The organism is Pandoraea bronchicola (assembly GCF_902459805.1).
GTDB lineage: Bacteria > Pseudomonadota > Gammaproteobacteria > Burkholderiales > Burkholderiaceae > Pandoraea > Pandoraea bronchicola.
The window spans coordinates 1-56998 of sequence record NZ_CABPST010000005.1 but is presented as its reverse complement, the minus strand read 5'-3'; the positions used below and the strand labels follow the sequence as shown (position 1 = coordinate 56998).

Here is a 56998-nt window from a genome sequence, read left to right as displayed (position 1 = left end):
GCGGCGAAGACGCCAGCGGCGTGGTGAGCCAGTACGACAAGGACGACGTGGAAGCCGTCGGCCTCGTGAAGTTCGACTTTCTGGGGCTGACGACGCTCACGATCCTGAACTGGGCCGAGCGTTACATCAAGCGCCTGCATCCGGAGATGGCGGACTGGTCGCTCGATCAGGTGTCGCTCACGGACCCGGCAGCGTTCAGCATCCTCAAGAAAGCCAACACGGTGGCCGTGTTCCAGTTGGAAAGCCGCGGCATGCAGGGCATGCTGAAAGACGCCCAGCCTGACCGGTTCGAGGACATCATCGCGCTGGTGGCGTTGTATCGACCGGGCCCGATGGACCTGATCCCGAGCTTCTGCGCCCGTAAGCACGGCCGCGAGAAGGTGGAATACCCGGATCCGCGCGTCGAGCCGGTGCTCCAGGAGACCTACGGCATCATGGTCTATCAGGAGCAGGTGATGCAGATGGCGCAGATCATCGGCGGCTACTCGCTCGGTGGCGCTGACCTGTTGCGCCGCGCCATGGGCAAGAAGAAGGCCGAGGAAATGGCCGAGCACCGCGAGATCTTCGCGAAGGGCGCGGCGGAAAATGGTCTCACGCGCGAAAAGTCGGACGAAATCTTCGACTTGATGGAGAAGTTCGCGGGCTACGGCTTCAACAAGTCGCACGCGGCCGCGTACGCCCTGCTCGCGTACTACACCGCATGGCTCAAGGCGCATCATCCCGCCGAATTCATGGCCGCCAACATGAGCTTGGCCATGGACGACACGGACAAGGTCAAGATTCTCTACGAAGACTGTCTGTCCAGCGTCAATGGGCTCGGCGTATTGCCGCCGGACGTCAACGTATCCGCCTACCGCTTCGAGCCGGCCGATTCGAAGACCGTTCGCTATGGTCTCGGCGCCATCAAGGGCAGCGGTCAGTCGGCTATCGAAGAAATTCTGCGCGCCCGCGAAGGCAAGCCGTTCACCGATCTGTTCGACTTCTGCGCGCGTATCGACCGTCGCGTGGTGAACCGCCGTACGATCGAAGCGCTGATTCGTGCCGGTGCTTTCGATTCGATTCACGACAATCGTGCGCAGTTGATGGCGTCGGTACCGATGGCGATGGAAGCCGCCGAGCAAGCGAGTGCGGCCGCCAATCAGGTGAGCCTCTTCGATCTCGGCGACGAAAGCCTGCAAGCCCCGCTGGAGTTGGCGGACGTGCCGGCCTGGACCGACAAGCGCAAGCTGCAGGAAGAGAAGCAGGCCCTCGGCTTCTATCTGTCGGGCCACATGTTCGATTCGTACTCGGACGAAGTGCGGCGCTTCGTGCGTACGCGCATCCGCGATCTTTCGGAAGGACGCGACAGGCTCGTCGCCGGGGTGATTTCCAGCCTGCGAACGATGATGACCCAGCGCGGCAAGATGCTGATCGTGCAGCTCGACGATGGCACGGGCACACTCGAGGTCACCATCTTCAACGAGCAGTTCGAGGCAAACAAGCACCTCTTCAAGGAAGACGAACTGCTGATCGTGCAGGGCAATGCGCGTCCCGACAGTTTCACGGGAGGCTTGCGTTTCACGACGGAAAGCCTGATGGACCTCGGCCGCGCGCGTGCACGCTTCGCTCGTGCGCTCAGACTGTCGTTCAACGGCAATGCAGACTGGACGCGCTTGCGCGCCACGTTGCAACCGCACTGCACGATGTACCGCGTTGCGGCAACGGCAGGTGCGGGCGGCGGCTTCAATGGCGGCGGCGGTGGCGGTTTCAATGGCGGTGGTGGCGGTGGCTTTGGCCGCCGGAATGGCAACGGCGATGGTGATGCCGACAAGCAGAGCGGCTTGCCGGTGCACATTGTGTACCGCCGTCCCGACGCCGAATGCGAGTCACGACTGGGCGACGACTGGAAAGTGCAGCCGGGCGATGAGTTGCTGGGCGAACTTCGCCAGTGGCTGGCGCCGGACTCGGTACAGATCATCTATTGAGATAGGCGGCGCGGGCTGGCGTTGCGCGATGCCGCCCGACGCCGTTCGCTATTCGGTACAACAAGGACATCCGGATGTTTTCCATCATCGTTCCGACGTGGAACAACCTCGCGTTGCTGCAGCTATGCGTGCACAGTATTCGCCAGAATTCGAGCCATCAGCACCAGATCATCGTCCACGTGAACGACGGGTCGGATGGCTCGCTTGAGTGGGTGCGGGCCGAGGGGATCGAGCATACGGCGTCGCCGGACAACATCGGTATTTGCTACGCCGTGAACCAGGCGGCGGCGCTCGCACGCGAGAAGTACATCGTCTACCTGAACGACGACATGTACTGCTGCCCCGGCTGGGACAGCGCGCTGATCGAGCGCGCCGAAGCCATGCCTGACAAGGCCTTCATGCTCTCGGGCACCATGATCGAGCCGGTCGATACCCGCAATCCGTGTGTGCTTGTGCACGACTTCGGACGTGACGTCGATACCTTCGACGAGGCGGGGTTGCTTGCCGCTGTGCCGACCTACGCGAAACCCGACTGGTTCGGCGCCACGTGGCCGCCGACGCTCGTGCATCGCGATTGGTGGTTCCTCGTCGGTGGCTACAGTACCGAGTTAAGCCCGGGCATGAGCAGCGACAACGATTTTTCGATGAAGATGTGGGCCGCAGGCGCCCGCCGTTTCGTTGGCGTCGGGGCGAGCCTTGTGTACCACTTCCAGTGCAAAAGCACGGGCAAGGTCGTGAAGAACGACGGTCGCACGCAATTTCTGCGCAAGTGGGGCATGACGCAATCCATTTTCGATCGCTATTACCTGCGTCGTGGCAAGCCCGTGCCGGCAGGCAACGATGGACGTTTGCCTGAGCCCGTCGACGACGGCAAGCTGCGCTGGGAGTTGTTCCGCTCGCGCGTGAAGCGGGCGCTTGCCAAGTAAGGTCGAACGTCGAAATCGGAAAGAGGAACGGACGCCATTTGCGTCCGTTTTGCTTGAGGCGGAGGATGGTGCGCCGGGGCCGCAGGTGTCAGGCGTCCTCGCGCCGCAGCAAGGCATACTTCAGGAACGCACTGCGCGCATTCATTCGTGCGATCGCCGCCCCGGTGGCGCCGTCGAGAAACCCCCGGCGCAACAAATAGGTGCGCACGAACGCCCATCCGCCATTGATCCACGGCTTGAGCGGCGAGACTCGCTTGCCGCGCAGGGCCATCTCTTTCGCGCCTGCGCGCGCATAGCGCTGCACCTTGTCCTCGACCTGACGAGTCTCGGTATAGCTGTAGTGAAGCAGGTGATGCGCGAGTGTGCCGATCTCGCCATCGACGATCACGCGCTCGTGCACGAGATTGTCGGAGAAGCGCCCGGCCTCGCGTCGAAACAGCCGCAGCACGTAATCGGGATACCAGCCGCAGTGCCGAACCCAGTGTCCGAGGAATTGCGACAGACGCGGCATGCGATATCCCGTGCAGGTTCCTTGCCCGATTGCCATCGCAATGTCGGCGGCCAGCTCGGGCGTAACGCGCTCATCGGCATCGAGCGAGAGCACCCACGGTTGCGTGGCGTGCGACAGGGCACGATTTTTCTGCGGGCCGAAGCCGGGCCAATCGGGCGTGACGTGGACTTCAGCACCTGCGGCGCGAGCGATGTCTGCCGTGCCGTCCGTGCTCGCGTTATCCAGTACCACGATCTGGGACGCAAACGGTTGCACCGACGCTATGCACTCGGCGATGTTGTGACGCTCGTTGCGTGTGAGGATCGTCACCGTGAGAGGCAGACGCGGCGACGAGAAGACGGGCGGTGTAGCTTCGATCATGAGAATTCACGAAATGGCGGCTTCGGACCCGCGGGCCCGGGGAGTCATCTCGCGTCGTCGGTTCAGGCGTTGAGTAACTCGACGAGCGCTTCGCCATAGCGTTCGATCTTGGCTTCACCGAGTCCGGTGATGTCTGCCAGACCTTCACGATGGCGCGGGCGGCGTTGGGCAAGCTCACGCAGCGTCCGGTCGTGCAGGATAACGTATGCAGGCACTTGTTGCGTCTTGGCGATGTCCTGCCGCCAGGCGCGCAGCTTGTCGAATAGTTGCTGATCGGCAGGATCCAGCTCGATGGCCGGAGACGATGCATAGCCGGCGAAACGGCTCTTTTTGCCGACGGTGGGGCGCTGGCGTCGCAGCGACAGCGTGGTTTCCCCCTTGAGCACCGGTCGTGCCGCTGCGTTGAGCGTCAGTGCGCCGTACTGACTGCTGTCGGGCTCGATAATGCCATGCGCGATCAACTGGCGGAACACTGCGCGCCAGCCCTGATCGTCGAGTTCTCCGCCGACACCGAACGTCGGCAAGGCGTCGTGCCCGAACTGACGAATCTTGTCGGTGCTCCGCCCGCGCAGCAAGTCGACCAGATGCCCGGCGCCGAAGCGCTGGCCCGTGCGCAGAATGGCGGAGAGCGCCTTCTGGGCGGCGATCGTGCCGTCGAAGACTTCCGGTGGATTCAGGCACACGTCGCAGTTGCCGCACGGCTCGCTCGTCTCGCCGAAATACGAGAGGAGCACGGTACGGCGGCAGCGCGGCGCTTCGCAATAGCCGAGCAAGGCATCGAGCTTCTGGCGTTCGATGCGCTTTTGCAGGTCCGGCGCATTCGACTCGTCGATGCGGCTGCGATGCACCACGACGTCGTTCAGCCCGTAGGCCATCCAGGCTTCGGCGGGCTCACCGTCACGACCGGCGCGTCCCGTCTCCTGGTAGTACGCTTCGAGGCTCTTGGGCAAATCCAGGTGAGCGACGAAACGCACATCCGGCTTGTCGATGCCCATGCCGAAGGCGACGGTCGCCGACATGACCAGCCCTTCCTCGCGCAGGAACCGCTGCTGGTGCGTGCGGCGCACTTCGGCATCAAGACCCGCGTGATAGGGCAGGGCCGGAATGCCTTGCGTCTCGAGCCAGGCGGCGGTTTCTTCCACCTTCTTGCGCGACAGGCAGTAGACGATTCCGGCTTCGCCACGATGCCGCCCAAGAAAGGCCAGCAATTGCTTGCGAGGATTGTCGCGGTCGACGATCTCGTAACGAATGTTCGGCCGGTCGAAGCTGGAGACGAATAGCCGCGCGTCGGTCAGGCCCAGGCGCGTCTGAATCTCTTCGCGCGTCGCGTTGTCTGCCGTGGCGGTCAGCGCGATGCGCGGCACACGCGGGTAGCGCTCGTGGAGTGCAGAGAGCTGAATGTACTCGGGACGGAAATCATGCCCCCATTGCGAAACGCAATGCGCCTCGTCAATGGCGAACAGCGCCAGTTGTCCGCGCTCGTCGAGCCGGTCGAGCAGATCGAGAAATCGCTCGGTCAGCAGACGCTCGGGCGCGACGTAGAGCAGATCGAGTTCGCCTCGGGCGGCACGCCGCTCGGTATCGAGCGCCTCATCGAAGCTGAGACTGGAATTCAGATAGGCGGCGCGCACGCCCGCCTGCAGCAAGGCATCGACCTGATCCTGCATGAGGGCGATGAGCGGGGAGACGACGATACCGATGCCCGGGCGCAGTAGCGCAGGGATCTGGTAACAAAGGGACTTGCCGCCACCGGTCGGCATCAGGACGAGAGCATCGCCTCCGTCGGCCACGTGGTCGACGATGGCGGCTTGATCGCCACGGAATGCGTTATAGCCGAATACGGTACGGAGGACTTCGAGTGCGCTTGCCATGGGCGGGAGTATACCGGTTCCACCCGGGCTTCGGCGTGCCAGAGGCCCCTGATTGCGGGCTTTGTGGCGAATTTTGAGGCGACGTCCGAGTCCTGCCAGGACGCGTCCCGGCGGGACCGGCCGGTACGATAGAATAGCGGTTTTTCCGCCGTCCCCGACCTTCATGAGCGTACCCCACAAGCCCACCGGACCGATTCTGCGGCGTCTGCTGGGCTATCTCCAGCCGTATTGGCACATGGGCCTGCTGGCCGTTCTCGCCATGGCGATGGTGGCGGCCACCGAAGCGGCCATCCCGGCCGTCCTCAAGCCGGTGCTCGACAAGGGCTTCTCTGGCGGCGATCCGTGGAAGCTATGGTACGTACCCGCCGCGGTGATCGGTCTGGCCGTCATTCGGGGACTGGCGCAGTATTCGGCCAACTACATGCTCTCGTGGGTGTCGAACCGTGTGCTGCTCGATCTGCGCGTGCGCATGTTCGAGCGTCTGCTGCACGCGCCGGCTGCCTTCTACCAGCGAGAGACGACCAGCACGCTCATCAATGCGCTTGTCTACGAAGTCAATCAGGTGCTTGGCGTGCTGACTACGGTGCTTATCACACTGGTGCGCGACTCGCTGACCGTGGTCGGCCTGCTGGGCTACCTGTTCTATCTGAACTGGCGCCTCACGCTCGTGGTGGCCGTGATCTTGCCGCTCATCGGCTGGCTCGTCGGCAAGATCAACCGGCGCCTGCGCCGCCTGAACCGCGAGCAGCAGACGTTGACCAACGCGCTGTCGTACGTAGTCGAGGAAGCCGTGGGCGGCTACAAGGTGGTGAAGATCCACAACGGCGAAGCGTATGAAAAGTCGCGCTTCGACAAGATGACCAGCACGCTGCGCGGCTATGCCATGCGCGTGACCGTCTCCGGTGGGTTGGCGCAGCCGGTCACGCAGGCGCTTGCCTCGCTGGCGCTGGCCATTGTCATTACCGTGGCGATGATCGAGTCGTCGTCGGGCGAGATGACCGTGGGTGGCTTTACGGCGTTCGTCACGGCGCTCTTGCTCGTTGTCTCCCCCCTCAAGCATCTGATGGACGTCAACCAGCCGCTGCAGCGCGGTGTGACGGCGGCGGAGCTGATTTTCGAAGTGATGGACGTGGAAGTCGAGCCGGTCGGCGGCGACCGCACGCTCGAGCGCGCCAAGGGCCGCGTGACGTTCGATCAGGTGAGCTTCCACTACGGCGCGAGCGAGCGTCCGACGCTCGACCGGATTTCACTCGACGTGGCGCCCGGCGAGATGGTGGCGCTGGTGGGCCCGTCGGGGAGCGGCAAGACGACGCTGGTCAATCTGGTGCCGCGTTTCTTCGACCCGACCGGCGGGCAGATTCTGCTCGACGACATTCCGCTGAACGATCTGCGCCTGGCCGATCTGCGTCGCCAGATTGCTTTCGTGAGCCAGGACGTCGTGCTCTTCAACGACACCATCGCCGCGAATGTGGCCTATGGTCAGGAGATCGACCCGGAACGGGTGCAGGCGGCATTGCGCGCGGCCAATCTGGTCGATGCGGTGGCGGCCATGCCGGACGGCGTGAACACGCTCGTGGGTGATAACGGCATGCGCCTGTCAGGCGGGCAGCGTCAGCGTCTGGCGATTGCGCGGGCGATCTACAAGGACGCCCCGATCCTGATTCTTGACGAAGCCACTTCGGCGCTCGATTCGGAGTCGGAGCGCCACGTGCAGGCGGCGCTCGAAGTGTTGATGGAAGGGCGTACCACGCTGGTGATTGCGCACCGCCTCTCCACCATCGAGCGAGCAGATCGTATCGTCGTGCTCGAACACGGCCGGATCGTGGAGCAGGGCTCGCACCAGGCGCTGGTGGCGCATAATGGCCTTTACGCGCATCTGCACCGTATTCAATACACACAGCAGCAGGAAGGCTGACGTCACCGCATTGCGAACGTCAGACTTTATCCACCGGTTTTGAGGAGATCACGATGAGCCAGCCGCCGATCAGTCGTTTCCCCGTACCCGATCTTGCCGCGTTGCCGGAGGATATCCGTGCGCGCATCGATGAGGTGCAGGAAAAGGCCGGCTTCATCCCGAACGTGTTCCTCGCGCTGGCGCATCGTCCCGATGAGTTTCGCGCGTTTTTCGCGTATCACGACGCGCTGATGCTCAAGGACGGCAATCTGAGCAAGGGCGAACGCGAAATGATCGTGGTCGCCACGAGTGCCTTGAATCAGTGTCTGTATTGCGTCGTTGCCCATGGCGCGCTGGTGCGCATCTATGAAAAGCAGCCGCTGCTGGCCGATCAGGTGGCCGTCAACTACCTCAAGGCAGACCTCACCCCGCGTCAGAAAGCGATTCTCGCCTACGCGACGAAGGTCTGCGAGCGCTCCCACGAGGTGGGTGACGACGATTACGTGACGCTGCGCGAACATGGTCTCGACGACGAGGACATTTGGGATATCGCGGCGATCACCGCATTTTTCGGCATGTCCAATCGCATCGCCAATGCCGTTTCGATGCGACCTAACGACGAATTTTTCTTGATGGGACGCGTGCCGCGTCCCCGTTAAACCTACTACTTACCAATCTTCAACACCTATGATCTTCGTGACTGGCGGCGCCGGTTTTATCGGTGCAAACTTCGTTCTCGATTGGCTGGCGCAACATGACGAGCCGGTGGTCACCATCGACAAGCTGACCTACGCTGGCAATCTGGCGAATCTGGCGAGTCTGGAGCACGATCCCCGTCATCATTTCGCACAGGTCGACATTTGCGATCGTGACGCCCTTGATCGTCTGTATGCAGAACATCGTCCGCGCGCCGTGTTGCACTTCGCCGCAGAAAGCCACGTAGACCGTTCCATCCACGGCCCCGGCGACTTTGTCCAGACGAACATCGTCGGCACGTTCACGATGCTCGAAGCGGCTCGTGCCTATTGGGCAGCGCTCGACGACGAGGCACGCCATGCCTTCCGCTTCCTGCATGTCTCGACGGATGAGGTCTATGGCTCGCTGAGCCCGGCAGATCCGGCATTCACGGAGACGACGCCGTACGCGCCCAACAGCCCGTATTCGGCGTCGAAGGCAGGCTCCGATCACCTCGTGCGGGCCTACCATCACACTTACGGCCTGCCGACGCTGACGACGAACTGCTCGAACAATTACGGCCCGTACCAATTCCCCGAAAAGCTCATTCCGCTGGTGATCGCGAATGCGCTTGCCGGCAAGCCGCTGCCGATCTATGGCGACGGCAGTAACGTTCGCGATTGGTTGTACGTTGGCGACCACTGCTCGGCAATTCGCGAAGTGCTCGCCAAGGGTACCCTCGGCGAGGTGTACAACGTTGGCGGCTGGAACGAGCAGAACAACCTGTCGGTGGTGAAGCACCTATGCACGCTGCTCGACGAGCTGTCGCCGCGAGCCGACGGCAAGTCGTACGTCGATCAGATCACGTTCGTGACCGACCGTCCGGGGCACGACCGCCGCTACGCGATTGATGCTCGCAAGCTCGAGCGCGAACTGGGCTGGCGCCCGGCCGAGACCTTCGAGACCGGGATGCGCAAAACGGTGCAGTGGTATCTCGCCAATGCAGAGTGGGTGCGCCAGGTGCAGTCGGGTGAGTACCAGCGCTGGATCGAAACGCACTATCAAAAAAACGGCTGAGGCGGGCATGAGTATCAAGCGTAAAGGCATTATCCTCGCCGGTGGCTCCGGCACGCGACTGTATCCGGCCACGCTGGCCGTCTCGAAGCAGTTGCTCCCGGTGTATGACAAGCCGATGATCTATTACCCGCTCAGTACGCTAATGCTGGCGGGCATTCGCGATGTGCTGATCATCTCGACGCCGCAGGACACTCCACGCTTCGAACAACTCCTGGGTGATGGGAGCCAGTGGGGCCTGAACCTGCAATATGCCGTGCAAGCTTCGCCGGACGGTCTGGCTCAGGCTTTCCTGATTGGGGCCGACTTCATTGGCAACGATCCGTGCGCGTTGGTGCTGGGCGACAATCTGTTCTACGGGCACGATTTCGCAGGACTGCTCTCGGCGGCGAATGCACAGACGGACGGCGCCTGCGTGTTCGCCTATCCGGTGCACGATCCCGAGCGCTACGGCGTGGTGACATTCGATGCGAACGGCAAGGCTGTCGAACTCGTCGAGAAGCCGAAAGCGCCCAAGTCGCGTTATGCCGTGACCGGTCTCTATTTCTGCGATAACGACGTGATCGAGATTGCCCGTTCGATCAAACCTTCACCGCGTGGCGAACTGGAAATCACGGACGTCAACAACGAATACCTGCGCCGCGGCAAGCTCAATGTGCAAATCATGGGGCGAGGGTATGCCTGGCTCGATACCGGCACGCATGAGTCGATGCTCGAAGCGAGCACCTTCATTCAGACCATCGAGTCACGTCAGGGGCTCAAGGTTGCCTGCCCAGAGGAAATTGCATTCCGTCGCGGGTGGATTGACGCGGCAGCCATCGAAACACTGGCGCAGCCGCTGGCCAAGACTGGCTACGGCCAGTACCTGCTCTCGATGCTGCGTGAACGGGTGTTCTGAGTCTCAGGCATCACATTTCTTCGCTTTTTACCGGTGACTTATTATGCAAGTGACTCCCACAGCCATTCCGGCCGTTCGCGTGATCGAACCGAAGGTATTCGGCGACTCTCGCGGTCATTTCTTCGAGAGCTTTAACCAGCGCAACTTCGAGGCCGCACTGGGCGAGACGCTTACGTTCGTGCAGGACAATCAGTCGCGTTCTTCGCGTGGCGTACTGCGGGGGCTGCACTATCAGGTCAAGCAACCACAGGGCAAACTCGTGCGCGTACTGGAGGGCGAAGTCTACGATGTTGCAGTCGATCTGCGTGCAGACTCGCCAACGTTCGGCAAGTGGAGTGCTGACATACTGAGTGCGCAGAACAAGAAGCAATTGTGGATTCCGGCAGGCTTCGCCCACGGCTTCGTGGTGACGTCGGAGACGGCTGAAGTGCTGTACAAGACCACCGACTATTGGGCGCCGCAGTTCGAACGTTGCATCCGCTGGGATGATCCGACGCTGGCGATTCCCTGGCCGCTCGACGGCATCACGCCGATCGTCTCGGACAAGGACCGGCAAGGCATATTGTTCTCGGACTACAAGCAAGAAGACTGATCGCGCGCACGGGGCACCGCTCCGTACCGGTTGTCTCCGGCCGCCGTGGCCCTGCCGTCAGTCGGCGGGACCGGCGGCCGTCGTTTGCGCGGGCGCAGCGGCGACACTGTCGTCGTCGCTGTGCGCGCCTGACATCGCCGACGTCTCCCCCGTCACTCGCAGCACCCGGACGTATCGCAGCCCAAAGCGCGCGGCAAGGGCGTCGGCCACGGTCTGCGATGCCGGCTCCATACCGCCATGCCCGCCAACGGCTTGCGCATCCGGGGATGCAGTTTCATGCAGACCTTCGACGATGACCTCGGCCTCCAATCGATTGTTCAGGTAATGCAGTTTGACGTCGTGCAGCGCCAGCGCGTTCGTCCGGCACAGGCCTTCGGCGGCGCCGACGACGGCCGCGCGCGCCGGCCACTGCTGTAACGCGGTTCCCTTGGTGTCGCTCTCCGGGTCGACGTGTACGAGCACGTCGAGAATCTGCGGCTCACGCATGACCGCCGTGCGGGCCTGCTCGGCGATGTAGTGCCCTTCGGAGACCGACAGCCGTGCGTCGACGAGGATGTGCACGTCGACGACGATCTCGTCGCCCATGCGCCGTGTGCGCAGCATGTCGATGGTGCGCACGCCGGGGGTCGCCAGCAAGCGCTCGCGAATGGTGACGGTCGTGGCGTCGTCCACGCCGCGATCGATGAGGTCCTGCAACGCATTCCAGCCGAACTTCCACCCGGTGCGGCCAATCATCAGGCCCACGAGAGCCGCGGCAAGCGGGTCGAGAATGCGATAGCCCGCCAGATTGCCAAGAATGCCGCACGCGACGACGAGCGACGACAGCGCGTCGGAGCGGGCATGCCAGGCGTTGGCAACGAGCATGGCGGAGCGCACGCGCTGGGCCGCGCGCAGCATGTAGCGAAAGAGCCCTTCCTTGCTCAACAGTACGATGACGGCGACCACGAGCGCAACGACGTGGACTTCCGGGATATCTTCCGGATGCAGCAGCCGGTCGATGCCGCGCCATAACATGCCAGCGCCCACTGCCGCGAGAATGACACCCAGAAACAGCGACGCCGCGTTTTCGTAGCGGCTGTGACCGTAGGGGTGATCGGCGTCCGGCGCGCGGGCGCTGCCGCGTGCGGCGGCCAGCACGACGAAATCGGAGACGATGTCCGAGAGCGAGTGAATCCCGTCGGCAATCAATGCCTGCGAGCGGGCAAAGATGCCGATGGCGATCTGCGCCGTCGTGAGCGCGACATTGACCCAGATACTGACCCAGGTCGAGTGGCGTGCGACGGCGTGCTTGTCGAGCGCCTCGCTCGATGCCGCCAGATTGTCGTAATTCGAGTAAGGCATGACGTCGGGGCGCGAGTGTTTGGGATGCGTTACATCAGAATAATGTCGTATTGTGTTGGTCTACGTCTCGAACGATATCATCCTTTGCCACACCTCTCACAAAACACCTTTGTGGATAAGAGGATCTACCTTTTCGATGCTTCATCTCGTATCATCCTGACGCGTGCAAGCGCACCTGAAATGGGTAGCTACTAAGGTAGTCAGCTACCCGGATAGACGAGGCTCATCGGCATGGCAAAACGGGAATCTAATCTGCTCGAAGATGTGCAGTTGCGCAAGTGGGTACGAGAGGGAAAGCCCATAGCGAAGTCGGACGGGGGAGGACTGACATTCACTCTGTCTGCCGCGGGGGCTGCATCTTGGATTCTGCGGTTTCGCCACGGTGGCCGCCGCCAAGAAGTAACGTTGGGGCGTTACCCAGACCTGAAGCTGACTGCGGCGCGCGCAGCGGCAGCGAAACGTCGCGTCGCTCTCGCCGATGGCGTAAATCCCGCTGATGAGGTTCGGAAGGCTAAGGCGCGCAAAGACTGGACTGTCCGTCAACTCATCACAGACTATCGCGAGAAGGTGCTTGTGACGTTCGCAGCAAGCACTCAAAGCGGCTATGGACGCAATCTGAAGCGGGTCGAGAATGGCATCGGTGCCATGTCTGTTCAGTCTGTCGGGCCAGCCGATATCGTCGCGGAGATTGAACGGCACAAACTTGGTTGGGTGGAAACTTTTACCCTGTGGTGCGTTCTACGGGGGATTTTCAAACATGCTGCTGGCAAGAAGCTGATTCATTCCAATCCATGTGCGGGCATTCAACTCGACGCGATCATCGGTAAACGGCCGGAAGTACGAAAACGGCTGATGCTGACTGACTCAGAACTCCAGGTCCTGATGAATGCGAAGATGCGCGATGTGAACCTTTACGCCGTGCGTATTGCGCTCGCGACGGGAGTACGGATCGGCGAGCTTTACACGGCGCTCCGGTCGGACCTTCATTTCGAGGAAGCGAGATGGCATATTCCAGAGAGTAAGACAGGACCGTCGATGGACATACCGCTTGCGCCCATAGTCATCGAATGGTTCGAGCGGCTGCTCGTACTCGCGGGTGCCTCCGATTACGTGCTGCCAGCGCGGCTGAGTAACCGGCTCGACCGGCATGAAGGGGACACGCATGTATCGAAGGATGCGATACGCGAGGCGATCGACTACTGGATCAAAAGCCACGAACCCAAGATCCGGCGATTTACGCCTCACGATCTCCGCAGCACTATGAAAAGCCACATGCGAAAGTTAGGTGTGCCGCGTGACATCTCCGAAATGTGCCTGAATCATAGGTTGGCGGGCGTTGAGGGCATCTATGATCAATACACGTACTGGAGTGAGCGTAGAGCGGCGCTCCAGTTGTGGGCGGAGTTTCTTGAGGCGCAGATGCTCAATGTGCAATGCAAAGTGATTCCGCTTCGCGAGTCCGCTTAAGCGTTAGGAGAAGATTTTGTTGGCAACCCAAGGCACGGTCATACCGATTGAGCGAGAGCACTACCGTCTATCGGACGCGGCGGCGACGTTGAATCTAACTGAGGACGATCTATTGCACTTAGGTGCGACCGGACGCGCAGACCTGTCCGCGCCGGTTTTGAACGAGGGTTTGTATTCGTGGGGGAAGTTCTCGCCACAATTGGTGCAACGCCCAGACCTTGAAGCCGTTGCCCTATGGTTTTCACCCTCAGATAGGGTGGTTCTTCACAAGGAGGATGTGGCCCGCCTCGAATCTACCGGCGGGGTTCGCATAACTTCGTTCGTCATGCCACTTGGGCCGCTGCCTGACTACGCGGGCGAGTGGTTCTCGTATGACCAGGTGACGCCGGAAATCTACGCACAAATGGCGTTCACAGAGAAGAAACACCTATTCGTGTCAAGTGCCGAAATGAAGCGCTTGCGGAACGAAGCATTGGCACGGTCACTTGATACTTTGGGGGAAGGGGAGCGTGCCACGCTTCAAAGGCAAATCGCGGCGCTGGCTCTCGTTCTTGCCGAGAAGTTCAGCAACTACAAGAGAGGTGATAAGCCGAATGGCAGCAAGATCGCGGAGGAAGTCGAAGACTTGCTGTCGTGTTTGGAGGACGCAAACACCCACGGGGTGAGTAAGTCCAACTTGCGAGCAAATATCCGCGCAGGAATCAATCTCCTGAGGCGATAGTTGTTTGCCAGCTAGCAACTTGTTTTGCCAGCAGGCAGCCTTCCAGTGTTCCGTTTCCTAGTATTCGCTTCGCCCGTCTCATCCTGACTCAGGTCGGCGCGATTCACGTCGGGCGCTATCGCGCCATACTAGGAACGAATCTCCAATGTCTCTACTTGCAAGCGCTCCACTCCCGAAGGCGCTCGCCTCATTTGACACCTTACCCGGCTCCGCATACGTTAATGTGCGCGCCGTCGCTGGGCTTTATGGGTGTTCTGTCTCGACCGTGTGGCGACGTGCTGCGTCGGGGCTCATCCCCCAACCGAAGAAGCTTGGTCATTCGACTCGCTGGAACGTCGGTGAACTGCGCACGGCACTGAGGGGTGCCGCGTGAATATCGTTACATTTGCAGTTTTTCGCGCGTTTGCCATCGCGGAGTGCGATGCTGAAAGGGGTTGCGTCCGTTCAGCTATGACGTATACTTTGGCCGTGCCGGAGACAATAGGCACCCGGGGTGAGAGCCGGAAATGTTCCGTGGCGGACAACCGCCGCCGTGCGGTTTTTTTACGTCCGTACACCTTGAGCCTTCAATGGTCGGGCCTTGGTGGGGGTGCGTTCGCGCACGCCGGTTCCCACGGACGCCGGTCTCTCAACCCTGCCATGCGCCCGGCCACCCCGTTTGAGAGCGGAAGCCGGGCGATCCAACCCGTCCGTGGAGGCCGCATCATGCGCCAAGCCCTCGCTCGTCCTGAGCAAACGCTTTCTATCCCTGCCCTTATCGCTGACGCCCTGCGCGCCGCCGCACTTGCGCCGTCCGACCGCGAGGCGCTCGACGTGACCGGCGACGCTCTGCGCCGACTGGCCGAAATCGCCCGCGCGGAGGTGCGTCATGCGTGAGTCGCTGATCCTACAATTTGGTGCGAGCGAACTGCCCCCGCCCGTGGCTGATGTGCTGGAACATGCGCATAGCGTTGCACGCGGCGCTGCTGCGGTGATTTGCGTCGCGCGCGCGGCGTCGGTTCGGCGTGAATTGGGCGAACCCGCAGGCATCGAGAATATCGATGCGGACTATTTGCTGGCCCTTGCGGGGGCAGCAGCAGCGCTGCTCGGAGACCGACTCGAATCGCTGAGCCAGCACGTGCGCGGTGAATCTCGGCATCTTTCTGATGATGAACAATCCGTACGAGGCAACGCATGAGTGTGCAGACTAGGGAGGGGCGCATCCGTGCCGCGCTAGCCTGTATCCCCGCGGATTTGCCACACGACGAGTGGGTAAAGGTGGCCGCAGGACTGTACGATGGTCTCGGCGCAGCAGGTTTCGATGTCTTCGCCGAGTGGAGTCGTGGCGATCCGCGCTACAAGGAAGCCGAGGCCCGCAGCACGTGGAAATCCGCGCAGAGGATGCTGGCCGTCCATGTCGGGACCCTATTCCATATCGCACAGCAGTACGGCTTCGACGCGCGCGATACGAGCGCGGTAACTGTGGATCCCGTCGAGCAAGATCGCCGCCGTGCCGAACGTGAGCGGAGTGCGGCAAAGGAAGCCAATGAGCGAGAGGCGAAGGCCCGCAATGCGGCAGCGCTGGCGGCCGCTGTGTGGGGCAAGGCGACGCCCGTCGGCGGTGGCCATCCGTATCTGACGCGCAAGGGGGTCCAGCCAGTGGACACGCTGCGCGAAATCGATGTGAGCAGGCTGGTGAAGCTGATCGGGTATCGGCCCAAGCGCGGCGTCGAGCCGCTGGAGGGCTCCACCTTGGTTGCGCCGATCACGGTGGACGGCAAGCTGTCCTCGCTGGAGGTGATCGACGGTGACGGGCGCAAGAGCGCGCTGGCTGGCGGCGTGAAGACTGGCGGCTACTGGGCCGCACAGGCGATGCCTGACACGCTTGATGTGTTGCTGATAGCCGAGGGCGTGGCAACGGCGCTGTCCGTCAGCCAGTGCAGCGGCTATCCCGCCATCGCCGCGCTGTCGGTGGGGCAGATGGCGGCGACAGCGAAGGCGATGCGCGAGCGCTACCCGGATGCTTCGCTGGTGCTGCTGGCGGACCTTGATAAGGCGACCGGCGAGGCGCACGAAACGGCCGTAAAGGCCACGCAAGCGGTTGGCGCGAGGCTGGCGGTGCCTGACTTCGGGAAGACCCGCCAGCCGGATCAAACCGACTTCAACGATCTGCACACGGCGCGCGGCGCGGACGCAGTAAAGGCCTCGATTGAAGCCGCTTTGGCGACTGTCGCTGTTGGCAAGCGCGAGGGCGGGTACGGGCCAAACGGGGAGCCGGTGGAGCATGTATCGGTGAGCCAATCCGGGACGTACTTCGTCGGTGTCAAGGTCGATCCCGAAACGGGCGAGTTGGCACATTCCGCGCCGCTCTGGTTGTGCGACCCGCTCGAAATACTCGGTATCGGCGTGGACGACTCCGGGCGTCAGGTGCGCGTGCTGCGCTGGAACCGTCCTGGCAGCAATCAGGCCATCACGGCATCTATGCCGTGCGCCGAAGTCGGTGAGCGCGAGGGTTGGGCGCGTCTGCGTAATGGCGGGCTGGCCGTTGCGGTGGGTCGCGCTGCCCGAGAGCGCCTAGCCCACTGGCTGCAAACGTGGAACCGCGATACGCACTACAAGATCATCAACATGCCCGGTTGGCAGTGTGGCGCGTATGTGATGCCAGACGGAACTATCGTCGGCAAACCAGATGGCCGTATGCACTTTGACGGCAGACTGAGCAATCCAACGGCATATGCGGCGCGAGGCACGCTCGATGAGTGGCGCACGTCGGTAGGCAGGCTCGCGCGCGGCAATGCTCTGCCGATGGCGGCCATTGCGTGTGCGCTGGCGGGGCCGCTGCTGCCGATTGCAGGCGAGAAGGACGGCATCGGTCTGCACCTGTTCGCGAACACGTCGAGCGGCAAGACAACGACCGCCGACGCGGCCGCGAGCGTGTGGGGTGATCCTGTCCGTACAAAGACAAGTTGGAGCGGAACGCAACTGGGGCACGCGCTGAACGCCGAAGCTGCTAACCATCGACTGCTATATCTGGATGAGATTGGTGCGGGCGATGCGAGCCGTATCGGTCCCGCGCTTTACATGATGCTGAACGGCCAGTCCAAGTCGCAGGGCGCACGCGACGGCGGCACTGTCGCGGCCCGCTCGTGGCTCTCGACGTTCCTATCGACCGGCGAAGTTGGGATGAGTCGGTATTTGAGCGAGGGCGGTGTGCAGCCGAGGGGCGGGCAGGAAATCCGTATGCTCGACGTGCCCGCCGACGGTGGTGCTCACCGCGCGTTCGATTGCCTGCACGAATTCGCGGCGGCGGGCGACTTCGCCGTCGCGGTCGAAGCGGCATCACACGAGCGATACGGCACGCTCGGACGGGCGTTTGTTGAGTGGTTGGTGCCACGCTGCGAAGAGGCCCGCGAGACGATCAACAGAGAGCGCGAACGTATGGCAGCGATGGTGCCTGACGGTTCGGCTCCGCCCGTGCGCCGCGCCACGCGCAAGTTCGCGATACTGTCCGCTGCCGCTGTCCTCGCTTCGCACGCGGGGCTGACCGGGTGGACGGTAGACGAGGCTCGCGCGGCTATCGACTGCGTGTGGAAACGCTGGCTTGACGTGTTCGGGACCGGCGACCGCGACGACGCACGTCTGATCGAACAGGCGAACGCCGTGCTGCTGTCGAACGAGTACGGTCGCTTCATTCTGCTATCCACGGAGACGGCCCCACAAGACCCGAATGTGCGCGATGCAATGGGCTACCGCAGGTACAAGGACGATCAAGTCACGTTCTATGTGCGTGAGCACGCGTTCCGTAACGAAGTCGTCGCCGGATTTGACATGCTCCGCGCGTGCAGGGTGTTGCACGAAGCGGGCATGTTGCATCGGAACGAGAAGCGGCGTTCTTACAAGGTCAACATCGGGAAGTTCAAGGGCGTCAACCTCGGCGACGGATATCGAATGCGCCCACGTGCGGGTGAGGCCCCGCCGGATGAGGATGGCGATTGACGTGACGCCGTCGTAATGCTGATCTTCGGGGTGACTCATTCGGCCACTCCGCGCGCACGTATCCGAGAAACCATGCGCCAACAGCGCCAATAGCGCCAACTATTGATGAAAGCCTCAATGGGCAACGGTTTCAGCGTTGGCGCATCGTTGGCGCATTGTTGGCGCTTCTTCAATGTGAAAAGAGGATCGCAGGCTTGTCCGCGCTGATGCGCCAACATTGGCGCTGATTTTGAAACGTGCGCCAACGCCGAAACCCTTGCAGCGTAAGGCATTGATGTCTGTGTTGGCGCATTGGCGCAATTGGCGCACGGTTTCCCTAGAAATAAGGGAGGCCGCAACCTGATTTTCGATATAGGGATTTGATACGAATGGAAAGAAAGCTTGAACGGCAGGCAGAACGGTTTGCTGAAATCCTTCGGCGGGCCGGGGAGCCGGAGGCGGAAGTGCAGCGCCGAGTGCAGCGCGCATTTGAAAGCGCACGCAATCGAGAGGCGAATCGGATGGCGCTGCTCAGGGCGAAACGCGAGGCGGCTAACCCGTATGCTGGTTGCCGTCCAGTGACCGACGTTGCACGCGAGTTTCACATGAGGCGTTTCGACCTGTTCGAGTGGCTAGAGCGCGCTGGATGGCTCTACCGCGCCCCTGATGGTTGGCGACCGACGGATGAGGCGCTGTCCGGTGGCTGGGTGGTGCTGCGGGGCCGTGGTTCAGTCCGATGGGTGCAACTCGCGCCGGAAGGCGTGAACGAAATCGCTCGCCGCATCGGTATCACTGGGAGGGCCGCGCCGTGAAGAAGAACGCTGACCTCGTTGAGCGCTTGCGTCTAGCGGCCGAACTCGCGCGCGCCTTGGTCGAGCGCGACGCCGTTCGCAAGAACGCATCGGGCGGCCGACCGGAAGACATTGCACAGCGCTTATGGGCCAATCACCGCGTCAGGCTCGCTGCGCGGAGGCTAGGCGGTGACCCTCCCGCGCCGTAACCAGGAATTTTCTTACACCTACGCGCGCGCCCGCGCCCGCGCGTAGGCAACGAACCGAAACGCAGACGACTCCCTGACCCCGGGGAGTTTTCCGACACCTATACGGATGCGCGCGGGCGCGAATACCTGAACAGTGTCGGCTGCGCCATTTACCAATTCTGTGATTTCTAGGAAAACTGCGAGATTTGCTGCGTAGAGACGCTGAGATAGTGGAGTCCTCTATCCACCGAGGTATTTATGAAACTCCTGTCCAAGACCCGCAAAACTCCCGTCGCACTCGCCTCGGGAAACGACGCAGCACCCGCTATCAGGCCCATCGCTCACGCTTCACCCGGACAGGCCGAGCCCGTTGGCTCCGGCAAATACGTGGGCCTGTTGACCCTGCTCGTCAAGGAACGCGTGGCCATGATTGAAATGACCGGCGCGGACGAAGAATTCGCACTGGCACGAGCCGTCGCAGTCGAACACGGGATCACCATCGACGCTGCGTTGCGCGAGCGCCTTGCCACCCTGCGCGGTCAGCGCGAGTCCATCTGGTCCGCGCAGCGCGCGTTGCGAGCCAAGCAGGCAGACCAGATGCGCAAGGCCGGACCGGCTGTGACTTCTGCGATTGACGAGCGTCTTCGCCTTGTCGAGGTCGTTCGCAGCCTGAAAGCGCAGATTGCAGGCTACGACGCTGCCCGCCGTGCGTTTGTTCGCAAACTGGTTGACGCGGGCATGAGCGTTGAAGAGGCGTCAAGCGTTGAGCCGAAACCGTCGGCCGACGATCTGGCTGGCTGGCGCAACGAACTATCCGATGCAGAGGCGCGTGATGCCGAACTGGCAGCAAAGCTCGCGGCTGGCGCGGTGGCGTTCCTGACGGAGGCCGCGTAATGGCAGGCCTTCGCATGAGTGCCGCCCAATGGGATGCCTTGCGCCGGGAGTATGCTAACGGCACGTCCGCCAAGGCCCTCGCGAAACGCTACCAGGTTTCACCCTTGACCATTTACTCCCGCGCGAGCGGCGAACGCTGGCGCGATGCGATCAGTCAGCCCGCCGCAAAGGAGGTCAAGTGAACGTGCAGCCATCCCAAACAGCATCAGTCAAGATCCTGTCCTCGAATTGGGACGGAATCAATCCGCACCTGTTGGCAAAGTTCTACCCCGTCAAGCGCGCCGCCAACGGCACCGATTGGTTGCGGAGCTTCGATAAGCGCACCGTCTCTGCGGCCGACAACTTTGTTGTCGATGACGGCTACGAGGTGTGGGCGCCGATCACCGACGGAACCCAGGAAATGTCCCTCAACTGGACAAGTCCATTCGAGGGAGCTGGCGCGGAGTCGAAGGTGCCGAGCATTTCGGCCATGCTGCAATCGGGCACGCTTTCGCCCGACCTGATCGCTATGTTTAGCCGAACGCCTGCTGCGAGTGATGCGACCAAGGTGCTAAGCGACGTAACTGGCCGCACAGGCATCACTAAATTGAACTCAACGCAGATTTTTAGTGGCATGCCCCCCGTCAAGTTCTCTTTCACAGCACATTTTCGCGCGCTGATCGACCCGAACACGGAAGTCCGCCAGCCGGTCACTCAGCTTGAACAGTGGGCCGTTCCGCAGTATCTGGCCAATGATGGCGTGATTGCGGGTGCACTTAAAAATGGTTTGAGGGGCGTTGGGCTCGAAACGATCTATCCATCGGTCACGCCGCAGTTGCTCGCAATGAAATATGGCGATCAGACCATTCTGCCTATCGTCATCGAAAGCGTTTCAAAGCCATTCACAGTGCCACGTTCGACCGACGGCGAAGCGCTCAACGTGGCTGTTCAAATCACCGTCGCGACGCTCACTGCAATCGACCGCCGCGACGTAGCGGGCTCCTACAACCATGGGTAAGAGCTTCGCTGTAATCGACATGGCCGAGCAGTTAGAGCATATCGCCGCCCCGCTTTTTCCGGTCTAGCAGGACACTCATGCATGAGTAAAGAACAGCTCAAAGCCGAATCTCAGCACGACACACTGGTTGAACAAACTCTTAAGCGCTTCGTGCGCGACAAGAGCAAGCCTGAGGAAGTGGAGACTCTGCGCTTCAACTTGATCGTTGCACGTGTCATGTCGGGCATGACGGCCGTGGAAGCTGCCGAGAAGTTCGGCTATTCCAACTCGACGCAACTGAGCTTGATCGAGTCCGGCCAACGCAAGATTCCCTATGATCGCCAGTTTCTCATGACGGCGGCCTGCGTGTACGCCGTGAGCTTGGATTTCCTAGTCGGGCTTTCGCCGCACATGGAGTATGACGCGCGCGTAGCGCGTCAGCATGCCCTCATGCGGGGCACAGAGTCGATATTGGGTGGCATTGCCGCTGAGTTCGCCACCGTGATGATCCAGTTCACGAATCAGACGCAACCCGCTCGCGAGGACTTTGACCGCGTGAGCAACGCCGCTCAGACCGTCGAGCAGGCGCTCGGCATGGCCCGCAAGCACGGGCTCGATAAAATTCGCGGCAGTTCCGCACTCGTTGCCGCTGCGGAGCAACTCGCAAAAGCCGTCGAACCGCTTCGCCAAAAGGTCATGCGTTACCGGTCGATTGATGGCTATTTCGATGAACTGCGGGCAGGACGGATGCAGCCGATTGCATATCTGACAGAGCGTTATACCTCCGATGGGCTGTTCGAAGAAGCGGGGTGACATGACGATTAAGAATAAATGGGCTCTCGGATCACCGATGGATCGGGGAAATACTGCATTGTCACTGTACTGGTCGACACGCGCGTCATTCCCTCGCTGCTCTTAGACAGCGCACACTCAGATTCCGTCATGAAACGCTAGCGCCTGTCGATCCCTTTGCGGTGAACCCTTCATGCCATCGCTTGCTGCCGCCTTACCTCGGACACATAGCCATGGGCGGCCCATTTGGATAGGGATGGGAAAACTGATCCGGGCATGGCAAACTCGCATCAAACCACTACGATGAAAACATGCGCATCGCCAAAGCACTGCTCGCCACCTTAATCGTTTCGCTCGCGACGCCTGCCTTTGCGGATCAGGCCAACATGGACAAGGCAATCAATGCCGCGTTCAAGAGCTATCACGATGGAGGCATAGAGGGTATGTATCAAGATGCGCGCCTATGCACGACAGGCGTTGATTTCGCGAGCCGCACTGAAAGTCCCGCGAAGCGAGCTGAATATTGCGGGGCCTTCGAATATACGGGCTTCCTAATTCTCGACGCCTATGACAAGTTGAAAGATGCGGGTTATTTTCAGGCGGTTGGTGTGCTCCATCGTGTCGGTGTGAACCTTGAGCGCGCGGGCACGATCAACAGCCCGCAGCAGCTTAACGAATACCTCGTATCGCACTTTGGCTACGTGCGAGCGAAGGTGCTCGCGCGACTGCCGGTTCCAAGTACGTCAGCAACGGTATGTGGGCACGACTGTGCTTCGCGTTCGGCAAAACAATAGAGAAAGAAATGGGGCACATAGTGGAAAGCTTCAACTACATCTCCTTCGGTAATTGGGAATATCTGCAGAGAAACGTCGATAGCTTCACCATGTCCCGCGGGCGTATGTTCGAGTACACGCCGTCCGACACAGAGAAGCGGCTGGAAAGCCTTGATTCCACTGCAATCGCCTTTCTCGAAAAATTGCCGACCTTTCTTTGCAGCGAGATCAAGCAAACCGGAAACGTTGTTTCGATGCTAATCAAGTATGGTCGCATTTCCCGCACAACGCCTGAGCCGAGGGAAGTCTCCACCAACTTCGAGACAGTAATCGACTTCGGTGAGGTTGAGTTCGACAACATTGAGGCAGCCAGGGCGGTGTTCGGCGCGGACCGATTTCAGCTCTCCCGCACTCACTGGGCAGTCCGTGAGGGCGAAGCGCGGACGGTGCTGCTCCGGTTGGCCAAAATTAAGCCGGACCTTGCTCCTCGAATTGAGGAGCAAGAGACGTTCACTGCTGACGATGCAGAAATCCAACCTCCGCCACGCGACAAGAAGATCCTTGGCGTCGCCGAAAGTGTCGAGTCCTTCCTCCAACTGCTTTATGGCGCTCCGGGAAAGGTTGCGACTGACACTTTCTTCAGAGGCCACAGTGACGCCCGTTATGAGTTGACGCCATCACTCCTACGCAAATGGGAAAATGGTGACTGGCAGTTCATGCCGAGCGAGGACCGACTCTGCAAAGAATTACTGATTGCGCATCACGACGAGTTCCAAGGCGATCAGTATTGCTTCGACCGCCTCGTGCGCATGCAGCACTATGGCTTGCCCACGAGGCTGCTTGATATCTCTGGCAATCCGCTAGTGGCACTCTTCTTCGCCTGCTCCGGCAGGTCTGATCAATCGAAAATTGATGGTGAGGTCATCGTCTTTCAGGTCTTGTCGGAAGGGGTGAAATACTTTGACTCGGATACCGTCAGTTGCCTTTCGAACCTATCCAACCTGACGTATGCGCAGAAGAATGACATCGATCTTCGCCTCGACCAAGAAGCATTTAATGAAACGGATGTCGCCGGGAAACTGCTCCACCACATTAAGTCGGAAAAGGGCTTTTTCGAGGGGCGAATCATCCCGGACGATCTCGGATCAATCATCTGCGTGAAGGCAAAGCGCACTAATACACGCATCAGATCGCAGTCCGGAGCCTTCCTGCTGTTCGGGCATGGATCGACGCTTCCCGACGCCGGTCAGGATGGGATCGAAATAAGCCGGGTGACGATCCGGAACAAAGAACACATCCTCGAACAGCTCGACCGAATCAACATCAACGCGACAACTGTATATCCCAGCATCGATCAGACCGCTGTTCATCTGAGAGATCAGCGTCGTTCACCACAGCCTGCCAGAACAGGCCCTATTGTTGCGCCCAACGATTCTCCGGAAGCCTGATGGATGACTGTCTATATGTATGCGGTAGGACTGCTGGCCGTTTCTTTCGCGAATATGGTTGGTCTAGGCCGGGATCACGATTCAAGCCTCAGCATTTGCTGCGAGCCTGTTGTGCGTACTTGCGGCGATAGTGTGTCCGTAGTTTTATCAGTGGCAGCGTTTCTACAATTTCTTGATCGTGTCGCAGGCTGTTTTCGCGAGGAGGGCTTGCCTACAACCCGCCGTGCGCGCCGTTAAATATTCGGAGGTACTCGTGAAACTCAGAATTTTGAAATGGGGTAATAGTGCCGCAGTGAGGCTGCCGAGCCGTTTGCTCGCACAGATTCACTCATCCGTGGGTGGATCGCTTACCGTCGAAGTGCGTCCCGATGGAGTCCTACTATCCGCCGCGCGGCGCAAATATTTGTTGGAAGAACTTGTGGCACAGTGTGATCCAAATGTACCGCAGTCGACAGACAGAGCGGTGTGGGGGGAAGTCAGACCCATGGGCCGTGAAGCATGGTAAGACATGCTCGATTCGAGCGCGATGACGTAATGCGTGCACAGCGGGCTTTGCCGGATACGCCAAGAGTTTGTCGATATTGCCGATATCAATATGTGCGCGTCCCAAAGCACTAGATGGCCCCAAGAGCCCTTCACTGGGACCGTCATTTTCGATATTTGTCTAAGAAGATAGTAATTTCGGCTTCGGAGGGATTTTCTTCGTCAAGTGCTTCTTGCATCCCTTTAATTGGCGTTTGGGGGCGAAGATCGAGCTTTGGGAAGGGCCGACCATCGAGGTGTTCGCTGAGAGCTACTGACAGTTCCAGAATATTCGCCCAGCGGTCAAACAGTCCCAGAAGGTCAATTAGCTCCATCGTATCTACTTCGATAGTCGGGGCGTTTGTGGCGCGCTTGCCCTTTGTGTTGTCAGAGATGACCTTTCGCTTGCTTGGCGTGTTCGCGGCGTTGAAGTTTGCTATTTCCTCTTGCAGCAGTAGCAACGCATCGTAGGCAGGCGTTCGGCAAAACGTATTTGACTCGAGATTGAACTCAAGAAACGTAGAGCGTGTCAGTGCCTGAGGGAGCACAACTGGGCGAAACTGACGGCCAAACATTGCCAGTGCAAGCATACTAATTCGGTCCCATTGAGCTACGGTCACTTGGGTAAGCGGCTCAAGACAGGAGTCAAGAGTGATGGGGTGCGAACGATGGAATGCGTCAATAGTTGGTCTGGCGGAATAAGACACACCGGGGCTAAACTTGACCATACATTGGCTCACAAACTGGCGTAGCTCTTGGCGTAGCAGAGTGCGCATTGTCATGTCCTCCAACGGAATGGACGAGAACAGTTGCCCATTTAGCGCATCCACGACATCCCTAAACGTGCTGAATTGATGAATCCAGTTCCCAGATGGCGCAACACCATGCCCGCTGACGGCACGCTTGGTTTCCGCATTCCTGCCAACTTCTGAGATAAATTCACAGATGAACTTAGGGTCATCCATAAATTTACTCTCATGATTTTCAATGGCCTTTTTTGTTTCCTCGTCCAATTTTGACTTTCTACGGCCAATGAACGAGAGAATGCCCCGTTTTCCTATCCGCTCTTTCGCGCCTGTCGCTTTCAGGTGATTGTGTAGCTCACGCCGTGCTTCTTTCGCTTGCCAGACTTCCGAGCGCACGAAGGCAAGGATTTTGAGTTTTCCCGCTTTGTGCAATTCGTAAGCCACCCGATATTCCTTCTGCGTGATGGAAATTCGGTTCGGTTCGTCATACCATCCGCCAACGCGAGAGCCGACGAGCAAAATGAAGTAGTCAGCCAAGCCTACCGCTTCCAGGCAGGCTTCGTAGGAGTGAGTATCCAACGGCTTTTTGAAGTCGTTGAATTCTGATGCGAGCACCGTGAAACCTTGTTCCTCAAGGTAAAACTTCAACGATGAGCGTAGGTCGTGAAAGTCGTAGATGGTAGATGAAATGAAAACGGTAGGGCGTTGCATCTGGTCTTGGGTCTGATTGTTGTTTTCTGAGAGCGCCGTTCGGCCTTGGTGGCGCTCCAAATGATACTAGGCCGCAAAGATGTTGACCGCTAGCGGATAACTTTTTGCGTCTGACGGATGGAGCGAAGTTGATTTTCTGACTGGCCTTTCCTGAGTTGGCGAAACCAGGCGCGGTCCTGTGGTTGCACCACTGGTAGCGAGCTGAATTTCATCGGCGAGAAATGGTTCGAGATGAAGCATTACGGGAGCCCAATGAATGATCGAACGTCAGGAAACGAACTTAAAACAAGCGGCAGCTCTCTTGCACACGCTTAAGACCGATCCGGCCAATGTTGCGGTATTGCTCGACTTGCACCGTCTGTTGATTCGCCGGATTACGGCGGCAGAGCGTGCGACCCTACGCTTGAAGGAAATCGTTGCACGCAGGAAGAAGTCGTTGTCACGCGACCGCCTTCCGAAGGAGCGGGCGAAGGCTGTTAAGGCGTTGATAAATGCTGCGATCGAACGCATCGACGAGCACAAGAACCTTATGTTTCTTTGGAGGTGCTTTGGCGACGGTATCGCGCACATCTATTTTGACAAATACGCGCTGAAACACACTTTTTACAGCGTCGAAGATTATTCTGTTAAGGAGGACGCTGGCTATTTAACCGGCAAGGACGGCTTCCGGTTGGAATGGCGAATGGTCCGGATGGCCATTGCTGGCGGAAAGCCGATCCTATTGTGCGACATCACGCACGTGCTACGTCACGGTGACGTTTGCCTGATGGTGGGCAACGACCCCTTCATGATCGAGGTCAAGTCGAGCAGGAACCGAAACGAAAGGGTGGACCGGCAACGACGCAACTTGCACGCGTTGGGGAAGTTCTTCGCCGAAGACGGTGCCGACGAATTCCGTGGTTCACAAAATGTGCGGCGTGTCGCGCACGGTGGGGCCGAAGTTACCCACACGGCTGCACTGAACGCTGCCATAAGGCGGTCGTACACGGAGGGCACGGTGGTGATCTCACCAGAGCGAGGCCTCTACTATGTCGCATGTTCGGGGGATTTCGATGCAGAGCAGTTGGAATCCGTTCCGGTCAATACGTGCATGGCCTTTTTTCTTAATCAGACCAAGACGGAACGTGCGTGGATGCCGTATTGTCCATTTACCTTATCGATCAATCCCGAGCATGTCCTGAGTTTCATCAAGGGCGAGATTTCCCTCGTTGTTCTCGTTGATCTCAAGGAACTACAAGATCAGTTCTTGGCCCACGGCCTTCACGCCACTGTCATCAACGACGGTACGTGGTTTTTGGGTTTGTCGCGACAGCGAGATGCGCCAGATAGCGAGATGTCTCGTCTCTCTGAGCACCTATTCCTACGAATCCCACTTGAGTTTCAATCTTTATCCTGGTTTGTGAACGAGCAAGCACGTATCGATCGCGAGATCGTGCAAAAGTACCTTCAGCTTGAACCAACGCCTCTCGACACGAATGCTGTGTCTACAGGAGCAATGAGTGGCACGACTCCCTTACGTCCCCAAGATTGAACGCGGCGAAACTGTCGTCGTGCCTTCTCTATTTGGAGACGCGAAGCGGGGCCACGCATCGGGCAGCCCGCAATCAATGCTGCGAGCGGTGTCGATGGAGCAGCTTAAAGGCTGCATTTGAGAATACTAACAGGCAGCTCCCGGCAGCCGCGGGATGCTCCGCGTCGCTTGCTTTTTTTGATGCAACAGACGTTACGAACGTCAACTGTTGAACTCGAATACTCAAAAATTTCAATCGGTTTTTCCGCTTTTTGCTCTCGCGCGGGCGACGGTATCGAGTGCCCTTTGATAGAACGCAGGATCAGGGTCACGCGCTGCTTCTGCTAGGTATGCGGCAATGGTTTCCTCATCTGTCAGGAATTCGGCCGGGTCCCACACTGGCAAATCTCTGATCTTCATGACTTTTCCTTCTCTAATCTTGAATGTGTACGAAGCTCCGACGGTAGCGCCACAGATTTCGCCATGTCCCTCGTTTTCATGGCGTGTAGTGCTTCTTCAAAAGGTTTTCGACGTGTGCTTCTACTGCGGCGTGCACTAGTTTCTGAATCGACTGGCGGCCTGTCATATTCTCGGCAAGCCACGTCAATTTCAGATGCTGTGCTTCGGACCACTTCGTTGAGAAATTGACCATTACCTTGGGGTGCGCGTCCGCCCACGGCGTTTTGCCTTTGTCGGAAGTATTTGACGCCTTATCCCCTTTCAGCTTTTTTGACATTTTGCCCTTTGGAAAAGGTTCGCAGCTTACCCCGAAAGATGAGTGACGCAAAGCATCTATATATGCGTAACTATTTGTTTTTAAAAATATAGTCGCGTCTATGTGTGCATCAATAGATGCTTCTATATTTAACGATGGTTTGATATGCCCGAGTTCCTGCGGCGGCCCTATGCACACCTTTCACACAGAAACGTCAGGATAGGGAAAGGTCGGTCTAGCCGCGATATGATGTGACCTATCTGACACTTTGACGGGAGAGTTTCGTGACAACGCGGCACAACAGGCGGCAACGCAAAAAATTACACCTCGGCGAATTTACGGAACTGGGCTTCAAGGTGTCCGCAGGGCTCGTGTCGACGCTTAACGACGGGGCTCGAGACCAGTTGCTAGATGCTTTCATCGAAGATTGCATCGAGCCATTGGAGCTGAGCTTCGGCGGCGGGCTGGGCGATCATTTCGGCGGATATGTGACATCGGCGATACGAGGTCGCTCAGCACTTGAAGAGCAGCGTGACAAAGTATGCGCTTGGCTCCGCTCTCGGCCCGAGTTCTCTGGCGTCGAAGTTGGGCCGCTTACAGATGCATGGCGAGCGTGAGAGCAGTGATGTTAAACAGATACGCAAAAGGAGAGACCCGGTTTATTGGGTCAGGTGCGGGGAAGCCCCGCGACAGCACCCCATCCTGTTTTCGCCGCGTCGAAAGCGGGTACGACAGGCGGGGCCGCCGAGTTGAATAGTACGTCGTCACGCTGCCGAGATTCCTGCGGGTGGCGTCAGTACAACAAGCGTGCCGGGAGTACGCGTGCCTCGAATTGGTAGCTACATGGGTAGCTGAATGAAAAATTCTCGGACGTATTGTTTCTAGTTTGTTGATTTTAAATGTGATTTTTAATCACATCAGAATGATGTCGTACTGCTCCTGATGGAACGACGATTCCACCTGAAGCGAAATGGGTTTGCCGATGAAGTCGATCAGCATCGCGAGATGTTGCGATTCCTCTTCGAGGAACAGATCGACGACTTCCTGCGAGGCGATCAGGCGGAACTCGCGTGGATTGAACTGGCGCGATTCGCGCAGAATTTCGCGCAGGATGTCGTAGCACAGCGTGCGCGGCGTCTTGACCTGTCCCTTGCCCTGGCACACGGCGCAGGGCTCGCACAGGACATGCGCGAGCGACTCGCGCGTGCGCTTGCGGGTCATCTCGACCAGCCCGAGCTGCGAGAAGCCGTTGACGGTAATGCGCGTGCGGTCGCGGGCCAGCGCTTTCTTCAACTCGGCAAGCACCGAGTCGCGATGCTCGGCGCTTTCCATGTCGATGAAGTCGATGATGATGATCCCGCCCAGATTACGCAGCCGCAACTGGCGCGCGATCATCAGCGCCGCTTCGAGGTTTGTCTTGAAGATCGTGTCGTCGAAGTTGCGCGCACCGACGTAGCCGCCGGTGTTCACGTCGATGGTCGTCATCGCTTCGGTCTGATCGATCATCAGGTACCCGCCGGACTTCAGATCGACGCGACGCGACAGCGCCCGCTCGATTTCCGTCTCCACGTTATACAGATCGAACAGCGGACGCTCGCCGGTGTAATGCGTGAGCTTGCCGAGCACTGCCGGCGTATACGTTGCGGCGAATTCAGCCAGCTTCTGGAAAGTCTCGCGCGAGTCGACGAGAATCTTGCCGGTCTCCTCGTGCACGAAGTCGCGCAATACGCGTTGGGCGAGATTCAGATCCTGATACAGCAGCGCCGGGGCGGGCAGGCGCGTGCTTTGTTCGCCGATGGTCTGCCACGACTTGCGCAGATACGCGATGTCGTTCGCCAACTCGGCGTCGGCCGCGTCTTCCGCAATGGTGCGCACGATGAAGCCGCCTTTCTCGTCGGCAGGCACGAGCGCCTGGATCTTGCTGCGCAACGCCTCACGTTCCGCTTCACTCTCGATACGCTGCGAGATGCCGATATGCGGCTCTTGCGGCAAGTACACCAGCGTGCGCCCGGCAATGCTGATCTGCGTCGACAGACGCGCGCCTTTGGTGCCGATCGGGTCCTTGATGACCTGCACCATCAGCGTCTGTCCTTCGAAAACGGTCTTTTCGATGGGGGGCTGCGGGTGCGGCGTGGACGTGTCGTTGTTCGTGCGCGGATGCCAGATATCGGCCACGTGCAGGAACGCCGCGCGCTCCAGCCCGATGTCGATGAAGGCCGATTGCATGCCCGGGAGCACGCGCACGACCTTGCCGAGATAGATGTTGCCCACCAGGCCGCGCGAGAGCGTGCGCTCGATGTGCAGTTCCTGCACCGCACCGAGCTGCATGAGCGCTACACGGGTTTCCTGTGGCGTAATGTTGACCAGAATGTCTTCGTTCATAAGGTGTCGACCAGACTCGAAATGCTTGGCAAATTCGGTACGCGTCAGAAGTCGACGCCCGCCTGACGCAAAAGCGCGGCGGTCTCGCACAGCGGCAGCCCCATGATGCCCGAGTAGCTGCCGTCGATGCGCATGACAAACTCGGCGGCCTTGCCCTGAATACCGTAAGCGCCAGCCTTGCCTCTCGGTTCTCCCGAAGCGACGTAGCGCTCGATGTCTTCGCGGCGTAGCGGCCGGAACCAGACGTGCGAAATGTTGACCGCTTGATGCACCTGTCCATCCGCGCACACGGCGACGGCCGTGAGCACGCGATGCCGGGTGCCTGACAGGCGGGCGAGAACGGCGCACGCGTCAGCGTCGTCGAAGGGCTTGCCGAGGATGGTGCCGTCCAGACAGACCGTCGTGTCGGCGGCCAGAATGGGGGCGCCGGGCAGACCGGCGCGAGCCAGACGCGTGAGCGCCGCTTCTGCCTTGGCGCGTGTGACGCGCTGCACGTAATCGTCGGGCGGTTCTCCAGGCAGCACGGCTTCGAGCGCTTCGGCGTCTTCGTCGGCCCCGGGCAACAGCAGTTCGAAACGAACACCGAGCTGTTGCAACAATTCCTGACGGCGGGGGCTTTGCGAAGCAAGATAGATGTACGGCATGGCGGCTTGGCTTGAATTCGTCCAGCCCGGCGCACGGCTTTGCATGGATTTGCAGCGCGTGTACCGGGCCGCTGGATGGGCTGGGCGAGGGAACGCCCTATTATGCCGCCTTGCGCCCATGCCCGCCAGCACAGGTGGGGGCAAGGGGCAAACCGGGGAAGTACAGGGTCCGCACAGGGTTCGAGGCGTTCCCCGGCGCGGGGCTCAGGCGTCGGCGAGGAAGTCGGCGCCGATCAGGTCGATACGATCGGTGCAGATGGCGTCCACGCCCCATGCGGCCAGCTCGCGCGCACGGGCCGGCTCGTTGACCGTGTAGACGAGCATCTGCAGGCCGGCCGCCTTGATCTCGGAGACCTGCGGGCCGTCGAGGTGCTTGTGGTTCGCGTGCAGCGAGACGGTGCCGAGCTTGCGGGCATCGTCGCGCCAATGCGCCGGCACGGCTTCGTACAGCATGCCGCGCGGCAGTTCGGGCGCGGCGGCGGCGGCCGCTTCGAGGGCTTCGTACGAGAACGACGAGAGCAACGGCGGCTGAGGATGTCCGGCCCATAGCGTCCGGACGGCCTCCGCGACGCGCTTGCCTGTTTCGACCTCGCGGCCCGGACAGGGCTTGATCTCGACGTTCGCGGCCAGCCCCAGCGCCAGGCAGCGCTCGGCCACCTGGGCGAGGGTCGGCATCGCCTGACCGGCGAAACGCTCGTCGAACCAACTTCCGGCGTCGAGCTTGGCGATCTCGTCGTAAGTCATCTGCGCTGCCGCGCCATGGCCGTTACTTGTGCGATCGACGGTGTCGTCATGCAGCAGGAAGACGACGTTATCGGCCGAGAGCTTGGCATCGAACTCGACCATGCGCAGGCCGAGCGAGGCGCCCATCTCGAAGGCGGCCAGTGTGTTCTCCGGCGCCAGCTTGCCCCCACCGCGATGCGAGACGACACGCGGATAGGGCCAGTGGCGCCACAGATGGGCAGTTGTGGGCGTATCGCTCATGCTTCGACTCGCTTGCCGGACGCCGGATCGAACAGGTGCAACGACTTGGCCGAGATGGCCAGCGGCACCACCGTGCCCGCTGCCGGACGCATCTCGTGGGGCAGACGCACCGTGACGGGCTGCTCGCCCCAGCGGCCATGCACCAGATTGTCGGCACCCAGCAGTTCGAGCTGATCGACGAGAATGCTGGTCTGCGCCGCGAACGCGCCCAGGCCGCTCTGCTGTTCGACGGGCACCAGATGTTCGGGACGCACGCCAAGCACGAGTTCGCGATTGGCATGCGCCATGCTCGTGGGCGGCAGACGCAACGCCGGGCCACCGCCGTCCACCTCGAACGTACGGCCTTCCGGGTCGACCCGGCCCTTGAGCAGGTTCATCGCGGGCGAACCCATGAAGCTCGCGACGAAGAGCGACGCGGGGCGCTCGTACACGTCGGTCGGCGTACCGATCTGCTCGGCGTAGCCCTTGTTCATGACGACCACGCGATCGGCCAGTGTCATGGCCTCGACCTGATCGTGCGTGACATACAGGCTCGTCGTCTTCAGACGGGCATGCAGGCGCTGAATTTCCAGACGCATCTGCACGCGCAGCTTGGCGTCGAGGTTCGACAGCGGTTCGTCGAACAGGAACACCGCCGGCTCACGCACGATGGCACGGCCCATGGCCACGCGCTGACGCTGACCGCCCGAGAGCTCGCGCGGCTTGCGTGCGAGCAGCGGCTCAAGTTCCAGAATGCGCGCGGCGGCGAGCACGCGCTCGTCGATGGTCTTCTTGTCGAGGCCCCGGATCTTCAGTCCATACGACATGTTCTGGCGCACGTCCATATGCGGATAGAGCGCGTAGTTCTGGAACACCATCGCGATGTTGCGGTCCTTGGGCTCCAGTTGATTGACGACCTGCGAGCCGATCAGGATGCTGCCTTCGCTCACCGACTCGAGGCCGGCGACCATGCGAAGCAGTGTCGACTTGCCGCAGCCCGACGGGCCGACAATGACCACGAACTCGCCATCCTGGATGTCGATGTCGACACCGTGCAGGATGTAGTTGGTCCGGTCGTAGGTTTTCTTGACGCTATGGAGTTTGAGATTTGCCATGATTACTTTTCCGAATCCACCAGACCGCGCACGAACCAGCGCTGCATGAGCAGGACCACCGCGAGCGGCGGCAGCATGGCGAGCAGCGTGGCACTCATGACGAGTTGCCATTGGGTGGCGGTATCACCACTGCCGATCATGCTCTTGATGCCCACCACGGCCGTCGTCATCGACGGGGCGTTGGTCACCAGAATCGGCCACAGGTACTGATTCCAGCCATAGATGAAGGTGATGACGAACAGCGCGGCGATGTTCGTCTTCGACAGCGGCAGCACCACGTCGAAGAAGAATCGCATCGGGCCGGCGCCGTCGATGCGCGCGGCTTCGACGAGTTCGTCGGGCAGCGTCATGAAGAACTGCCGGAACAGGAACGTGGCCGTGGCCGATGCGATGAGCGGCACCGTCAGACCCACGTAGCTGTTGATGAGCCCGAGGTTTGAGATCACCTGCACCGTCGGGAAAATCCGCACTTCCACCGGCAGCATCAACGTGACGAAGATCAGCCAGAAGAACAGATTGCGCAACGGGAAGCGGAAGTACACGATGGCGAAGGCCGACAGAATCGACACCGAGATCTTGCCGATGGTGATGACCAGCGCCATGAACAGGCTGTTGCCGAGCATCAGCCCGAAGGGCATGGCCGTATCGCCCGTGCCCTGACCCCACACCGTGGCGAGGTTCTGGAACAGGTGCGTGCTCGGGATGAGCGACAGGGGAACGGAGAAGATTTCCTGCTCGTTCATGGTGGCGGCGACGAACGCCACATAGAGCGGGAAGACCACCAGCAACACGCCGATTATCAGCATGACGTGGCAGAAGATATCCAGGCCGCGACGGTTCTCGATCATGCGTATTGCACCTTGCGTTCGATGAATCGGAACTGCACGACCGTGAGCACGATGACGATTGCCATCAGCACCACCGACTGGGCAGCCGAACTGCCGAGGTCGAGCCCCTTGAAGCCTTCCGAGTAGATCTTGTAGATCAGCGTCATGGTCGACTGGCCCGGACCGCCGCCGGTCGCGGCATCGATCACCGGGAACGTATCGAAGAACGAGTACACGAGGTTGACCACCAGCAGGAAGAACGTCGTCGGCGAAATCAGCGGCAACACCAGCCCGAAGAAGCGCCGGACCGGTCCTGCGCCGTCAATCGCCGCGGCTTCCACGAGCGAGCGGGGAATGGCCTGCAGCCCGGCGTAGAAGAACAGGAAGTTGTAGCTGATCTGCTTCCAGATCGAGGCGAGCACGACGAGGAACATGGCCTGGCCGCCGTTGAGCGCGTGATTCCACTGGATGCCGACCTTCGCCAGCCCGTAGGTGACGAGACCGATACTCGGATTGAAGAGGAATGCCCACAACACGGCCGCAATGGCAGGCGCCACTGCATAGGGCCAGATGAGCAGCGTCTGGTACGCGCGCTTCGCACGTGTGACGCGATCGGCCATCGCGGCGAGCAGCAGCGAGATGACCAGCCCGCAGACCGTCACCAGCCCGCTGAAGATCATCGTGGTGCGAAACGATGCGAGATAGAGCGGGTCGCTCCACAACGCAGTGAAGTTGTCGAGTCCGACGAACTCGCTGGACAGCCCGAAGGCGTCTTGCGCCGAAGTCGATTGCCACAGGGCCTCGCCTGCGGGCCATAGGAAGAACACGACGGTGATGAAGAGCTGCGGCGCGACGAGCGCGTAGGGCAGCCAGCCAGTTCCGAAGCGGGGGCGTTCTCTGGAGTTGTGCGCCATAACGTAGTGACCAAAAAAAAACCAACCCGGCCCGCGTTGACGGCGGGCCGGGTGGTGTCATTGTAACGTCACGATTCGCACGGCGAACGCGGGCGGCTTGCCTGCATTGCGTGCGTCATCGCACGTTGGGGGCGTCTTAGCTGCCTTGCTTCTGGAAGCGGCGCAACAGATCGTCGCCCCGCGATACGGCCTTGTCCAGTGCCGCTTTGGGCGTTTGCTTGCCGCTCCACACGCCTTCCAGTTCCTCGTCGATCACCGTGCGGATCTGCGGCATGTTGCCCAGACGCAGGCCACGCGTGAACGGCAGCGGCGGCTTGTTGAGCATCTGTTTGATGGCCATGTCGGCGCCCGGATGCTTCGCGTAGAAGCCTTGCTTCTCGGTCAGTTCGTAGGCGGCCTTCGTGACCGGCAGGTAGCCGGTGTCCTGGTGCCACTTGGCGGCCACGGCCGGCGACGCGAGGTAGTTCAGGAACTTGGCCACGCCCTTGTACTCGGCCGACGACTTGCCGGCGAGCACCCACAGGCTGGCACCGCCGATGATGGCGTTCTGCGGCGCGCCCTTCACGTCGGCATCGTAGGGCATCATGCCTACGCCGTAGCTGAACTTGGCGTATTTGGCGATGTTGGCGAGTGCGCCCGAGGTGGTCATGGCGATACCGCAGTCGCCGCTGTAGAACTTCGAGGTCACTTCATCCTTGCGGCCCACGTACGTGAACGTGCCGTCCTTGGCCATGTCGGCCAGGAACTGGATGTGCTTGATCTGCTGCGGGCCGTTGAAGGTCAGCTTGGCGTCAAGACCGTCGAAGCCGTTGTTCTTCGTGGCGAACGGCAGGGCGTGCCAGGCGCTGTAGTTCTCGAGCTGCGTCCAGCTTTGCCAGCCCATGGTGAAGCCGCACGACAGGCCGGCGGCCTTGAGTTTCTGGGCGTCGGACTTCACGTCGGCCCAGGTCTTCGGCGGGGTGTTCGGATCGAGGCCTGCCTTCTTGAAGGCATCCTTGTTGTAGTACAGCACCGGGGTCGAGCTGTTGAACGGCATCGACACGAGGTGATTGGTCTTGCTGTCGGCGTAGTAGCTTGCCACGGTCGGCACGAAGGCCGACTCGTCGAACGGCTCGCCCGCGTCCTTCATGACTTGCCACACCGGCTTCACAGCCTTCTGGGCCTGCATCATCGTGGCCGTACCCACTTCGTACACCTGGAGAATCGCCGGCGCGTTGCCAGCGCGGAAGGCGGCGATACCGGCCGCCAGACCCTGCTCGTAGTTGCCCTTGTAGATCGGGACGATCTTGTAGTCGCTTTGCGAAGCGTTGAAATCGTTAGCGATCTGGTTGACACGCTCGCCGAGGGCCGATTCCATCGAATGCCAGAATTGGATCTCGGTGGCGGCCAGGGCCGACGTGCTCATGCCGAGCGCCATTGCAGCGCTAACGCCGGCCAGGGCGATACTGCGCAGGGAAGGTTGCTTCATGCCAATCTCCGGTGGTTCACGAGAAGTCTAGTTGTTCGCGGTGCGAACCGTGTAGCGGCGGGTAGACTATCACGTCGCCATGATTTTTCCACCCGCAGCGCACAATGCGTGTTGCACGGGGGCCTCTGGGGGGATTGACAGCTTTCGGAACGGACCACCCGGCAAGGCGCTGCGCGCCACTTGCCGCCGGATGCAACGGCGCATTGCGCTGCACAAAATGGTGTGACTTATGTCTGACTTATTTTCTCGTCAGGAGCGCTCGGACAGGCTCAGATGCGCTCAGACACGGTGATAGGGGTGATTGGCGTTGATGCTCCACGCGCGGTAGAGCTGCTCGGCGAGCAGCACACGTACCATGCCGTGGGGCATCGTGAGGCTGGATAGCCGGATGAGGGTGTCGGCGCGGGCCTTGAGGGCCGGGTCCAGCCCGTCGGCGCCGCCGATCACGAAGGCCACATCGCGCCCGTCCTGCTGCCATCCGGTGAGCGACTGGGCCAGGCGCATCGTGGTGAGGTCTTGCCCGCGCTCATCGAGGCACACCAGGCGGCAGCCACGCGGCAGGGCCGCGTCGATACGCTGCGCCTCGGCGGCCATCACCGTCTCGGCCGTGCGGGAGTTGGAGCGTTGCTCCGGTTTGATTTCCTTGAGTTCGATGCGCAGCTCGGGCGGCATGCGCTTGGCGTACTCGGCGAAGGCGGTCTCGATCCAGCCGGGCATCTTGTGCCCGACCGCGAGAATGAACAGACGCATGACGGCAGAATCCTGCGCTGCGCCTTACTTCGCCTTGCGGCGTGCGGGCGCCGGGGACTCGAGCGTGTCGTCCTCGTCCTCTTCGTCGTCTTGCGCGCTGGCCTTGGCACCGGCCTTGGTGCCGGCGGCCTTCAGGCGTACCGGCTTCTCACCCCAGATCTCTTCGAGGTTGTAGTACTGGCGCAGGGCCGGTTGCATGATGTGCACGATGGCATCACCCGTGTCGACCAGCACCCATTCGCCCACATCTTCGCCTTCCATGCTGACGATGTCGCCGCCGGCTTCCTTGACCTTGTCGCGCACGCTCGCGGCGAGCGCCTTGGTCTGGCGGTTGGACGTCCCGCTTGCGATGACCACACGGTCAAACAGGGCGGTGAGGTGCGAGGTGTTGAACACCTTGATGTCTTGGGCCTTGACGTCTTCGAGGGCGTCGACGATCAGGCGCTGCAGTTTACGAATATCCATAGTGCGTCTTTTTGGTGAAACAGGGAGTGCGAGGTAGCGGCCCGCAAGGGGACCGTCAAGCGCGATACAGGTGTTGCGCGCGGATGTACTGCCACACGGGTTCGGGCAGGTTCGCCGGGGGCGTGGCCGCGTCTCGCGCGTGCGCCAGAGTGGCGCGCAACTCGGTGGCGGATATGTCGACGGCGAGTGAGTCGTCGATCAGGATGCCGCCGCATGGCGTGGATTGTACCCCGAGCGCGGACTTTTCCCGTTCGGCGAAGACTTCACGCAGTTGCGGCGAGGCCGTGTCGCGGTTGAAACCGGGTCGCGCTGCCGCGCAGACATGCGCGTAATCGAACAACTCACGCCAGGCGTGCCACGTGTCGAGACGCACCAGTTGATCTGAGCCGATGAGCAGCGACAGCGACGCCTGCGCACCGATGTCGCGGCGAATCTCGCGCAGGGTGTCGACGGTGTAGCTCGGCCCCGCCCGCTCGATCTCGCGCGTGCTCACGATCAGTTGCGTGGAGGGTTGCGTGCGGGCCAGTTCGGCGGCGAGCAGTTCTGCAGCCAGACGCGTCATCGCCAGCCGGTGCCCGGGCGGGGTGCTGCCGTGCTTCTGCGGCTGCTGGCCCGCCGGCATCAGGATCAGCTCATCGAGGGCGAGGGTGCGGGCGAAAAGCGCGCCCAGCGCGAGATGGCCGGTGTGAATCGGATCGAATGTCCCGCCCAGCACGCCAATGCGACGGATCGAACCGTCGGGTGACGTACGGGGCGCGTGCGGTGCCGCAGAAGAAGAGAGGGTCATGCGTGGCTGGCCGTCACACCCACTCGCGGCGCACGAGGAAGTCGGTGTAGAGCTTCGCTTCCGGCGTGTCCGGTTCGGGCTTCCAGTCGTAATGCCATTTCACGATTGGCGGCATCGACATCAGGATCGATTCGGTGCGTCCGCCTGATTGCAGGCCGAAGTGCGTGCCGCGATCCCAGACCAGATTGAATTCGACGTAGCGGCCGCGACGGTGCGCCTGAAAATCGCGCTCGCGCTCGCCATACGGCATGCCGCGGCGGCGCTCGATGATCGGCACGTAGGCGTCGAGGAAGGCGTCGCCCACGCTTTTCATGACGGCGAAGCCGGTGTCGAAGCCGCCGCCGGAGAAGTCGTCGAAGAAGATACCGCCGATGCCACGCGGCTCCTGACGGTGCTTCAGATAGAAGTACTCGTCGCACCAGGTCTTGAAGCGCGGATACCACGCGGTGTCGAACGGATCGAGCGCGTCCTTGCAGGTCTGATGGAAGTGCCGGCAGTCCTCTTCGAACGGATAGTACGGCGTGAGATCCATGCCGCCGCCGAACCAGAATGCGGGCAGTTCGCCGGGGGCGGTGGCGATCAGGATACGCACATTGAAGTGAACGGTCGGGCAGTAAGGATTGCGCGGGTGTAATACCAGTGAGACGCCGAGGGCTTCGAAGCCGCGTCCGGCCAGCTCGGGACGCGACGCGCTGGCCGAGCCCGGCAGCTTGTCGCCGAGCACGTGAGAGAAGTTCACGCCGCCGCGCTCGAAGAAGTTGCCGTCGTCGAGCACGCGGGTGCGGCCGTCACCGCGCAGGGGGCCGTCGGCCGGGCGTTGCCAGTCGTCGGCAAAGAAGCGTTTGCCGTCGAGGCGCTCGAGCGTCTCGACAATGCGATCCTGAAGCCCGAGCAGATAAGTTCGCACCACGCCCGTATCCGGCGCCGGTGCGGCGTCTTGCGCTGTCATTCTGTGACGTCCCCATGCGTGGTAATAACCGCGATTGTACCGGCAGCCACGCGTTCGGGGCAGGCCGGGGCGGCAAACGGTCTCGCCGAATGCCGCCCGAATGACCTGTATCAAGCCATGGCGCTCAGGGCGTCGGGGCGTTGGGCAGAGGGCTGGCCGGTGCTGCGGCGCCTGCGCCGGACGGGACGGGCATGGCTTTGCCGGCGTCGCCCGGCGGCGGCATGAAGATCTGGCGCGGCGCCGGTACCGGCCAGCGGGCGGTGCCCCCGACCTCGGCAATGGCCTGATTGGTATCGAAATACACCTGCCAGTAATCGCGGTTGTGGCAGTACGGACGCACCGCCAGCACTGGCCCGGCCGGCGTGAATTCAAGAATCACGACGTCGACGGCCGGTGTGCTCATCACGTTCGGAATTTGCGCGATACGCGCCTTCAGACGTGCAATGGCGTCCGGCACGTCCACGGTATGCGCGAGCTGTGCCGTCAGGTCGACGCGGCGGAACGCGTTGGCGTCGTACACCGTGATGTTGTCGCCGAAGACCTTCGTGTTGCCGACGTATACGCGCAGATTGTCTGCGGTCGTGAGCGTGGTGACGAACAGGCCGATCTCGTCGACCACACCGGTGACACCGCCTGCGCTGATCATGTCGCCGGTCTTGAACGGACGCAGCACGATGAGGAAGATGCCCGAGGCGAAATTCGACAGCAGTCCGGACCATGCCGCACCGATGGCGATACCGGCGGCGGCGAGCAGTGCCGCGAACGATGTCGTCTCGATACCGCAAACGCTGAGGATGGAAATAATAAGCGCGATGCGCAAGGCGATGCGCAGCGTCGACTCGGTGTAGCGCACAAGGGTGGGATCGATGGCCCGGCGGGTCATGGCGGCGCGTACCAGCCGCGCAACCACATTGATGACGATGCCGCCGACAATCCAGATGACGATGGCCATCGCGATTTTCAGGCCGAACGGCACCAGATAATCGTTGACCAGTTTGTCGAGATCAAACATGTGAGTCTCCGTCGAGCGAGGGTCTGTCGGGAAAACTGCATGAATTCCGCCGGGGCTGGCCGGATGCGCGCGCTGCACGAGAGAGGCAGCCACGCGGTGCAAGCGTGCCCATTTGCCCCGTGCTTGTCAATCGCGGCAGTGCAGCATGACGTCGGCGCGCCAATCTTGTGGCTATCGGGGCCGCGCCCAAATGACAACGGCCCGGGGACTTGATGTTCCCCGGGCCGTGGCAGATCGGCATGGCGCGTCAAGGCAAGCCTTCACGCGCGGCCGCGCTTACTCCGGTTTGCGCGCCAGCGCGCGGTTGCCGATGTCGTGGCGATACTGCATCCCGTCGAAATTGATCTGGTTGACGGTCTGGTACGCCACGCTCTGCGCACCGCGCACGGTGTCGGACAGGCCGACCACGCACAGCACGCGCCCGCCGGTGACGGTGAGCACGTCGTTCTCGAGCTGGGTGCCCGCATGGAACGTCACGCAATCGGCCGTCTCGGCCGGCACCTCGGAGATCCGGTCGCCCTTGCGCGGGGTGTCCGGATAGCCGTGCGCTGCGAGCACCACGCCCAGTGCGTAACGGCGATCCCAGTCGAGTTCGATCTTGTCGAGCGTGCCGGCAATCGCGTGCTCGACCACCACCGAAAAGTCGCCCTTCAGACGCGCCATGATCGGCTGCGTCTCGGGGTCGCCCATGCGGCAGTTGAATTCGAGCGTCTTGATGTTGCCTTGTGCGTCGATCATCAGGCCCGCGTACAGGAAGCCCGTGAAGCGAATGCCGTCGGTTTCCATGCCGCGCACGGTCGGCAAAATGATTTCGCGCATCACGCGGGCGTGAATCTGCGGCGTGACGATCGGTGCGGGCGAATACGCGCCCATGCCGCCCGTGTTCGGGCCCTGATCGTTATCGAGCAGACGCTTGTGATCCTGCGAGGTGGCGAGCGGCAGCACGTTCTTGCCGTCGACCATCACGATGAAGCTGGCTTCCTCGCCTTGCAGGAACTCCTCGATCACGACGCGCGCACCCGCATCGCCGAGCTTGTTGTCGGCGAGCATCATGTCGACGGCGTTGTGCGCTTCTTCGAGCGACATCGCCACGACCACGCCCTTGCCTGCGGCAAGACCGTCGGCCTTGATGACGATCGGTGCGCCCTTGGCGTCGATATACGCGTGGGCGAGTGCGGCGTCCGAGAACGTTTCGTAATCGGCAGTGGGAATGCCGTGGCGCTTCATGAACGCCTTGGCGAAGTCCTTTGACGATTCGAGCTGTGCCGCTTCCTTCGTCGGGCCGAAGATCTTCAGACCGCGCGCGCGGAAGATATTGACGATGCCGGCGGCAAGCGGCGTTTCCGGGCCGACCACAGTGAGCGCGATGCCTTCGCGCACGGCGAATTCGGCGAGCACGTTCGGATCGCTGATCGGCACATTGCGCAGGCGCTCGTCGAGCGCCGTGCCGCCGTTACCCGGGGCGACATAGACCAGCTGAATGCGGGGTGATTGGGCAAGCTTCCACGCCAGCGCGTGTTCGCGGCCGCCCGATCCGACAACCAGAATTTTCATCTTATTCCTCGATGACGGCGTTGGTGAATACTTCCTGCACGTCGTCGAGGTTTTCGAGCGCGTCGAGCAGCTTTTGCATCTTCACGGCGTCTTCGCCGGTGAAGACCACATCCGTTTGCGGCTTCATCGTGACTTCCGCGACTTCGGCCTTTAGTCCAGCCGCTTCGAGCCTTTCCTTCACGGCCTGGAAGTCGTTCGGCGGGCAGACGACTTCGAAGCTGCCATCGTCATTGCTGATGACGTCGTCGGCGCCGGCGTCGAGCGCCACTTCCATCAGCTTGTCTTCCGGGGTTTCCGGCGAGAACAGGAACTGACCGCAGTGCGTGAAGAGGAAGGCGACCGAACCATCGGTGCCCATATTGCCGCCGAACTTGGAGAAGGCGTGACGCACTTCCGCGACCGTGCGCACGCGGTTGTCCGTCATGGTGTCGACGATCACGGCTGCACCGTTGATGCCGTAGCCTTCGTAGCGGATCTCTTCGTAGTTGGCGCCGTCCAGACCGCCAACGCCGCGATCGATCGCGCGCTTGACGTTGTCCTTGGGCATGTTGGCGTCGGCCGCCTTTTCCACGGCCAGCCGCAGGCGCGGGTTGCTGTCGGCGTCACCGCCGCCGAGACGGGCGGCCACCGTGATTTCCTTGATCAGGCGTGTCCAGACTTTACCGCGCTTGGCATCTGCCGCAGCTTTCTTGTGTTTGATGTTGGCCCATTTCGAATGACCCGCCATGAATTTCTCCGTCGTGCCGCGCTGTGCGGCGAAGTATGCTCTGCCGGCCCGCGCAGTCTGGCGCGGCCAACCGTTGAAACGGGAGCGCCCGCCACCACCGGGGTCGCGGGCGCCGATTGCCCAGTCGCCCCGTTGGCTCCCATGGATCGTGTCGATCCCATCGGTCTCATTTCGGGCCGGGGCAGTCCGAGCGGCAACCTGCCGCTATAATCGGAGGCAATTTTATCATGCCGCCGCACCGTGCCACGGGTGTTTGCTGCGCCGTGTCACGAGCCCCGCCGCGTCCACCGCCGAGGTCTCTCATGCCCCAGAAGCCCGTGCCGCCGCAAGCGTCGCCGTCTGCGACCCTCTCCTCCGTTCCCCCCGGCGCTGCGCGTCCCGCTCATGAACCCGGTGAGCAACTCGTCATCGCCCGCAACGACCAGCATGTCCTCGGCCTGCTGCCCGCCATGGGCAATCGCCACGGCCTGATCACCGGGGCCACGGGCACGGGCAAGACCGTCACGCTGCAAGTCATGGCGCAAGCCTTCTCCGACATCGGTGTGCCCGTGTTTCTGGCCGACGTAAAAGGTGACCTGACCGGCATCACACAGCCGGGTGTCGAGACGCCCAAGCTCAAGGAGCGCATCGCCAATCTCGGGTTCGATACCCCAGACTGGCACGGCAGCCCGGCCACGCTCTGGGACGTTTTCGGCGAACAGGGGCATCCGGTGCGCGCGACCGTTTCCGATCTCGGGCCGCTCTTGCTCGCTCGCCTGCTCGGCCTGAACGAGACGCAGACCGGCGTGCTCAACCTCGTCTTCAAGATTGCCGACGACAATGGCCTGCTGTTGCTCGACAGCAAGGACCTGCGCGCCATGCTTCAGCACGTGGGCGATAACGCATCGACCTTCACCACGCAGTATGGCAACATCTCGGCCGCCTCGGTCGGGGCAATCCAGCGCGGGTTGCTCACGCTCGAACAGCAGGGGGCGGACAAGTTCTTCGGTGAGCCGATGCTCAATATCGAAGACTTCATGCAGACGGACGCGCAAGGGCGCGGCATCGTCAACATTCTCGCGGCAGACAAACTGCTGGCCGCGCCGCGTATCTACGCGACCTTCTTGCTGTGGCTGCTTGCCGAGCTGTTCGAGCGGCTGCCGGAAGTGGGCGACCCCGACAAGCCCAAACTCGTCTTCTTCTTCGACGAAGCGCATTTGCTGTTCAATGAGGCGCCTAAACCGTTGCTCGAACGGATCGAGCAAATGGTGCGGCTGATTCGTTCGAAGGGCGTTGGCGTGTACTTCGTGACGCAGAACCCGGTCGACGTGCCGGACACCGTGCTGGGCCAGTTGGGTAATCGTGTCCAGCATGCCTTGCGGGCCTATTCGCCACGCGATCAGAAGGCCGTGAAGGTGGCGGCGCAGACGATGCGCGCCAATCCGGCGCTCGATATCGAAACGGTCATCGGCGAACTGGGCGTGGGCGAAGCGCTGGTGTCGATGCTTGACGAAAAGGGGCGTCCGGCGGTGACCGAGCGGGCGTACATCGCGCCGCCGGCCTCGCGCATCGGCCCGATCACGCCGCAGGAGCGCGCGGCGTTGATGGCCACATCGCTCGTGGCGGGCGTGTACGAAAACACGGTAGATCGCGAGTCGGCTTACGAAAAGCTCGTCGGGCGCACGCAGACACGCCAGCCGGATGCGCGGCCTGCCCCCGGCGGTGCGCCCGCGCCGAATGGCGGCGCGGCGTCTGGTGGCGGCTTGCTCGACGCCGTGAAGGACTCGCTCGGCGGCCTGCTGGGCGGTGCAGGTGGATCTCGCCGCAAGGACACGGCCGTCGAAGCCATGGTCAAGAGCACGGCGCGCACGATCGGCAGTCAGTTGGGCCGCGAGATCGTGCGCGGCGTGCTGGGCAGCATTCTTGGCGGAAACAAGCGTCGGTGAGCACGCTCTGTTCCCCCCCACGATAGAAAACAGGTTCTGCGCTCGGCACTCGACGGCGCGCGCTGCACTTCGTGTCGCCGGAACCGTCGCCCCTCAAGGATTCTCCGCTAGCCCATGTCGCTGAAATCTTCGCTGGACCCGGTGCGCACCGGTGTGGCTCACGACCCGCTGTGGTTGCGCGCCGCGCCGCTGATCTTTCTGTTCCTGTGGTCGGTCGGCTTTACCGTCGCCAAGATCGGTCTGGCGTATGCCGATCCGCTCACGTTCCTCGCGCTGCGCTACGGCCTGGTGCTCGTGCTGCTGGCACCGCTGGCGGTTGTCATGCGCCCCCCCTTGCCGAAGACGGCTGCCGCATGGGGACATCTCGTCGTCATCGGTCTGCTGATTCAGGCGCTGTATTTCAGCATGACGTATCTGGCGCTGCGTCTCGGCGTGTCGGCAGGGAGTGTGGCGTTGATTACCTCGTTGCAACCGATTCTCGTGGCGCTTGCCGTGCCGCATCTGGTGGGTGAGCGCGTGAGCGGTCTGAACTGGATCGGACTCGGGCTGGGGCTGGCAGGCGCGGCGCTCGTCATTGTGGCGCGCTCCGCGGTGGAGGCGACCTCCACGCTGGGACTGGCGCTGACGTTCGTGGCGCTCGGCGCGATCACCTGCGGCACGCTTTACGAAAAGCGTTTCGGTGTGGGCCAGCACCCGGTGACTTCCAATCTTGTGCAGTACGCCGTGGGCTTTGCCGCGACGCTGCCGCTCGCGTGGTGGCTCGAGCCGATGCACATCGAGTGGACCTGGCAGCTCGGCTTGTCGCTCGTCTATCTCGTGATCGGCAATTCGATCGTCGCGATCTCGTTGCTGTTGGCGATGATCCGGCGGGGTGAGGCGTCGCGCGTGTCGGCACTGTTCTTCCTCGTACCACCCTCGGCGGCGCTGGCCGCGTGGATCATGGTCGGGGAGCATATGCCGCCGCTGGCGTGGGGCGGAATGGTGCTGGCGGCGATCGGGGTGGCGATGGCCACGCGGCGCAAGCGTCAGTCTTGAGTTGAGGGATGTGCGGCCCCCCGGCAACGCCTGGGGGGCAATACCTGCTGTGCTGCTGCGCTGCCGAGCGTCAGTTCTTGGTGCCGAACAGCCGGTCGCCGGCGTCGCCCAGACCCGGAATGATGTAGGCGTGATCGTCCAGACGGTCGTCGAGCGAGGCGACGTACAGCTTCACGCCGGGATGCGCGTCGTGCAGCACCTTCACCCCTTCCGGCGCGGCCACGAGGGCGAGGAAGGCAATGTTCTCTTCGGCCACGCCGCGCTTGCGCAGCACATCCACGGCGTGCACGGCCGAGTAGCCGGTCGCCACCATCGGATCGCACAGAATGAAGCGGCGGTCGGCCACATCCGGCAGACGCACCAGGTATTCGACCGGACGATGCTGCTCGTCGCGGTACACGCCGATGTGACCGACGCGGGCCGACGGCACGAGATCGAGCAGGCCGTCGCTCATGCCCACACCGGCGCGCAGCACCGGCACGATGGCGAGCTTCTTGCCCGCGATGACGGGCGCGTCCATGGCAACCATGGGCGTATCGATACGCTCGGTCGTGAGCGGCAGGTCGCGGGTGATCTCGTAGCCCATGAGCAACGTGATCTCGCGCAGCAGACCGCGGAACGTGCGCGTCGACGTTTCCTTGTCGCGCATGTGCGAGAGTTTGTGCTGGATCAGCGGGTGATCGCAGATATAGAGATTCGGGAAGCGGGAGTCTTGTTTCATGGCGGCAATCTGAGGCAGGGCCGGTGTGGCCCGCATGGCCGCGATTTTAGCCGATGCAGCCGCTGCCGGTCCGGGTTTCGATGTCGATTGCCGTAAATTGCCCGGTCATGCGCGGGATATGAATGACAATGCGCAGTGACGAAGCGGCGTACGCACGATTCCCTTAGAATCGCTGCAAGACGGCTGTCCGGCCGCATCTGTCCAATTCTTCACATGTCTTGAAGGCTGATCATGGATCTGGGAATCAAAGGCCGTACCGCGTTGGTGTGCGGTGCGAGCAAGGGGCTGGGACGCGCATGCGCGCAGGCGCTGGCCGAAGCTGGCGCGAATGTCGTGATTGTGGCGCGTACCGCCGATGCACTTAATGCCGCTGCGGACGAAATCCGCGCCGCGACGGGGGTGAGCGTCACGCCGGTGGCCTGCGATATCACCACGCCGCAGGGGCGTGCTCAGGCGCTGGCGGCGTGTGCGCAGCCCGATATCCTCGTGACCAACGCGGGCGGGCCGCCGCCGGGCGACTTCCGCGACTGGCAGCGCGACGACTGGATTCGCGCGCTCGACGCCAACATGCTCACGCCCATCGAACTGATCAAGGCGACCGTAGACGGCATGATTGCGCGCGGCTTCGGACGCATCGTGAACATCACCTCCTCGGCAGTGAAGGCCCCCATCGACATCCTTGGACTGTCCAACGGTGCCCGTTCGGGGCTGACCGGCTTTGTCGCCGGGCTCTCGCGCACGACCGTCGCCCATAACGTCACCATCAACAATCTGCTGCCGGGCGCCTTCGATACCGATCGCCTTGCGGGCACCATGAAGGCGTGGGCCGACAAGAGCGGGCAGACGCTGGACGAGGCGCGCGCCAAGCGAGCCGCAACGATTCCGGCGCGCCGCTTCGGGCAGCCGGGTGAGTTCGGCGCTACGTGCGCGTTCCTGTGCAGCGCGCAGGCGGGTTACATCACTGGCCAGAACGTGCTGATCGACGGCGGCGCGTATCCGGGCACCTTCTAACGAATCAGGGATCGCTTCAATGACGGTATCAACAGTATCGGCGGTGCGCATCGCACTCATCGCGCACGACAAGAAGAAGGACGAAATTCTGGCGGTCGCGCGCGACTACGTCGACGTGTTGCGTCAGTGCCGGCTCGTGGCCACCGGCACGACGGGCGGGCGCATTGCCACCGAACTGGGCCTTGACGTGGAGCGCATGCTCTCGGGGCCGCATGGCGGCGACCTGCAGATCGGTGCGCAACTCGCTGAAGGGCGCGTCGACATGGTGCTGTTCTTGCGCGACCCGATGACACCGCAGCCTCACGAGCCCGACATCAACGCCCTCGTGCGCGCCTGCGACGTGCACAACGTGCCGTGCGCGACCAATAGCGCCACGGCGCGCCTGTTGCTCGAGCAGTTGATCGTGCGTCTGGCGGCGCAATCGGCTGTGTAACGCTGACAATCCACACATCACCCGAATGGAAGGAGCGAGGATGACCAATGCAATTCGCATCGAACAGAATGGCGGCCCGGAAGTGATGAAGTACGTTGACGTCGAAGTTGGCGAGCCCGGCCCGGGCGAGGCACGGGTGCGCCATAACGCCGTCGGACTGAACTATATCGACGTGTATTTCCGCACCGGTCTGTACCCGCAGCCGCTACCCGCCGGTCTGGGCATGGAGGCCGCCGGTGTGGTCGAGGCCGTGGGCGAAGGTGTGACGCACGTCAAGCCGGGCGACCGTGTGGCGTATGCGAGCCGACCGTGCGGCGCCTACGCGCAGGCCCGGGTGATGCCGGCCGCGCCGCTCGTGCGTCTGCCCGACGGCATCAGCGACGATCAGGCGGCGGCGATGATGCTGCAAGGCATGACGGCGCAATACCTGCTGCGCCGCACTTACCCGGTCAAGGCGGGCGATACGATCCTCATCCACGCGGCGGCCGGTGGCGTGGGCCTCATCGTGTGCCAGTGGGCCAAAGCGCTCGGAGCGACGGTGATCGGCACGGTCGGCTCCGACGAGAAGGCGGCGCTCGTTCGCAAGCACGGCTGCGACCATCCGATCGTGTACACGCGTGAGAATTTCGTCGAACGGGTCAAGGAGATTACCGGCGGCGAAGGCGTGCCGGTCGTATACGACTCCATCGGCAAGGACACTTTTCTCGGCTCGCTCGATTGCCTGCGCCCGCTTGGCATGATGGTGAACTTCGGCAGCGCGTCGGGCCCCGTCACGCAGATCAATACGGCTGACCTCGTGTCGCGCGGTTCGCTATTCTTCACGCGCCCGACGCTGTTCAATTACACGGCCAAGCGTGCCGATCTGGAAGCCACGGCCAACGAGCTGTTCGACGTCGTTGCCAAGGGCTCGGTCAAGATCGAGGTCAATCAGCGATACGCATTGGCCGATGTTGCCCAGGCGCACCGCGATCTCGAAGCGCGCAAGACCACGGGGTCGACATTGCTCATGCCCTGAGGTTCGAGCGCGGCATGAAAAAAGGGACGCCTCGGCGTCCCTTTTTTCATGTCTGACGATGTTCTCGCATGCCGCGAGCGATGGACTCAGGCGCGCTGGGTGAAGACGTGGGCGCGGGCATCTTCGCGCACGTCGGCCGGCAGGCGTTTGATGAGCCAATGCACGACCATGCCGATCACGATGACGTCGTCGAGCAGACCGAACACCGGAACGAAGTCCGGAATCAGGTCGAACGGGCTGATCAGATACACGACGAGCAGCGCCATGGCGGGCAGCAGCCAGCGCGGACGGCGCGGATCGCGGGCCGCATGCCACAAGACACGAAAATCGTGGCGGGCGACTTGCCACAGTCGGAGAAAACGCTTCACTTGCAGGCTCCTGGTACCGGTATGTCTGTCGAGTACGACAGAGATTTTCGCTCAATCGACGCGAACACCGCTTAATATTTCATGAATTTCGCGTAACGTGTTTTGATTATACGCGCCGATGACCGGCCGTGCCGGGTGCGCGCGCACACGCCTGATGCGTGACAATTATCTTCGACAGCGTCAAGGCGCGACGGTTTCATGGCGCGTCCGGAGGTGACGGTTGCCGGCGCGCAGCGCCCGGCTGACCGTCTGCTTTCCTGGTTGCGGCAGGATCGGGGCGGCGGGATAATTTGCCGGCCGCAGTGGTCAATCCTTTTTTCCCCCTTCGCGGACGCCTTCCAAACGCCATCATGACCGACGCTCAAGATCCGAAATCGCCGCAGCAGCCGAACAAGCCCGAGTCCGATACGAACAAGAGCGCAACGCCACCCGAGACGCCTCCGGCCGCCGAAGCCGGGTCTGCCGCGCCTTCTCAGGCGTCGTCCGACTATGTGGAAGCCGGCACGTTGGCCGCGCCACGCGCGACGGGCAAGCCCGTGGCGGGCACGGCCGAAGGATCGGGCGGCATGCCGCCGAATCCCGACACGCTCACGCGCCCGGCGCACGCGTCCGAAGCGGCTGAGGCCGCCGACGCCCGCGCTGAGCAGCCGCAGCCGGCGTCGGCAACGAAACCCGTTTCGCACGCGACGATAGCTCAGGTTGCATCCGACCAGAATCCGATTGGCGCACCTGCGCCGAAGTCGACCGAGGACGTCAAGGCGGCGGGTGTTGGCAGCGCTGGCGGCAACATTGGCGAGAGGAGCGGCGCCGGGGCGTCCGGAAGCGGCGTACCGGGTGGTGGCGCTGCGGGCGGCGCTGGTGGCGCAGGCGAGCCGCCGCATCAGCCGACGTTCGGTCCCGGTGCGGCGCGCCCGGGCAGTCCGTCGTCGATGGGCAGTCAGCCGTCGTACTTGCAGGCGGGCGATTCGCCGTGGTCGGTACTGCGCCGGATCATGTCGGCGCGTTTTCGCGCCTGGTACGACCGCGCGGGACAACGGATCACGCAGCGCACGCTGAAGATCGGCATTTCGGCGCGAATCTTCCATCCGGAGCCGGGATCGAAGGGCTTGCGCAGCAAGACGCTGCAATACCTCGAAGAGTCGATCGCGCACTGGGTGATGTCGCGCGACGTGCTGGTGTTCATGATCCCGACAGTCGACACTCAGGGCTTGCTGCATCCGAGCCATATTCGTTTGCACGATTACGCCAAGCACCTCGACGGACTCGTGTTGCAAGGCGGGGCGGACGTCTCGCCGCTGACCTATTCGGAAGTGGCGACGCGTCACGAATGGCAGGGCGACCGCATGCGCGACATGTACGAACTCGAGTTGCTGCATGAGTTCGTGGAGCAGGGCAAGCCGGTTCTCGGCGTTTGCCGGGGCTGCCAGCTCATCAATGTGGCGTTCGGCGGCACGCTGCATCAGGACATCGCGACGGATTTGACCGAAGCTATCCCGCACGTCACCGAGACATACGAACACAATCGCCACACGTTGACGTTCCCCGAAGGCTCATCGCTTGCGCAGATGTTGGGCCCCGTTGACATGCCGATCGTCAACTCGATCCATCACCAGTCGGTGAAAACGTTGGGGCGCGACATGAGTGTGGAGGCGGTGTGCGCGGAAGATGGCGTCGTGGAGGCTATTCGCTATCGCAAGGCGCCTTTCGTGATGGGCCTGCAATGGCACCCGGAGTTTCACCGTGCGGGCGGGCCCGAGTTTCTCGATTGCACGCCGGTACTCGACAACTTCCTGCGTGCGGCGCGCGAAACGCGCTTCTGATCTGCGCGTCGCGACAATAAAAAAGGGCAGCCGCGAGGCTGCCCTTTTCGTGTCAGGAGCACCGGAAAACTGCCCCGGTGCTCATGCCGCCTTGATTAGAAGCGGTGACGGATGCCCGTGCCCACAACGGTTTGCGAGCTGGTCGACGACATACCGCCGGCAGCGCCGACACCGGCTTGGAGGCCCGTGCCTTCGTTGTCGGAGATGTGCTGGTACGAACCCGTCAGGTACACATCGGTGCGCTTCGACAGACGGTAGTCAGCTTGCAGCGTAACGGTGTGGAACTTCGGCTTCTTGTCCGTCGAATCTTGCTTGGCCATCGTGTACGTGTACGCGGCCGACAGCGAGACTGCCGGGGTCAGCATGTAGCGACCGTTGACTTCGAAGTTGTCGAACTTCAGGCCGTCGTTGTTGAAGCTGGTCGACGTGCTGTTGTAGTACAGGCCAGCAAGACCTTGCAGTTGCGTGTGCGTGTACACGAAACCGACCGTAGCCGGGCCGAAGGCGTAATTACCACCTGCACCCCAGACGCGTTGCTTCGAAGCGTAGAACACGGCATCACCAGCGTTCGACGTCGTGTCGATGGCGCCGCTGTTGTTCGAACCGGTGCCGGTGCCCGATTGACGTTCCAAGTAAGCCGCAGCCAAGGTCAGCGGGCCGTTTGCGTAGTTCACGCCGGCGCTGAATGCGCGGTTGTTGGCGAAGTCGCCAGCCTTGTTCGAGAAGCCATACAGGCCGCCGAAGGTCAGGCCGTTGTAGTTGGCGCTCGAGTACTTGACCGAGTTGTTCACACGGAACGAGTTGTTCGTGTTGTCGTTATCGTATGGGTGCGAAGCGATCGTGCCGCCGAACGACGAACCGTTCAGGGTCAGCGGAGCCAGGTAATCAACCAGCGAGTCGTACTGACGGCCGATCGTCACTGCGCCGAACTTGTCGTTCTGCAGACCGACGAAAGCCTGACGGCCAAACATGCGACCGTTTTGGCCCGACTGACCGTTGTTGATCGAGAAACCGTTTTCCAGCACGAAGATGGCCTTGTTACCGCCACCCAGATCTTCCGAGCCCTTCAGGCCCCAACGGCTGCCGTTGACCAGACCGCTCGTTGCGCGGAAGTTCTTCGAACCCGAAGCACCTGCCGTGGTCGTCGAGTTGCTGGTGTAAGCGATGCCAGCATCGATCAAGCCGTACAGCGTGACGCTGCTTTGTGCATGCGCGGCGGTTGCCGAGAACGCGCCGACAACGGCTGCGGCAAGAAGAGTTTTTTTCATGGTTTAAGCTCCAGTAACGTGACACGAATCGCAGAATTCGCGTGAAAACAGAACACGGCGAAACAGAACATGTCGAGGTGACGGTTTGTCATTCGCGAACCCGATCAGGTATCGGCACTGCTCTGCTGACAGGGGGCAGTTTATGAGTCACCGCTACTCGCGCCTATTTCAGAATCCGCAAGAATCTATTTCAGATACGAAAAGAATCCATCGGGCGCGCCGGAAAGCTTTGTCGGATAAGGGATTGGCTGGTTTAAGACTAGGCGAGAAATGGCAATGCAAGCGGCGTGTGTTGCGCTTGGGACACAGTGTGGCGTGCATGCGAGAGCGCGTGGGAAGCATTGTCAGCCGTGGATTTGCGCGCGACACGCGTTAATGGATTTGGTTCCAGCGATGTGAAAACGTGTCGCGTAAATAGAGTGCGCAAGCGGCGCATCGAACGAAGTGGCGTCGTCGATGCCGGCGGGGCGATCTGATGAGCGATGCATCACGATGTGCGGTCGCTATATAGATACGCATTCATGCACGCGTCAGGTCGCTGCCATGTTCCTGTCATCGGGCTCACTTACACGCGCGTGATGCGAGAAATCCGAGATGTTGGCAAGCGAGAGAAATCGATGCGCTTCGAAAAGCCTTTTATTTACGGGGTTTTACGGACTATTGCGAGTCGCCGAATAATGCATTGCGTCGAATGATGACAATGATTTCGGGGGGGCAGACCTATACTACGTTCCGCGAGAAGTAGACTTTTGCGTTGAGTGAAAAGTCTCCAAACCTTGGCGCGGCCTCATTGGCCGCGCTTTTTTTTGCCTGCCTGATTTGCTACGCGTAGTGCCCTGCGCTGAGGGCTTCACCGCAATCGCGTACGTGCGGAATGCTCAACTGTTTGAGCTTACGGTACAAGGATGCGCGACAGAAGCCGAGCGTGCGTGCCGCGGCGGAGATGTTCCAGCGATGTTGTGCAAGCGCTTGCAGAATGCGTTCGCGCTCGCTGTCATGACGAGGCGTTGGCGCATGCGTCTCGACGGCTGCCACGCGCGGTGCCGATACGACAGCGTCGTTCATCTCGTGTGCGTGCCACTCCATGTGTGTTTCGTGGCTGGGCGCCGGCGCCGGCGAAGACGCGACGAGTTCCGGCGGCAGATCGCCCGCACACAGCAGGTGGCCACTCATCACCGCACTTGCGTAGCGTAGCGCTGCGCGCAACTGACGCAGATTCCCCGGCCAGGCATGCGTGAGCAGACACGACATCGCATCCGGCGACACACGAGCGAGCGCCTGATCGTGGCGCAGTCCGGGCCATTCGTCGCATAGCATGCGGGCGATCAGTTCGCGTTTGTCGCCACGCTCGCGCAGCGTGGGCAACGTGAGGACGCCGACAGCAATCCGATAGAAAAGATCTTCGCGGAACGTGCCTTTTGCCACCGCGCTCGCCAGATTCTGGTGGGTGGCGCAGATAAGCTGCACGTCGACGGGAACCGCATGACTTGCACCCAGCGGCGTGACTTCGCGTTCCGAGAGCACGCGCAACAGCCGGGTTTGCAACGCATGCGGCATGTCGCCGATTTCGTCGAGGAATAGCGTGCCGCCGTCGGCTTGCTGCAATTTCCCTTTCATGCCGCCGGGCAATGCGCCCGAAAACGCGCCGCGCTGATAGCCGAACAGTTCGCTTTCGACGAGATGCTCCGGCAGCGATGCCGTGTTGATGGCGACAAACGCTTGCGCGCGTCGCTCGCTGTATTCGTGCAATGCCCTGGCAAGAAACTCCTTGCCCGTTCCCGTCTCACCGAGAATCAACACAGGCAACCCGCGATCGACGAAGCGTTTGCCGCGCGCGAGCAGGTCGCGCATGCGAGCGTCGGTGCCGCACAGGTCGTCAATGGCGAGATAGTCGGGGCGCATTTGTCGCGCGGCGGCGAGGGGGGCGGCAGGCACGCGCGTGATGCGTTCGGCGAGGGCTGCGATGTTGCTGAATGCGGTATTGGCGCCGACCTTGCCGGTGGGGCTGGCATGGCCGACAGGTCGAGCGGGGGCAGGCGCTACAGCAAGGTGAGCGGGCATGACTTGTCTCCTTCTCGTATCGGTACGAAAGGTCGCCGTCGATGGCTTGTGGCCTGGCGTTTCCTGACGTCTCTTTATGTCGCAGCCAGCTCGGGTGGCCAACCGCCAATGCAGGATACGACCGCATAGTCATAACATCCAATACAATATTGATGCGCCATTAATACCTCTGAGGTATCAGATGATCGAGCTGCGTCATTTTCAGTACTTCGTGGTTCTCGCGGAGACCCTTCATTTCGGCCGTGCGGCCCAGCAGTTGCATATCTCACAGCCACCGCTGTCGCGTCAGATTGCGCTGATGGAGGCGGAACTGGGGGTGCTCCTTTTCGAGCGCACGCGCCGTAGCGTGCGGCTCACGCGTGCGGGCGCGCGCTTTTATCAGGACGCGGTGGAAATTCTCAACTCCGTCGACCGGGCGCGCCGCAATGTCGTGGCGGCGAGCCGGGGCGAGGATGGGGCGATCACGGTGGGCTTCATGATGTCCTCGGCGTACAACATCCTGCCTGCGCTCACACGCACCTATGCTGCCGCGTACTCGCGCGTCGACATGAAGCTGGCGGAGACGCTCCCCAACCTGTTGGCCGAGGCGGTGCGCGCGGGGCAAACCGACGTCGGCATCATGTACCGTCCGGAAGACCTTACCGGGCTCGATACGGCAACTGTGTTTCGCGAGGAGATGGTGGCGGTGCTGCCACGTACGCATGCCCTGGCGAAGGTGCGGGTGCTCGACGCCTCGGAACTTGCCGAAGAGTCGTTCGTGAGCATTCCGCGCGAGATTGCGCCGCTGGTCTACGATCTGGTCGTCGATCATTGCCGCCGCGCGGGGTTTTCGCCGCACATACGGCTCGAAACCAACTTGCAGCAGACGATTATCAACCTGGTGGGGGAGGGGCTCGGCGTGGCGATGGTGCCCATGTCGATGAGCAGCGCGAGTGCGTCGGGCAGCGCGGTCTTCAAGCCGCTGCGCAACGCGCCGGTGGCGGAAGTGGCGCTACTGTGGAGCCGCGACAATCACAATCCGTGTGTCGCCACGTTCGTGGAGAATGCGAGATCGGTGTGGCGCGAGATGCAGCGAGCGCCGGGAGCACGGCTGGTGCCCGACAGGCCGGACACCAGCGCGTGATTGCCGCAACGAGATCAGGCCATCAGAACGTGTGGCGAACGCCCATCATCACGCCCAACTGATTGCCGCCCATCGCCGGAGATGCCGGCACGACGGTGGCGCCGCTCACTGAGAAATTGCTCTGTGCGCCATTGGTCAGGAAGCCTGTCTGGACATACGCGGCCGTGCGTTTGGACAAACTGTAGGTCGCGCGCGCGACGTACATCACCGAGTGGACACTGGCATCCTTGCTGTTGTAGTAGACGACTTGTGCATCCACTTGCAGCGGTACACTGACTGCGTATGACGCGCCGAGATAGAACAGGTTTGACGATACGCTCGTCACGTCGGAACGAATCCATCGGCCGATCCAGCCGCCGCCGACTTTGACCGGTCCCAGCACGAAATAGCCGTTAGCGACCAATCGGCGGTCACGACTGCTCGCGCTGGTCATCGCGTAGTTCGCCGTTGGTGCGATCATCGCCTGGGCCGAGCCCGTACCTCCACGCTGTTCGTCGAACGCCATTGCAGCGCCCCATTTCGCGGCGTTGTACTTGAGCATCGCCGAGATCTCGCGGCAGGCAAGGAAGTTGCCGGCGGTCTGGCCGGCACAGCTCGTTGCGTCGCGACCGGTCGAATACTCCACGCCGACAGTCAAACCGTTGAACACGCCCTTGTACGCAAGGCTATTGTCGTTACGCGGGTTCGGGATGAAGCTGTCATACGAGCCCATGCTGTAGATTGCCGGGCCGATCACGTCGGAGTCGAGCAGCGACAGATAGGTCATGCCGTACTGGCGCCCGATCGTGATCGTGCCCCATTTCCCGCCGAGACCGACGAAGGACTGACGTCCGAACAGGCGGCCGCCCTGCGCCGACGTGCCGTTGTTCAGCGCGAAGCCGCTCTCCAGCGTCCAAAGCGCCTGCAACCCGTCACCGAGATCTTCCGTGCCGCGCATTCCCCAGCGCGACGGCAGCGTGGCGGTATTGGTCGGAACACGCACCACCGTTCCGCCCTGGGGCGTGGCGTGTGTCAGGTATTCCACGCCCGTATCGAGCAGGCCGTAAAGCTGAACATTCGACTGCGCGTGGGCACCGGTAACGGTTCCCACTACCGTGCTCGCCATGAGGATGGCAAGTATCAGACGTTTCATCAGTTGTCTCCAAACATTATTTATTAGTATTACTACTTATTTTTGCTGCGCCTCCTGCGGTTGATTTGTCTCCGGCGTCCTCCCCAGCTTGGTTGTTTATATGCTGTCGGTAGGGTGATGTCTCAGGCGATGGCCGTCGCCTTCTTCGCCAACCCCAGATACGTCTCGATAACCTTGGGATTGGTCGCCAGCTCCTGCGCGGGGCCTTCCAGCGC

55 protein-coding genes (1 of these 55 cut by a window edge) are annotated in these 56998 nt (G+C 61.6%); 29 read left to right on the top strand and 26 right to left on the bottom strand.

What is annotated here, in order from left to right; genetic code table 11:
* Both dnaE and PBR20603_RS11840 read left to right on the top strand, forming a co-directional pair.
* Positions 1–1964: the 3' portion of a DNA polymerase III subunit alpha gene (dnaE, locus tag PBR20603_RS11845; protein ID WP_150559732.1), read on the top strand. 1621 nt of this gene lie to the left of the window's left edge; 1964 of the gene's 3585 nt are visible here — the last part of the coding sequence; its start codon lies beyond the left edge, outside the window; the stop codon is at positions 1962–1964.
* A 74-nt stretch (positions 1965–2038) separates the two neighbouring features.
* Complete coding sequence (locus tag PBR20603_RS11840; protein ID WP_150559731.1) at positions 2039–2890, top strand: glycosyltransferase family 2 protein; 852 nt, start codon at positions 2039–2041, stop codon at positions 2888–2890.
* An 88-nt stretch (positions 2891–2978) separates the two neighbouring features.
* Here the strand turns inward: PBR20603_RS11840 and PBR20603_RS11835 are convergent, their stop codons facing one another.
* Positions 2979–3761 (bottom strand): glycosyltransferase family 2 protein, encoded by a 783-nt coding sequence (locus PBR20603_RS11835; protein WP_246174582.1) that lies wholly within the window; start codon positions 3759–3761, stop codon positions 2979–2981.
* A gap of 62 nt (positions 3762–3823) precedes the next feature.
* Positions 3824–5632, bottom strand: a complete 1809-nt coding sequence (gene recQ / locus PBR20603_RS11830) for a DNA helicase RecQ (protein ID WP_150559730.1) — start codon at positions 5630–5632, stop codon at positions 3824–3826.
* Between the two features lie 163 nt (positions 5633–5795).
* Here recQ and msbA point away from each other — a divergent pair, with 163 nt between their 5' ends.
* Genes msbA through rfbC form a run of 5 tightly spaced genes read left to right on the top strand, consistent with a single transcriptional unit; the run spans position 5796 to position 10765 of the window.
* Positions 5796–7547 (top strand): lipid A export permease/ATP-binding protein MsbA, encoded by a 1752-nt coding sequence (gene msbA / locus PBR20603_RS11825; RefSeq protein ID WP_150559729.1) that lies wholly within the window; start codon positions 5796–5798, stop codon positions 7545–7547.
* 53 nt (positions 7548–7600) lie between these two features.
* The gene (locus PBR20603_RS11820) at positions 7601–8185 is read left to right on the top strand and encodes a peroxidase-related enzyme (RefSeq protein ID WP_174977899.1); all 585 of its coding nucleotides are present in this window, start codon (positions 7601–7603) and stop codon (positions 8183–8185) included.
* Positions 8186–8213: 28 nt separating this feature from the next.
* The gene (gene rfbB, locus PBR20603_RS11815; RefSeq protein ID WP_150559727.1) at positions 8214–9278 is read left to right on the top strand and encodes a dTDP-glucose 4,6-dehydratase; all 1065 of its coding nucleotides are present in this window, start codon (positions 8214–8216) and stop codon (positions 9276–9278) included.
* A 7-nt stretch (positions 9279–9285) separates the two neighbouring features.
* On the top strand, positions 9286–10173 hold the full coding sequence (gene rfbA, locus PBR20603_RS11810) for a glucose-1-phosphate thymidylyltransferase RfbA (protein WP_150559726.1): 888 nt from the start codon (positions 9286–9288) through the stop codon (positions 10171–10173).
* Between the two features lie 43 nt (positions 10174–10216).
* Positions 10217–10765, top strand: a complete 549-nt coding sequence (gene rfbC, locus PBR20603_RS11805) for a dTDP-4-dehydrorhamnose 3,5-epimerase (protein WP_150559725.1) — start codon at positions 10217–10219, stop codon at positions 10763–10765.
* A 57-nt stretch (positions 10766–10822) separates the two neighbouring features.
* On the opposite strand, the gene PBR20603_RS11800 is transcribed toward rfbC, so the two are convergent.
* Positions 10823–12106, bottom strand: coding sequence for a cation diffusion facilitator family transporter (locus tag PBR20603_RS11800; protein WP_150559724.1), 1284 nt, complete (start codon positions 12104–12106; stop codon positions 10823–10825).
* Between the two features lie 231 nt (positions 12107–12337).
* Here PBR20603_RS11800 and PBR20603_RS11795 point away from each other — a divergent pair, with 231 nt between their 5' ends.
* The 5 genes from PBR20603_RS11795 (at position 12338) to PBR20603_RS11770 (ending at position 18269) form a co-directional block, all read left to right on the top strand.
* The gene (locus PBR20603_RS11795; protein ID WP_150559723.1) at positions 12338–13573 is read left to right on the top strand and encodes a tyrosine-type recombinase/integrase; all 1236 of its coding nucleotides are present in this window, start codon (positions 12338–12340) and stop codon (positions 13571–13573) included.
* A 19-nt stretch (positions 13574–13592) separates the two neighbouring features.
* Positions 13593–14294, top strand: coding sequence for a hypothetical protein (locus tag PBR20603_RS11790; RefSeq protein WP_150559722.1), 702 nt, complete (start codon positions 13593–13595; stop codon positions 14292–14294).
* Between the two features lie 705 nt (positions 14295–14999).
* A complete protein-coding gene (locus PBR20603_RS24140) occupies positions 15000–15170 on the top strand; it encodes a hypothetical protein (RefSeq protein ID WP_174977898.1) in 171 nt (56 codons plus the stop codon).
* The gene (locus PBR20603_RS11775; RefSeq protein ID WP_150559720.1) at positions 15163–15471 is read left to right on the top strand and encodes a hypothetical protein; all 309 of its coding nucleotides are present in this window, start codon (positions 15163–15165) and stop codon (positions 15469–15471) included. Before PBR20603_RS24140 ends, PBR20603_RS11775 begins: the two co-directional genes overlap by 8 nt.
* Positions 15468–18269, top strand: a complete 2802-nt coding sequence (locus PBR20603_RS11770; RefSeq protein WP_150559719.1) for a DUF927 domain-containing protein — start codon at positions 15468–15470, stop codon at positions 18267–18269. The genes PBR20603_RS11775 and PBR20603_RS11770 overlap by 4 nt, the downstream gene beginning before the upstream one ends.
* A gap of 114 nt (positions 18270–18383) precedes the next feature.
* On the opposite strand, the gene PBR20603_RS24135 is transcribed toward PBR20603_RS11770, so the two are convergent.
* Positions 18384–18737, bottom strand: a complete 354-nt coding sequence (locus tag PBR20603_RS24135) for a hypothetical protein (protein ID WP_174977897.1) — start codon at positions 18735–18737, stop codon at positions 18384–18386.
* Between PBR20603_RS24135 and PBR20603_RS24130 the strand changes: the two genes are divergently transcribed.
* The 8 genes from PBR20603_RS24130 (at position 18638) to PBR20603_RS24320 (ending at position 24615) form a co-directional block, all read left to right on the top strand.
* The gene (locus PBR20603_RS24130; protein WP_150559718.1) at positions 18638–19060 is read left to right on the top strand and encodes a phage antirepressor KilAC domain-containing protein; all 423 of its coding nucleotides are present in this window, start codon (positions 18638–18640) and stop codon (positions 19058–19060) included. The two genes, PBR20603_RS24135 and PBR20603_RS24130, sit on opposite strands and share 100 nt — an antisense overlap.
* A 425-nt stretch (positions 19061–19485) precedes the next feature.
* Positions 19486–20121, top strand: coding sequence for a hypothetical protein (locus tag PBR20603_RS11760; RefSeq protein WP_150559717.1), 636 nt, complete (start codon positions 19486–19488; stop codon positions 20119–20121).
* Positions 20122–20135: 14 nt separating this feature from the next.
* Positions 20136–20303, top strand: coding sequence for a helix-turn-helix domain-containing protein (locus PBR20603_RS24125; protein ID WP_174977895.1), 168 nt, complete (start codon positions 20136–20138; stop codon positions 20301–20303).
* Positions 20300–21118 carry a hypothetical protein gene (locus PBR20603_RS11755; RefSeq protein WP_150559716.1) on the top strand — a complete coding sequence of 273 codons (819 nt, stop codon included), beginning with the start codon at positions 20300–20302 and terminating at the stop codon, positions 21116–21118. The genes PBR20603_RS24125 and PBR20603_RS11755 overlap by 4 nt, the downstream gene beginning before the upstream one ends.
* Before the next feature lie 81 nt (positions 21119–21199).
* The gene (locus tag PBR20603_RS11750) at positions 21200–21910 is read left to right on the top strand and encodes a helix-turn-helix domain-containing protein (RefSeq protein WP_150559715.1); all 711 of its coding nucleotides are present in this window, start codon (positions 21200–21202) and stop codon (positions 21908–21910) included.
* A 290-nt stretch (positions 21911–22200) separates the two neighbouring features.
* On the top strand, positions 22201–22683 hold the full coding sequence (locus tag PBR20603_RS11745; RefSeq protein ID WP_150559714.1) for a hypothetical protein: 483 nt from the start codon (positions 22201–22203) through the stop codon (positions 22681–22683).
* 20 nt (positions 22684–22703) lie between these two features.
* Positions 22704–24110 carry an FRG domain-containing protein gene (locus tag PBR20603_RS11740; RefSeq protein WP_217425960.1) on the top strand — a complete coding sequence of 469 codons (1407 nt, stop codon included), beginning with the start codon at positions 22704–22706 and terminating at the stop codon, positions 24108–24110.
* A 253-nt stretch (positions 24111–24363) separates the two neighbouring features.
* Positions 24364–24615 (top strand): AbrB/MazE/SpoVT family DNA-binding domain-containing protein, encoded by a 252-nt coding sequence (locus tag PBR20603_RS24320; protein WP_150559713.1) that lies wholly within the window; start codon positions 24364–24366, stop codon positions 24613–24615.
* A 142-nt stretch (positions 24616–24757) separates the two neighbouring features.
* On the opposite strand, the gene PBR20603_RS11730 is transcribed toward PBR20603_RS24320, so the two are convergent.
* Positions 24758–26089 carry a DUF4062 domain-containing protein gene (locus tag PBR20603_RS11730; RefSeq protein ID WP_150559712.1) on the bottom strand — a complete coding sequence of 444 codons (1332 nt, stop codon included), beginning with the start codon at positions 26087–26089 and terminating at the stop codon, positions 24758–24760.
* Between the two features lie 256 nt (positions 26090–26345).
* Between PBR20603_RS11730 and PBR20603_RS11725 the strand changes: the two genes are divergently transcribed.
* Complete coding sequence (locus PBR20603_RS11725) at positions 26346–27620, top strand: hypothetical protein (RefSeq protein ID WP_150559711.1); 1275 nt, start codon at positions 26346–26348, stop codon at positions 27618–27620.
* Between the two features lie 231 nt (positions 27621–27851).
* On the opposite strand, the gene PBR20603_RS24120 is transcribed toward PBR20603_RS11725, so the two are convergent.
* Together PBR20603_RS24120 and PBR20603_RS11720 are read right to left on the bottom strand one after the other, a co-directional pair.
* Positions 27852–28019: a helix-turn-helix domain-containing transcriptional regulator gene (locus tag PBR20603_RS24120; protein WP_174977894.1), complete on the bottom strand. Its 168-nt coding sequence runs from the start codon at positions 28017–28019 to the stop codon at positions 27852–27854.
* A gap of 76 nt (positions 28020–28095) precedes the next feature.
* Positions 28096–28335: a hypothetical protein gene (locus tag PBR20603_RS11720; protein WP_150559710.1), complete on the bottom strand. Its 240-nt coding sequence runs from the start codon at positions 28333–28335 to the stop codon at positions 28096–28098.
* 263 nt (positions 28336–28598) lie between these two features.
* On the opposite strand from PBR20603_RS11720, the gene PBR20603_RS11715 reads away from it, so the two are divergent.
* Positions 28599–28931 (top strand): YggL 50S ribosome-binding family protein, encoded by a 333-nt coding sequence (locus PBR20603_RS11715; RefSeq protein ID WP_150559709.1) that lies wholly within the window; start codon positions 28599–28601, stop codon positions 28929–28931.
* 295 nt (positions 28932–29226) lie between these two features.
* Here PBR20603_RS11715 and rng read toward each other — a convergent pair whose 3' ends face one another.
* From rng to PBR20603_RS11645, 14 genes are all read right to left on the bottom strand, one after another.
* Entirely contained in the window at positions 29227–30696 is a 1470-nt protein-coding gene (gene rng / locus PBR20603_RS11710) for a ribonuclease G (RefSeq protein WP_150559708.1), read from the bottom strand.
* A gap of 44 nt (positions 30697–30740) precedes the next feature.
* Positions 30741–31385 (bottom strand): Maf family protein, encoded by a 645-nt coding sequence (locus PBR20603_RS11705; RefSeq protein ID WP_246174579.1) that lies wholly within the window; start codon positions 31383–31385, stop codon positions 30741–30743.
* Between the two features lie 159 nt (positions 31386–31544).
* Positions 31545–32324: a glycerophosphodiester phosphodiesterase gene (gene ugpQ, locus PBR20603_RS11700; protein WP_150559707.1), complete on the bottom strand. Its 780-nt coding sequence runs from the start codon at positions 32322–32324 to the stop codon at positions 31545–31547.
* The gene (locus PBR20603_RS11695; RefSeq protein WP_150559706.1) at positions 32321–33418 is read right to left on the bottom strand and encodes a sn-glycerol-3-phosphate import ATP-binding protein UgpC; all 1098 of its coding nucleotides are present in this window, start codon (positions 33416–33418) and stop codon (positions 32321–32323) included. Before PBR20603_RS11695 ends, ugpQ begins: the two co-directional genes overlap by 4 nt.
* Before the next feature lie 2 nt (positions 33419–33420).
* Positions 33421–34266 carry a sn-glycerol-3-phosphate ABC transporter permease UgpE gene (gene ugpE, locus PBR20603_RS11690; RefSeq protein ID WP_150559705.1) on the bottom strand — a complete coding sequence of 282 codons (846 nt, stop codon included), beginning with the start codon at positions 34264–34266 and terminating at the stop codon, positions 33421–33423.
* Positions 34263–35159, bottom strand: a complete 897-nt coding sequence (ugpA, locus tag PBR20603_RS11685; RefSeq protein ID WP_150559704.1) for a sn-glycerol-3-phosphate ABC transporter permease UgpA — start codon at positions 35157–35159, stop codon at positions 34263–34265. The genes ugpE and ugpA overlap by 4 nt, the downstream gene beginning before the upstream one ends.
* A gap of 136 nt (positions 35160–35295) precedes the next feature.
* Positions 35296–36627: a sn-glycerol-3-phosphate ABC transporter substrate-binding protein UgpB gene (gene ugpB, locus PBR20603_RS11680; RefSeq protein ID WP_150559703.1), complete on the bottom strand. Its 1332-nt coding sequence runs from the start codon at positions 36625–36627 to the stop codon at positions 35296–35298.
* A gap of 279 nt (positions 36628–36906) precedes the next feature.
* Positions 36907–37377: a 23S rRNA (pseudouridine(1915)-N(3))-methyltransferase RlmH gene (gene rlmH, locus PBR20603_RS11675; RefSeq protein ID WP_017232866.1), complete on the bottom strand. Its 471-nt coding sequence runs from the start codon at positions 37375–37377 to the stop codon at positions 36907–36909.
* A 24-nt stretch (positions 37378–37401) separates the two neighbouring features.
* Positions 37402–37842: a ribosome silencing factor gene (gene rsfS / locus PBR20603_RS11670; protein WP_010807010.1), complete on the bottom strand. Its 441-nt coding sequence runs from the start codon at positions 37840–37842 to the stop codon at positions 37402–37404.
* Between the two features lie 55 nt (positions 37843–37897).
* On the bottom strand, positions 37898–38629 hold the full coding sequence (locus tag PBR20603_RS11665) for a nicotinate-nucleotide adenylyltransferase (protein WP_150559702.1): 732 nt from the start codon (positions 38627–38629) through the stop codon (positions 37898–37900).
* A gap of 13 nt (positions 38630–38642) precedes the next feature.
* Positions 38643–39578, bottom strand: a complete 936-nt coding sequence (gene hemF, locus PBR20603_RS11660; RefSeq protein WP_150559701.1) for an oxygen-dependent coproporphyrinogen oxidase — start codon at positions 39576–39578, stop codon at positions 38643–38645.
* 124 nt (positions 39579–39702) lie between these two features.
* Positions 39703–40590 (bottom strand): mechanosensitive ion channel family protein, encoded by an 888-nt coding sequence (locus PBR20603_RS11655; protein ID WP_150559700.1) that lies wholly within the window; start codon positions 40588–40590, stop codon positions 39703–39705.
* 276 nt (positions 40591–40866) lie between these two features.
* Positions 40867–42144, bottom strand: coding sequence for a phosphoribosylamine--glycine ligase (gene purD, locus PBR20603_RS11650; RefSeq protein ID WP_039367634.1), 1278 nt, complete (start codon positions 42142–42144; stop codon positions 40867–40869).
* 1 nt (position 42145) lies between these two features.
* Complete coding sequence (locus PBR20603_RS11645) at positions 42146–42871, bottom strand: YebC/PmpR family DNA-binding transcriptional regulator (protein WP_150559699.1); 726 nt, start codon at positions 42869–42871, stop codon at positions 42146–42148.
* A 449-nt stretch (positions 42872–43320) separates the two neighbouring features.
* Here PBR20603_RS11645 and PBR20603_RS11640 point away from each other — a divergent pair, with 449 nt between their 5' ends.
* A complete protein-coding gene (locus PBR20603_RS11640) occupies positions 43321–44796 on the top strand; it encodes a helicase HerA-like domain-containing protein (protein ID WP_246174622.1) in 1476 nt (491 codons plus the stop codon).
* Positions 44797–44910: 114 nt separating this feature from the next.
* Positions 44911–45831: a DMT family transporter gene (locus tag PBR20603_RS11635; RefSeq protein WP_150559697.1), complete on the top strand. Its 921-nt coding sequence runs from the start codon at positions 44911–44913 to the stop codon at positions 45829–45831.
* Between the two features lie 70 nt (positions 45832–45901).
* Here the strand turns inward: PBR20603_RS11635 and upp are convergent, their stop codons facing one another.
* Entirely contained in the window at positions 45902–46552 is a 651-nt protein-coding gene (gene upp, locus PBR20603_RS11630; protein WP_150559696.1) for a uracil phosphoribosyltransferase, read from the bottom strand.
* Positions 46553–46783: 231 nt separating this feature from the next.
* On the opposite strand from upp, the gene PBR20603_RS11625 reads away from it, so the two are divergent.
* From PBR20603_RS11625 to PBR20603_RS11615, 3 genes are read left to right on the top strand one after another with little or no spacing between them, the layout of a single operon-like run.
* Positions 46784–47563, top strand: coding sequence for an SDR family oxidoreductase (locus PBR20603_RS11625; RefSeq protein WP_150559695.1), 780 nt, complete (start codon positions 46784–46786; stop codon positions 47561–47563).
* Between the two features lie 19 nt (positions 47564–47582).
* Positions 47583–47996, top strand: a complete 414-nt coding sequence (locus PBR20603_RS11620) for a methylglyoxal synthase (protein ID WP_150559694.1) — start codon at positions 47583–47585, stop codon at positions 47994–47996.
* Between the two features lie 40 nt (positions 47997–48036).
* Positions 48037–49011, top strand: a complete 975-nt coding sequence (locus tag PBR20603_RS11615) for a quinone oxidoreductase family protein (RefSeq protein WP_150559693.1) — start codon at positions 48037–48039, stop codon at positions 49009–49011.
* 86 nt (positions 49012–49097) lie between these two features.
* On the opposite strand, the gene PBR20603_RS11610 is transcribed toward PBR20603_RS11615, so the two are convergent.
* On the bottom strand, positions 49098–49379 hold the full coding sequence (locus tag PBR20603_RS11610) for a YkvA family protein (protein WP_150559692.1): 282 nt from the start codon (positions 49377–49379) through the stop codon (positions 49098–49100).
* Positions 49380–49729: 350 nt separating this feature from the next.
* Here PBR20603_RS11610 and PBR20603_RS11605 point away from each other — a divergent pair, with 350 nt between their 5' ends.
* Entirely contained in the window at positions 49730–51199 is a 1470-nt protein-coding gene (locus tag PBR20603_RS11605) for a type 1 glutamine amidotransferase (protein WP_150559691.1), read from the top strand.
* 95 nt (positions 51200–51294) lie between these two features.
* On the opposite strand, the gene PBR20603_RS11600 is transcribed toward PBR20603_RS11605, so the two are convergent.
* Both PBR20603_RS11600 and PBR20603_RS11595 read right to left on the bottom strand, forming a co-directional pair.
* The gene (locus tag PBR20603_RS11600; RefSeq protein ID WP_150559690.1) at positions 51295–52467 is read right to left on the bottom strand and encodes a porin; all 1173 of its coding nucleotides are present in this window, start codon (positions 52465–52467) and stop codon (positions 51295–51297) included.
* Positions 52468–53289: 822 nt separating this feature from the next.
* Positions 53290–54528 (bottom strand): sigma-54-dependent Fis family transcriptional regulator, encoded by a 1239-nt coding sequence (locus PBR20603_RS11595; protein ID WP_425495808.1) that lies wholly within the window; start codon positions 54526–54528, stop codon positions 53290–53292.
* 181 nt (positions 54529–54709) lie between these two features.
* Between PBR20603_RS11595 and PBR20603_RS11590 the strand changes: the two genes are divergently transcribed.
* Complete coding sequence (locus PBR20603_RS11590) at positions 54710–55651, top strand: LysR family transcriptional regulator (protein WP_150559689.1); 942 nt, start codon at positions 54710–54712, stop codon at positions 55649–55651.
* 22 nt (positions 55652–55673) lie between these two features.
* Here the strand turns inward: PBR20603_RS11590 and PBR20603_RS11585 are convergent, their stop codons facing one another.
* Positions 55674–56783, bottom strand: coding sequence for a porin (locus PBR20603_RS11585; protein WP_150559688.1), 1110 nt, complete (start codon positions 56781–56783; stop codon positions 55674–55676).
* Between the last annotated feature and the right edge of the window lie 215 nt (positions 56784–56998).

Coding starts and splice junctions, on each gene's coding strand:
- PBR20603_RS11840 (WP_150559731.1), top strand. CDS start 2,039: ATGTTTTCCATCATCGTTCCGACGTGGAACAACCTCGCGTTGCTGCAG.
- PBR20603_RS11835 (WP_246174582.1), bottom strand. CDS start 3,761: ATGATCGAAGCTACACCGCCCGTCTTCTCGTCGCCGCGTCTGCCTCTC.
- recQ (WP_150559730.1), bottom strand. CDS start 5,632: ATGGCAAGCGCACTCGAAGTCCTCCGTACCGTATTCGGCTATAACGCA.
- msbA (WP_150559729.1), top strand. CDS start 5,796: ATGAGCGTACCCCACAAGCCCACCGGACCGATTCTGCGGCGTCTGCTG.
- PBR20603_RS11820 (WP_174977899.1), top strand. CDS start 7,601: ATGAGCCAGCCGCCGATCAGTCGTTTCCCCGTACCCGATCTTGCCGCG.
- rfbB (WP_150559727.1), top strand. CDS start 8,214: ATGATCTTCGTGACTGGCGGCGCCGGTTTTATCGGTGCAAACTTCGTT.
- rfbA (WP_150559726.1), top strand. CDS start 9,286: ATGAGTATCAAGCGTAAAGGCATTATCCTCGCCGGTGGCTCCGGCACG.
- rfbC (WP_150559725.1), top strand. CDS start 10,217: ATGCAAGTGACTCCCACAGCCATTCCGGCCGTTCGCGTGATCGAACCG.
- PBR20603_RS11800 (WP_150559724.1), bottom strand. CDS start 12,106: ATGCCTTACTCGAATTACGACAATCTGGCGGCATCGAGCGAGGCGCTC.
- PBR20603_RS11795 (WP_150559723.1), top strand. CDS start 12,338: ATGGCAAAACGGGAATCTAATCTGCTCGAAGATGTGCAGTTGCGCAAG.
- PBR20603_RS24140 (WP_174977898.1), top strand. CDS start 15,000: ATGCGCCAAGCCCTCGCTCGTCCTGAGCAAACGCTTTCTATCCCTGCC.
- PBR20603_RS11775 (WP_150559720.1), top strand. CDS start 15,163: ATGCGTGAGTCGCTGATCCTACAATTTGGTGCGAGCGAACTGCCCCCG.
- PBR20603_RS11770 (WP_150559719.1), top strand. CDS start 15,468: ATGAGTGTGCAGACTAGGGAGGGGCGCATCCGTGCCGCGCTAGCCTGT.
- PBR20603_RS24130 (WP_150559718.1), top strand. CDS start 18,638: ATGGAAAGAAAGCTTGAACGGCAGGCAGAACGGTTTGCTGAAATCCTT.
- PBR20603_RS24135 (WP_174977897.1), bottom strand. CDS start 18,737: ATGCGCGCTGCACTCGGCGCTGCACTTCCGCCTCCGGCTCCCCGGCCC.
- PBR20603_RS11760 (WP_150559717.1), top strand. CDS start 19,486: ATGAAACTCCTGTCCAAGACCCGCAAAACTCCCGTCGCACTCGCCTCG.
- PBR20603_RS24125 (WP_174977895.1), top strand. CDS start 20,136: ATGAGTGCCGCCCAATGGGATGCCTTGCGCCGGGAGTATGCTAACGGC.
- PBR20603_RS11750 (WP_150559715.1), top strand. CDS start 21,200: ATGAGTAAAGAACAGCTCAAAGCCGAATCTCAGCACGACACACTGGTT.
- PBR20603_RS11745 (WP_150559714.1), top strand. CDS start 22,201: ATGCGCATCGCCAAAGCACTGCTCGCCACCTTAATCGTTTCGCTCGCG.
- PBR20603_RS11730 (WP_150559712.1), bottom strand. CDS start 26,089: ATGCAACGCCCTACCGTTTTCATTTCATCTACCATCTACGACTTTCAC.
- PBR20603_RS11725 (WP_150559711.1), top strand. CDS start 26,346: ATGATCGAACGTCAGGAAACGAACTTAAAACAAGCGGCAGCTCTCTTG.
- PBR20603_RS24120 (WP_174977894.1), bottom strand. CDS start 28,019: ATGAAGATCAGAGATTTGCCAGTGTGGGACCCGGCCGAATTCCTGACA.
- PBR20603_RS11720 (WP_150559710.1), bottom strand. CDS start 28,335: ATGTCAAAAAAGCTGAAAGGGGATAAGGCGTCAAATACTTCCGACAAA.
- rng (WP_150559708.1), bottom strand. CDS start 30,696: ATGAACGAAGACATTCTGGTCAACATTACGCCACAGGAAACCCGTGTA.
- PBR20603_RS11705 (WP_246174579.1), bottom strand. CDS start 31,385: ATGCAAAGCCGTGCGCCGGGCTGGACGAATTCAAGCCAAGCCGCCATG.
- ugpQ (WP_150559707.1), bottom strand. CDS start 32,324: ATGAGCGATACGCCCACAACTGCCCATCTGTGGCGCCACTGGCCCTAT.
- PBR20603_RS11695 (WP_150559706.1), bottom strand. CDS start 33,418: ATGGCAAATCTCAAACTCCATAGCGTCAAGAAAACCTACGACCGGACC.
- ugpE (WP_150559705.1), bottom strand. CDS start 34,266: ATGATCGAGAACCGTCGCGGCCTGGATATCTTCTGCCACGTCATGCTG.
- ugpA (WP_150559704.1), bottom strand. CDS start 35,159: ATGGCGCACAACTCCAGAGAACGCCCCCGCTTCGGAACTGGCTGGCTG.
- ugpB (WP_150559703.1), bottom strand. CDS start 36,627: ATGAAGCAACCTTCCCTGCGCAGTATCGCCCTGGCCGGCGTTAGCGCT.
- rlmH (WP_017232866.1), bottom strand. CDS start 37,377: ATGCGTCTGTTCATTCTCGCGGTCGGGCACAAGATGCCCGGCTGGATC.
- rsfS (WP_010807010.1), bottom strand. CDS start 37,842: ATGGATATTCGTAAACTGCAGCGCCTGATCGTCGACGCCCTCGAAGAC.
- PBR20603_RS11665 (WP_150559702.1), bottom strand. CDS start 38,629: ATGACCCTCTCTTCTTCTGCGGCACCGCACGCGCCCCGTACGTCACCC.
- hemF (WP_150559701.1), bottom strand. CDS start 39,578: ATGACAGCGCAAGACGCCGCACCGGCGCCGGATACGGGCGTGGTGCGA.
- PBR20603_RS11655 (WP_150559700.1), bottom strand. CDS start 40,590: ATGTTTGATCTCGACAAACTGGTCAACGATTATCTGGTGCCGTTCGGC.
- purD (WP_039367634.1), bottom strand. CDS start 42,144: ATGAAAATTCTGGTTGTCGGATCGGGCGGCCGCGAACACGCGCTGGCG.
- PBR20603_RS11645 (WP_150559699.1), bottom strand. CDS start 42,871: ATGGCGGGTCATTCGAAATGGGCCAACATCAAACACAAGAAAGCTGCG.
- PBR20603_RS11640 (WP_246174622.1), top strand. CDS start 43,321: ATGGGCAATCGCCACGGCCTGATCACCGGGGCCACGGGCACGGGCAAG.
- PBR20603_RS11635 (WP_150559697.1), top strand. CDS start 44,911: ATGTCGCTGAAATCTTCGCTGGACCCGGTGCGCACCGGTGTGGCTCAC.
- upp (WP_150559696.1), bottom strand. CDS start 46,552: ATGAAACAAGACTCCCGCTTCCCGAATCTCTATATCTGCGATCACCCG.
- PBR20603_RS11625 (WP_150559695.1), top strand. CDS start 46,784: ATGGATCTGGGAATCAAAGGCCGTACCGCGTTGGTGTGCGGTGCGAGC.
- PBR20603_RS11620 (WP_150559694.1), top strand. CDS start 47,583: ATGACGGTATCAACAGTATCGGCGGTGCGCATCGCACTCATCGCGCAC.
- PBR20603_RS11615 (WP_150559693.1), top strand. CDS start 48,037: ATGACCAATGCAATTCGCATCGAACAGAATGGCGGCCCGGAAGTGATG.
- PBR20603_RS11605 (WP_150559691.1), top strand. CDS start 49,730: ATGACCGACGCTCAAGATCCGAAATCGCCGCAGCAGCCGAACAAGCCC.
- PBR20603_RS11600 (WP_150559690.1), bottom strand. CDS start 52,467: ATGAAAAAAACTCTTCTTGCCGCAGCCGTTGTCGGCGCGTTCTCGGCA.
- PBR20603_RS11595 (WP_425495808.1), bottom strand. CDS start 54,528: ATGCCCGCTCACCTTGCTGTAGCGCCTGCCCCCGCTCGACCTGTCGGC.
- PBR20603_RS11590 (WP_150559689.1), top strand. CDS start 54,710: ATGATCGAGCTGCGTCATTTTCAGTACTTCGTGGTTCTCGCGGAGACC.
- PBR20603_RS11585 (WP_150559688.1), bottom strand. CDS start 56,783: ATGAAACGTCTGATACTTGCCATCCTCATGGCGAGCACGGTAGTGGGA.